Origin of the sequence: Streptacidiphilus anmyonensis, from assembly GCF_000787855.1 — a bacterium.
Taxonomy (GTDB): Bacteria; Actinomycetota; Actinomycetes; order Streptomycetales; family Streptomycetaceae; genus Streptacidiphilus; species Streptacidiphilus anmyonensis.
Map to the genome: position 1 here is coordinate 1 of NZ_BBPQ01000050.1, position 41,233 is coordinate 41,233.

General features: G+C 71.7%; 31 protein-coding genes, 1 tRNA gene, 1 pseudogene and 1 riboswitch. Of the genes and pseudogenes, 11 read left to right on the plus strand and 22 right to left on the minus strand.

Going from position 1 to position 41,233, the window contains the following annotated elements:
• Positions 1 to 624: 624 nt before the first annotated feature.
• Positions 625 to 697 (minus strand) — tRNA-Arg (locus TR50_RS30515).
• A gap of 88 nt (positions 698 to 785) precedes the next feature.
• Positions 786 to 3,686 (minus strand): AfsR/SARP family transcriptional regulator, encoded by a 2,901-nt coding sequence (locus TR50_RS30520; RefSeq protein WP_160311213.1) that lies wholly within the window; start codon positions 3,684 to 3,686, stop codon positions 786 to 788.
• 362 nt (positions 3,687 to 4,048) lie between these two features.
• Between TR50_RS30520 and TR50_RS30525 the strand changes: the two genes are divergently transcribed.
• Complete coding sequence (locus TR50_RS30525) at positions 4,049 to 5,296, plus strand: globin domain-containing protein (RefSeq protein ID WP_042429543.1); 1,248 nt, start codon at positions 4,049 to 4,051, stop codon at positions 5,294 to 5,296.
• Positions 5,297 to 5,326: 30 nt separating this feature from the next.
• Here TR50_RS30525 and TR50_RS30530 read toward each other — a convergent pair whose 3' ends face one another.
• Positions 5,327 to 5,800, minus strand: a complete 474-nt coding sequence (locus TR50_RS30530; RefSeq protein WP_042429546.1) for an RrF2 family transcriptional regulator — start codon at positions 5,798 to 5,800, stop codon at positions 5,327 to 5,329.
• A gap of 161 nt (positions 5,801 to 5,961) precedes the next feature.
• Between TR50_RS30530 and TR50_RS30535 the strand changes: the two genes are divergently transcribed.
• Positions 5,962 to 6,270, plus strand: a complete 309-nt coding sequence (locus TR50_RS30535; RefSeq protein WP_042429549.1) for a GNAT family N-acetyltransferase — start codon at positions 5,962 to 5,964, stop codon at positions 6,268 to 6,270.
• Positions 6,271 to 6,322: 52 nt separating this feature from the next.
• Here the strand turns inward: TR50_RS30535 and TR50_RS50020 are convergent, their stop codons facing one another.
• Complete coding sequence (locus tag TR50_RS50020; protein ID WP_063775173.1) at positions 6,323 to 7,525, minus strand: transglycosylase family protein; 1,203 nt, start codon at positions 7,523 to 7,525, stop codon at positions 6,323 to 6,325.
• Between the two features lie 4 nt (positions 7,526 to 7,529).
• Positions 7,530 to 7,681, minus strand: a riboswitch (cyclic di-AMP (ydaO/yuaA leader).
• Between the two features lie 324 nt (positions 7,682 to 8,005).
• Positions 8,006 to 10,243: a D-alanyl-D-alanine carboxypeptidase family protein gene (locus TR50_RS30545; RefSeq protein WP_052441540.1), complete on the minus strand. Its 2,238-nt coding sequence runs from the start codon at positions 10,241 to 10,243 to the stop codon at positions 8,006 to 8,008.
• A gap of 223 nt (positions 10,244 to 10,466) precedes the next feature.
• On the opposite strand from TR50_RS30545, the gene TR50_RS30550 reads away from it, so the two are divergent.
• The 3 genes from TR50_RS30550 to TR50_RS30560 all read left to right on the plus strand — a co-directional run bounded on the left by TR50_RS30550 (position 10,467) and on the right by TR50_RS30560 (position 12,737).
• Positions 10,467 to 11,186 (plus strand): GOLPH3/VPS74 family protein, encoded by a 720-nt coding sequence (locus TR50_RS30550; RefSeq protein WP_042429552.1) that lies wholly within the window; start codon positions 10,467 to 10,469, stop codon positions 11,184 to 11,186.
• A 298-nt stretch (positions 11,187 to 11,484) separates the two neighbouring features.
• Complete coding sequence (locus tag TR50_RS30555) at positions 11,485 to 12,345, plus strand: helix-turn-helix domain-containing protein (RefSeq protein ID WP_042429555.1); 861 nt, start codon at positions 11,485 to 11,487, stop codon at positions 12,343 to 12,345.
• A 182-nt stretch (positions 12,346 to 12,527) separates the two neighbouring features.
• Positions 12,528 to 12,737 (plus strand): DUF397 domain-containing protein, encoded by a 210-nt coding sequence (locus tag TR50_RS30560; protein WP_152648729.1) that lies wholly within the window; start codon positions 12,528 to 12,530, stop codon positions 12,735 to 12,737.
• Positions 12,738 to 12,825: 88 nt separating this feature from the next.
• Here TR50_RS30560 and TR50_RS30565 read toward each other — a convergent pair whose 3' ends face one another.
• Entirely contained in the window at positions 12,826 to 13,704 is an 879-nt protein-coding gene (locus TR50_RS30565) for a hypothetical protein (RefSeq protein WP_042429562.1), read from the minus strand.
• Between the two features lie 128 nt (positions 13,705 to 13,832).
• Here TR50_RS30565 and TR50_RS30570 point away from each other — a divergent pair, with 128 nt between their 5' ends.
• The 3 genes from TR50_RS30570 to TR50_RS30580 all read left to right on the plus strand — a co-directional run bounded on the left by TR50_RS30570 (position 13,833) and on the right by TR50_RS30580 (position 16,129).
• Positions 13,833 to 14,522, plus strand: coding sequence for a helix-turn-helix domain-containing protein (locus tag TR50_RS30570; RefSeq protein ID WP_063775174.1), 690 nt, complete (start codon positions 13,833 to 13,835; stop codon positions 14,520 to 14,522).
• A gap of 105 nt (positions 14,523 to 14,627) precedes the next feature.
• Positions 14,628 to 15,413: an SDR family oxidoreductase gene (locus TR50_RS30575; RefSeq protein WP_042429565.1), complete on the plus strand. Its 786-nt coding sequence runs from the start codon at positions 14,628 to 14,630 to the stop codon at positions 15,411 to 15,413.
• Between the two features lie 38 nt (positions 15,414 to 15,451).
• Positions 15,452 to 16,129 (plus strand): MSMEG_1061 family FMN-dependent PPOX-type flavoprotein, encoded by a 678-nt coding sequence (locus tag TR50_RS30580; RefSeq protein ID WP_042429568.1) that lies wholly within the window; start codon positions 15,452 to 15,454, stop codon positions 16,127 to 16,129.
• 7 nt (positions 16,130 to 16,136) lie between these two features.
• Here the strand turns inward: TR50_RS30580 and TR50_RS30585 are convergent, their stop codons facing one another.
• Complete coding sequence (locus TR50_RS30585) at positions 16,137 to 18,770, minus strand: bifunctional FO biosynthesis protein CofGH (protein WP_084701247.1); 2,634 nt, start codon at positions 18,768 to 18,770, stop codon at positions 16,137 to 16,139.
• Between the two features lie 181 nt (positions 18,771 to 18,951).
• Between TR50_RS30585 and TR50_RS30590 the strand changes: the two genes are divergently transcribed.
• The 3 genes from TR50_RS30590 to TR50_RS30600 all read left to right on the plus strand — a co-directional run bounded on the left by TR50_RS30590 (position 18,952) and on the right by TR50_RS30600 (position 22,864).
• Complete coding sequence (locus TR50_RS30590; protein WP_042429571.1) at positions 18,952 to 20,139, plus strand: LolA family protein; 1,188 nt, start codon at positions 18,952 to 18,954, stop codon at positions 20,137 to 20,139.
• Positions 20,140 to 20,326: 187 nt separating this feature from the next.
• The gene (locus TR50_RS30595) at positions 20,327 to 21,355 is read left to right on the plus strand and encodes a sphingomyelin phosphodiesterase (protein WP_236654651.1); all 1,029 of its coding nucleotides are present in this window, start codon (positions 20,327 to 20,329) and stop codon (positions 21,353 to 21,355) included.
• A 198-nt stretch (positions 21,356 to 21,553) separates the two neighbouring features.
• Positions 21,554 to 22,864 (plus strand): ABC transporter substrate-binding protein, encoded by a 1,311-nt coding sequence (locus TR50_RS30600; protein ID WP_042429576.1) that lies wholly within the window; start codon positions 21,554 to 21,556, stop codon positions 22,862 to 22,864.
• A gap of 1 nt (position 22,865) precedes the next feature.
• Here the strand turns inward: TR50_RS30600 and TR50_RS30605 are convergent, their stop codons facing one another.
• From TR50_RS30605 to TR50_RS49265, 15 genes and pseudogenes are all read right to left on the minus strand, one after another.
• Positions 22,866 to 23,648, minus strand: coding sequence for a DeoR/GlpR family DNA-binding transcription regulator (locus TR50_RS30605; protein WP_042429578.1), 783 nt, complete (start codon positions 23,646 to 23,648; stop codon positions 22,866 to 22,868).
• A 69-nt stretch (positions 23,649 to 23,717) separates the two neighbouring features.
• Positions 23,718 to 24,695 (minus strand): EamA family transporter RarD, encoded by a 978-nt coding sequence (rarD, locus tag TR50_RS30610; RefSeq protein WP_052441544.1) that lies wholly within the window; start codon positions 24,693 to 24,695, stop codon positions 23,718 to 23,720.
• 93 nt (positions 24,696 to 24,788) lie between these two features.
• On the minus strand, positions 24,789 to 26,846 hold the full coding sequence (locus tag TR50_RS30615) for an APC family permease (protein WP_042429581.1): 2,058 nt from the start codon (positions 26,844 to 26,846) through the stop codon (positions 24,789 to 24,791).
• A gap of 142 nt (positions 26,847 to 26,988) precedes the next feature.
• Positions 26,989 to 27,954: a 2-oxoacid:ferredoxin oxidoreductase subunit beta gene (locus TR50_RS30620; RefSeq protein WP_042429584.1), complete on the minus strand. Its 966-nt coding sequence runs from the start codon at positions 27,952 to 27,954 to the stop codon at positions 26,989 to 26,991.
• Positions 27,947 to 29,872: a 2-oxoacid:acceptor oxidoreductase subunit alpha gene (locus TR50_RS30625; RefSeq protein ID WP_042429588.1), complete on the minus strand. Its 1,926-nt coding sequence runs from the start codon at positions 29,870 to 29,872 to the stop codon at positions 27,947 to 27,949. Before TR50_RS30625 ends, TR50_RS30620 begins: the two co-directional genes overlap by 8 nt.
• Before the next feature lie 104 nt (positions 29,873 to 29,976).
• On the minus strand, positions 29,977 to 30,675 hold the full coding sequence (locus TR50_RS30630; RefSeq protein WP_042429591.1) for a LuxR C-terminal-related transcriptional regulator: 699 nt from the start codon (positions 30,673 to 30,675) through the stop codon (positions 29,977 to 29,979).
• Positions 30,676 to 30,692: 17 nt separating this feature from the next.
• Positions 30,693 to 31,703: a polyprenyl synthetase family protein gene (locus TR50_RS30635; RefSeq protein ID WP_042429593.1), complete on the minus strand. Its 1,011-nt coding sequence runs from the start codon at positions 31,701 to 31,703 to the stop codon at positions 30,693 to 30,695.
• 152 nt (positions 31,704 to 31,855) lie between these two features.
• On the minus strand, positions 31,856 to 33,475 hold the full coding sequence (nuoN, locus tag TR50_RS30640) for an NADH-quinone oxidoreductase subunit NuoN (protein WP_042429661.1): 1,620 nt from the start codon (positions 33,473 to 33,475) through the stop codon (positions 31,856 to 31,858).
• Between the two features lie 5 nt (positions 33,476 to 33,480).
• Positions 33,481 to 35,097 (minus strand): NADH-quinone oxidoreductase subunit M, encoded by a 1,617-nt coding sequence (locus TR50_RS30645; RefSeq protein WP_042429597.1) that lies wholly within the window; start codon positions 35,095 to 35,097, stop codon positions 33,481 to 33,483.
• The gene (gene nuoL, locus TR50_RS30650) at positions 35,097 to 36,992 is read right to left on the minus strand and encodes an NADH-quinone oxidoreductase subunit L (RefSeq protein ID WP_042429600.1); all 1,896 of its coding nucleotides are present in this window, start codon (positions 36,990 to 36,992) and stop codon (positions 35,097 to 35,099) included. Before nuoL ends, TR50_RS30645 begins: the two co-directional genes overlap by 1 nt.
• A 19-nt stretch (positions 36,993 to 37,011) precedes the next feature.
• On the minus strand, positions 37,012 to 37,311 hold the full coding sequence (gene nuoK / locus TR50_RS30655) for an NADH-quinone oxidoreductase subunit NuoK (protein ID WP_042386330.1): 300 nt from the start codon (positions 37,309 to 37,311) through the stop codon (positions 37,012 to 37,014).
• The gene (locus TR50_RS30660) at positions 37,308 to 38,177 is read right to left on the minus strand and encodes an NADH-quinone oxidoreductase subunit J (protein WP_042429602.1); all 870 of its coding nucleotides are present in this window, start codon (positions 38,175 to 38,177) and stop codon (positions 37,308 to 37,310) included. The genes nuoK and TR50_RS30660 overlap by 4 nt, the downstream gene beginning before the upstream one ends.
• Positions 38,174 to 38,767 (minus strand): NADH-quinone oxidoreductase subunit NuoI, encoded by a 594-nt coding sequence (gene nuoI, locus TR50_RS30665; protein ID WP_042429605.1) that lies wholly within the window; start codon positions 38,765 to 38,767, stop codon positions 38,174 to 38,176. Before nuoI ends, TR50_RS30660 begins: the two co-directional genes overlap by 4 nt.
• Positions 38,757 to 40,100 (minus strand): NADH-quinone oxidoreductase subunit NuoH, encoded by a 1,344-nt coding sequence (gene nuoH, locus TR50_RS30670; protein WP_042429608.1) that lies wholly within the window; start codon positions 40,098 to 40,100, stop codon positions 38,757 to 38,759. Before nuoH ends, nuoI begins: the two co-directional genes overlap by 11 nt.
• Positions 40,100 to 41,233: pseudogene (locus tag TR50_RS49265) on the minus strand (molybdopterin-dependent oxidoreductase); the annotation flags it as partial. The gene nuoH and the pseudogene TR50_RS49265, both read right to left, overlap by 1 nt.

Here is a 41,233-nt window from a genome sequence, read left to right on the forward strand (position 1 = left end):
AATCGGGAACAGCCCAAGAACGCCGAAGCCTGCGGCGGCCCGCGCGAAGGCGTTGCTGCCGAGCGGTGGCCCGGACGCGCGTCGCGTCGCAGCATTTGCAGGGAGCGTTTCGGGGTTCGTTTCGAGCATGCGCGCACAGTAGCAGCGCAGAAGCGCTGGTCAGAGCCCTCCCCATGTTGCTTGCGAGCCCCCCCGCAAGTGCTTGTCAGTGCCACGGTCTACTGTCTGCGGCGTTGGATCGGGCAGGGGCCTCAGCAGAGGGACACCGCGATCAAGGGGGGTGGCTCACAAGAGAGCCCCGAGTTCGGCCCCGGGTTCTCGTGCAGCCCGAGCCCCACCCCCTCCATCAACCCAGGGAACAGCATGTCTGGCTGGCACGGGCTGAAGGCGGGAGACACAGTCAGGGTGACCGGCGGCCCCAGGCCACACCGTCACGATTCAGTCCGTCGACCACGAGCGCAGCCGGGTCGGTGTGCTAGTGCTGATCTTCGGCGATCCGGCCACGGTCGACATGTCGCTGTCCGACGTCGAAGGCATCCGCTGAGCAGAGCGAACGGACCCGTTGCCGTCACCTACTACCGTCAAACGCCCCGGACCATGATCGGTCCGGGGCGTTTGCGCGTGTGCCCCATGCAGGATTCGAACCTGCGACACCGGCTTTAGGAGAGCCGTGCTCTATCCCCTGAGCTAATGAGGCATGAGGTGGTAACCCCTGACAGCGTAGCGGATCACCGGGCGGTGCGGACGCGGAGTGGACGGGTGGTGGGCGCAGCGTGTGCGCAGGCTCAGTAGCGGGCGCCGAGGTCGGCGAGCTTGGTTTCGAGGGAGGCGGTGAGGGGGTTGTCGCGGCCGTGGAGGGCGGTGAGGGCTTCGGTCCAGGCCGCGTGGGCGGCGTCGGGGCGGCCGGCGGTGGCGTGGAGGTCGCCGAGGCGGTCGAGGGTGGCGGCCTGGCCGTCGGCGTCGCGGAGTTCCGCGCGGAGGGTGGCGGACTGGCGGAAGGCGAGGGCGGCCTCCTCGGTGCGGCCCAGGCGCAGGCGGGTCTGGCCGAGGCTGTCCAGCAGGCCGGCCTCGACGTAGGGGACCGGCTCCGGTGCGGACTGGAGGACGGCGAGGGCGGCGTCGTAGCACTCGGCCGCCTCCGCGTAGCGCTTCAGGGCGTGGAAGGCGTAGCCGCGGTTGTTGAGGGTCGCCGCGTGGAAGCCCGGCTTGTCGGCCATGCGGCCGTCGGCCACGGCGAGGCCGTGCCAGTGGGCCGCCTCCTCGTAGCGTCCCAGGTGGTGCATGACGAGGCCGACGTGGGACATCGTCGTGGTGTGGGCGTTGCGGTCGCCCGAGAGGTCCGCCTGCTCCAGGGCCTCGAGGGCGCGGCGCTCGGCCAGCACCAGATCGCCCATGCCGATGTAGGAGATGCTGAGGCCGAGCAGCATCCAGGCCTGCCCGAGGCGGTCACCGAGGCGGCGGGCGCTCGCCAGGCCGATCAGGTTGACCGAGCGGATGGACCGCCAGTTGCCGCTCTGCACGGCGAAGATGTGCATCGCGGAGGCCAGCCGCCAGGTGACCGGGGTCGGCTCGCCCTGGGCGCTCAGCAGCACCGCCTCGGTCAGGTTGGCGCGTTCGTCCTGGTACCAGGCGAGTGCCGAACCGCGGTCGGTGAAGTCGGGCAGGCCTCCGGGGCAGGGACGGGGCTCCGTTGCGCACAGCAGGGTGTGCTCGCGGTGGAGCAGGTTGGACGCGTGGTCGGTGGCGTGCGCGTACCAGGCCGCGAGGCGCTCCGCCGCCGGAGCGCACTCGGCCTCGAAGGACTCGCGCGCGCACTCCTGCGCGTAGACGCGGACCAGGTCGTGGAAGGTGTACCGCTCGGCGCTGCCGGACTCGCCGCGGCGGGCCTCCAGCAGGTGGGTGCAGGCCAGCGCCTCCAGCAGCCGGCGGGCCTCCGAGAGCGACGTGCGCAGCATGGCCGCCGCCGACTCGGGCGTGAAGTCCGGGCCGCTCCAGGCGCTCATGACGGCGAACGCGCGGGCCGCGGCCGGCTCCAGCGCCTCGTAGCCGACCGCGAAGCAGCCGCGGACGGCGCGGTCCTCGACGTGGAGCTCGTCCAGGCGGTGGTCCTGGCCGCGCAGCCGCGCCGCGAGGGTGGCGACCTTCCAGCCGGGCTGGCAGGCGAGGCGGCTGGCGGCGATCCGGATCGCCAGCGGCAGCCCGGCGCACAGCCGAAGCACCTCGGCGACGGCCTCCGGCTCGGCCTCGACGGACGGGGAGTCGACGATCCTGCCGAAGAGTCGGGCGGCCTCGTCCTCGGGCAGCACGCCGACGGAGAAGCGGCGCGCGCCGTCCAGTCCGGGGAGGGTGCTGCGGCTGGTGACCAGCACCGCGCAGCCGCCGGAGGCGGGCAGCAGCGGCCGGACCTGGGCCGCGTCGCGGGCGTTGTCGAGCAGCAGCAGGATCCGGCGTCCGGCCAGCGTGGTCTGGAAGAGCGACTCGCGCTCCTCGACGTCCTGCGGGATGCGCCGCTGCGGGATGCCGAGGCCGCGCAGGAAGCGGGCCAGCACCTCGCCCGGCTCGGCCGGGGTGCCGCCGAAGCCGTGCAGGTCCGCCTGGAGCTGCCCGTCGGGGAAGCGGTCCACGGCCTGGTGCGCGACATGCAGCGCGAGGGAGGTCTTGCCGGCGCCGCCCGGCCCGGCCAGCACGGCGACCGTGGCCGCGCCGCCGTTCTCGTCCCGGTCGGCCAGCGCCTCGCGCAGCCGCGCGACGAGCACCTGGCGTCCGGTGAAGTCCCGCAGGCCGGGTCGGAGCTGACGAGGGATCACCACGTCGGCAGCGGCGGCCCCCCCGGCCCCGGCTCCCGAAGCGGGAGCGGCGCGCGCGGGCGTGGGCGCCGCCGCCAGCGCCGGGTCGGCGGCGAGGATCCCCTGATGGGTGCGCCGCAGCGCCGGAGCCGGGTCGACGCCGAGCTCGTCCGCGAGCCTCCGCCGGACCTGGCGGTAGACCTCCAGTGCCTCGCCCCGGCGGCCGCTGCGGTACAGCGCCAGCAGGCGCAGTTCCGCGACGCGCTCGTCCAGCGGCTGCCCGGCGTGCAGGGCGGCCAGTTCCGCGACGACCTCCTGATGGCGGCCGAGGACCAACTCCGCCTCCAGGCACTGCTTCTGCACGGCGACGCGCAGCGCGTCGAGTCGTTCGGCCTCGGTGCGGAGCGTCGCGCCGGTGAGACCGGCGAGGGCGGGGCCGCGCCAGCAGGCGAGGGCGCGGCGCAGCCCGCTGACGACGAGCTCGGGATCGGCAGCGCCCGAGGCGGCACCGGCGGGGGCGTCCGAGGCGGCGCCCGCTTCGGCGCCGAGGGCCTCGCGGCGGGCCTGCTCGAAGGCGAGCAGGTCGAGCTGATGGGCGGCCAGCCGGAGCTGGTAGCCGCCGTGCCGGGTGACGACCAGGCCGGGTGCGCCCGCGTCGGCGAGGGCGCGGCGCAGGCCGGAGACCGCGTCCTGCACCTGGCGTACCGCGGTGGCCGGTCCGCCGTCGTCCCACATGACGTCGACCAGGCGGTCCATCGGAACGGTCCGGCCCGGATCGAGCAGCAGCGCGGCGAGCACCTTGGCGACGCGGGGCCCGCCGAGCGCGACCTCGCGGCCGTCGATCTCCGCACGCAGGGGCCCGAGGACCCCCATCCGGACGTCCGCCTGTCGTGTGCCCACCGCTCCCCGCTGCTCCCCGTCGTTCCCGCTGCCTGGCTGCTTCCGCCGCCCCGTCACCCCGTCACCCCGCACCGGGCGGTCCCCGCCCGTTCTCGGCGGGGACATGACGTGTTGACCAGGACGAACCTAGGACGGATCTAGGACCGGTGTCCATATCGTCAGGACTGCCGGTCCGAGCCGGGTGGCACGGGGGGATCACCCAGCTCGGGCCGTCAGCCTTTCTCCGGCACCCCGACGAGGGCCAAGCGCCCTGACTCCACCCCCGGCTTAAATATGCATCTGCGGTGCATGTTAGCTTGAGGCGGTCGGCTCGGGACGTCATCGGGACGCCCGCCGACCGAGCACCACTCCAGGAGTCACCCATGCTCTCCGCGAAGTCGGCCCCCGTCGTCCGCGCCACCCTGCCCGCCGTCGGCGCGGCCATCGGCGAGATCACCGAGCTCTTCTACGCGAAGCTGTTCGAAGCCCACCCGGAACTGCTGCGGGACCTGTTCAACCGCGGCAACCAGGCCGCCGGCACCCAGCGCCAGGCGCTGGCCGGGTCCATCGCCGCCTTCGCGACCCACCTGCTGGAGCACCCCGACACCCGCCCCGACGCCATGCTGCGCCGCATCGCCCACAAGCACGCCTCCCTCGGCGTCGCCCCCGCCCAGTACGAGGTCGTCCACCGGCACCTCTTCGCCGCCATCGTCGAGGTGCTGGGCGAGGCGGTCACCCCCGAGGTCGCCGCCGCCTGGGACGAGGTCTACTGGCTGATGGCGAACGCACTGATCGCCGTCGAGGAGCGCCTCTACGCCGAGCAGGGCTGCCTGCCCGGCGGCAGTTGGAGCGAGTGGGAGGTCGTCGGCCGCACCGAGGAGACCGCCGACGTGGTCTCCTTCCTGCTCCGCCCGGTCGGCGAGGACGCGCGGCCGCTGCCGTACCGCGCCGGACAGTACGTCTCGGTCCAGGTCGAGCTGGCCGACGGCGCCCGCCAGATCCGCCAGTACAGCCTGGTCGGCGCCACCGACGCGACGGTGCGCCAGATCAGCGTCAAGCGCGAGCGCGCCGGCGCGACCACCCCGGCAGGCGAGGTCTCGGGCCACCTGCACGACCACGTCAGGGTCGGCGACACACTGCGCGTCTCCGCGCCCTTCGGCGATCTCGTGCTGGGCGGTCCGGAGCTGGGCGGCCCGGAGCTGGGCGGTCCGGGGCAGGGGGACGACCTCGCGGGCCGCCCGATCGTTCTGGCCTCCGCCGGGATCGGCATCACCCCGATGCTGTCGCTGCTGCACGAGCTGCACAACCGCGGCCACCGGCCGCCGGTCCTGGTCGTCCACGGCGACCGCTCCCCCGCCGACCACGCGCTGCGCGCCGAGCAGACCGCGCTGACCGGCAAGCTCCCGCAGGGCCGCACCCTCTACTTCTACGAGCGCGACGCCGAGCCCGCCGACCGCTCCGGCCTGGTGGACCTGGAGGGCGCCCCGATCCCCGCGGGGGCCGTCGCCTACCTGTGCGGCCCGCTGCCCTTCATGCGCGCGGTGCGCGCCCAGTTGCTGGCCGGGGGCGTCGCCGCCGCCGACATCCACTACGAGGTCTTCGGCCCCGACCTGTGGCTCGGCCACCGGTAACAGCCGAGCCGGCGTGGAACCGTCGGACCCTCAGTCCCCGCCGCCGGGCCGCCTGCTGATCGCCAGCAGCAGCGGCCCGGTCGGCGCCGCGACCACGTCCTCCACCAGGACCCGGTCCAGCGAGGCGTAGAACGCCTCCTGCGCCTGCCGCAGCGCGCCGCGCAGCCGGCACGCCGCGTTGAGCGGGCAGGACTCGTCGTCGCCGACGCAGTCCGCCAGATCGCCGGAGCCCTCGAAGGTGCGCACCACCGCCCCGACCGAGGCCGCCCGCCCGGCGACCGTCAGCTCCAGCCCGCCGCCGCGGCCCCGCCGGGCCTCCACCAGGCCGAGGTGCTGCAACCGGGCGACCACCTTCGCCATGTGCGTGTAGGCCGCCCCGAGCGCCTCGGCGACCTCCCGCGTGGTCGGCGCCGCACCGGACCCCAACGGCCCGTCCGCGGCCGGCCGCACCGCGAGCCGCATCAGCAGCCGCAGGGCGAGGTCGGTGGACTTCATCAGGTGCATGCCTTGAGCCTACGGCGCGCCGCCGCCCGGCCCAAGAAAACTGGCATCCGAGATGCGTCTTCCAAGTCGGTCGGGCTCGACGGGCGTGTCCGTTCGCTCGCGCACCGCCCGGATGGTTGAGACTGCAAGGCGAGGGCAGACGCGAGGAGGAGGCGGCGAGGATGAGCACGAGCGAGGCGGAGGTCACGGTCGCGGACGCGCCGCAGGCGCACCGGTTCGAGGCGCGGATCGAGGGCGAGCTGGTCGGCTTCGCCTCCTATGTGCGCGACGACCACCGCGTGGTCTACCAGCACACCGTCGTCGGCCCCGCCTACGAGGGCCTCGGCATCGGCGGACTGCTGGCGCGGACGGCCGTCGAGGACGGTATCCGCCGGGGCGTCGTGGTCGAGGTGACCTGCCCGTTCATCAAGGACTGGCTGACACGACACCCGGAGTACCAGGACAGGCTGTCCGGCACTCCGGGTGCGTGAGGAGAGGACGACCGCGGATGTCCGCTGAGCGCGGACCGCAGATCGCGGTCGGTCAGCCGATGCGGCCGGCGAAGTCCGGGGTGTAGTTGGAGACGGTCTCCCACTTGACGCCGGAGCTCGGGTTGGCGGCCTCGACGAAGCGGCCGTTGCCGACGTAGATCGCGACGTGGTAGACGCCGCCGGCCGAGCCGTCGTTGGACCAGAACAGCAGGTCGCCCGGCTGGGCCTGGGAGACCGGGATGATCGTGGTGGTCGAGGCCTGGTCCGCGGCGGTGCGCGGCAGGTTGACGCCGGCCTGGGCGTAGGCGGCCTGGACCAGGCCGGAGCAGTCCCAGGCGTTCGGGCCGGTGCCGCCGTAGACGTAGGCGTCGCCCACGTGCGCCTCGGCGAACGCGATCGCCGACGCCGCCGCGGCGGACGCGCCCTGCGGGACCGAGGTGGTCGCGGCGGTCGTGGTCGCGGAGGTGCTGCCGGCGGCGGCCGACGACGACGTCGTGGTCGACGCGTCCGAGCTGGTGCGGGCCGGGGAGGCGCTGCCACCGAGGACCAGCTTCTGACCCGGGTAGATCCAGTCCGGACCCTTCGTCAGCTCCGCCTTGTTCATCTGGTAGAGGCGCTGCCAGCCACCGGAGACGTGCTGCTTCTGGGCGATGGTGGACAGCCAGTCGCCCGGGCGCACCGTGTAGGTGCCGTGGGCGGCGTGGGCCGAGTGCGCGGCGGGGGCGGACTCGCTGCCCTCGTCGCCGGCGGAGGAGCCGCCGGACGTGGAGCCGCCGGACGTGGAGCTGCCGCTCGACGGGGTCGAGGCGGCGGTCGAGCTGGACGAGCCGGAGGAGCCCGAGGTGCTCAGGGTCGGCGCGGGGCCGCCCTGGGACAGGCCGGCCTGCGGGCCGCAGACGGGCCACGCGGTCGGGCCCTGGCCGGCCAGGACCTTCTCGGCGACGGCTATCTGCTGGTCCTTGGTGGCCAGGTCGGCGCGGGAGGCGTACTGCTGGCCGCCGTAGGCGTCCCAGGTGGACTGGTCGAACTGCAGGCCGCCGTAGTAGCCGTTGCCGGTGTTGATGGACCAGTTGCCGGAGGACTCGCACTGGGCGACGGCGTCCCAGGTGGAGACCGTGGCGGCGTGGGCGCCGGTCGCGGTGACCAGCGGGAGGGCCATGCCGGCGCCGGTGAGGCCGACGGTGGCGACGAGGCGCTTGGAGATGAGACGGGCGGAGCTGGGCGCGCGGTGGCGGCCCGTGCTGCTGAACAGCATGAGGTGGTCCTCTCCCACGCCTGCGAGGTGAGCTGTCGGGTTCGGGCCGGAGTCGCCCGGCCGTGCTGTGGCACGGCTTCACCCCTAGCCGCGGTCTGCGTTCCGCGGCGACTTACCTGGGTCCCCCGCTCCTGCCGTGGTGTGCGTCCGGATGACGTCTGACCTTCCCCGGCGGCAGGACTCGGCGTTCCGGAGATGTCAGTTCCGCTTAAGTGCGGCTGGGCGTGACCGTAGGCAGATCGGACGGCAAACCTCAAGCCAGCACCCAGGCTTTGAGAGGTCCGTCACGCCCGGCCGACAGGATTCACAGAGTCGCTTCGCCTAATTGCCCGATTTGCCCCCGTGGTTTGTCAGCCTTCCCTGTTCTATGTCCGGTTGATGCACCTTCGGCCGGACGTAAAAGCGCGCCCGCCCCGGACGGGACGAGCGCGCTTCGCGTAGCTGATGTGCGGTCAGGTCATTTCGGTCGACACAGCCGGGTCAGCTCAGCCGGGTCAGCTTCGCGCCGAAGCCGGGAGCGGTCAGTCCGGACTGCAGCGCGACGGGGACCGTCTGCGCCGTCGGCCCGCTGCCGACCACCAGCTCGCCGACGACCGTTCCGGCCGCCGCGCTGTGCGGGATCGCCTTGCCGTCCAGCGGCCGCAGCGAGACGCCGACCGACAGCCCGCTCCAGCCGGCCACCTGCACGTCCGCGGTCGCCACCACCGGCGTGCGGCCGCCCATCCCGTCGTCGACGTAGCCGACCACGTCGCCCTTGTGCGCGATGGTGTGGCCCTGGAGCGCCTGCTCGGCGCTGAGGACCAGCTTCTTGCTGTTGGCCAGCACCTGGTCGAGGATGCCCTGCCCCGGCCCGCCGCCGACCGCCGGCTGGCTCAGCGTCACACCCACGATCAACTGGCTGACACCGCCGACGGGCTGCTCGGCCGCCCAGACCAGGTTGCCCAGCGCCGCCGTGCTGGTGCCGGTCTTGATCCCGATCACGCCGTTCTTGCCGACGAGCGTGTTGGTGTTCGGAGTCAGCCCGTTCTCCGGCGAGTTGAAAGACTGTGTACCGACGACCTCGCGGAAGACCGGGTCCGCCATCGCCGCCGTCGCCAGCTTCAGTTGGTCCTCGGCGGTGCTGCGGGTGGTCGCGTCCAGACCGCTGGGGTCCGTGTACGTCGACTGCGCCATGCCCAGCTGCGTCGCCGTGGCCTGCATCTTCTGCACGAAGGCGGCGTCGGTGCCGGCGTCCCAGCGTCCGAGCAGCCGGGCGATGTTGTTCGCCGAGGGGATCATCAGCATCTGCAGCGCCTGGTACTCGCTGAGCTTCTCCCCCGGCGAGACCTTCTGCACCGACTCGCCGGAGTTGCTGCCGGTGTTGTAGTCGTTGACCGCGCCCTGGTCGACGGTGATCGTCGGCCCCTGCTCGCCCGTCTTCAGCGGATGGTCGTGCAGCACGATGTACGCGGTCATCATCTTGGTCACGCTCGCCAGCGGCACCGGGTTGCCGCTGCCGCTCTTCCCCATCATCCCGAGCCCGGGGACGGAGACGGCGGCCTGCCCGTTGACCGGCCAGGCGAGCGAGAGCTGCCCGCCCTCGAACGCGTAGCTCCCCACCGCGGACTGCTGAAGCTTCGGCGACGGCAACGGCCGCAGCACCTGCACCGTGCCGAGGATCAGCACGAGCAGCACCAGCAGCGTCCCGTAGAGCCGCACGCGCCGCAGCGCGATCCGCGTCGGCGTCATCGGCCGGGCACTGAGACCGGCCAGCACCTCCATCGCCTCGACGGTCGTCTCCGGCGACTCCGCGACGGCGGTCGCCGCCCCGACCGGCCCACCCCGTGCGGGCTCGGCGGCCGGCCCGGACGTCCGCGGAGCCGGCGGCGGCGGAAGCGGCGGGAACGCGGACATGGGCCGCGTCTCGTCATCGGCGATGGACCGCCGCGCGGCCACGACCGGCGGCTTCTGCGGCTCGGGCTCGGGGTCTGCCTCGGCCTCCGGCTCGGGGTCTGCCTCGGCCTCCGGCTCCTGCTCCTGCTCCTGCTCCTGCTCGGACTCGGCGTCGGCCTCGTCCTCGTCCTCGGCCTCGATGGGCTCCTCTTCGGCCTCGTCCTCGGCCGGGGGCTGCTCCGCCTCGGCGGTCCCCAGCGCCTTCTGAACCGCAGCGGCACGCAGCAGGCGCGTCTCGGCGTCGACCGCCGGCTCGGGCTCCGTGGACTCGGGCTCTGCGGGCTCGGCCTCTTCAGCCTCGGACTCGGTGGGCTCCGCGGCCTCAGCCTCGGGCGCCTTCCCGACGACGGCGGCACGCAGTACGCGGGTCGCGCTGCCGTCCGCGGCCTCCGGCTCAGCGGGCTCGTCGGCCTCGGCCTCCGCCGCGTCAACCTCCGCCGTCCTGGGCTTCTTCGCGTCCGCCTCCGACGCCTTCTCGACCACGGCGGCACGCAGCAGGCGCGTCTCGGCGTCGAGCTCAGGCTCCGCCGCCTCGGGCTCGTCCTCGGCCTCGGCCTCGGGCTTGGCTTCGACGTTCTCCGCCGCCGCCTCGTGCTCAGCCACGGGCTCCTGCTCCCGCTCCTCCTCGCCCTCACCCTCGCGCTCCTCGCGCGGGCGGAGGGTGCGGGTGGGTGAGTCCGTGGGGGTGGACGCGGCCGGGACGGCCGCCTCGACCGTCGACCGTTCCGCCTCCTGCTGCTCCTCCGCTCCCGCGGTCCGGTTCGACCTGTCGGGGGACTCACCCACGTAACCCAGCCTCCTCAAGCTCATGTCGCATCTGCCTGGACCCAGTCTCCTGCACCCACGCGCACATCCGCGCTCGCCAGGCCGCTGACCGGCCGCAGGAACAGACGAGAGGCCACCTGCGGACGGTTCCGAAAGATCACGGCGAGGTGTCACATTCGAGGCCCTCTCGACAGCGGGGTGTGAGAGGCGTCACTCTGTTGTGCATCCACGCGGGGAGGCTTGGATGGGCAGGAGCCGCAGAACAATTCCCGAGGAGCTGCTGTTGCTCGCTCTGGACCCGGCCACGGGTACCACGGCGCAGCCCCAGACGCTCGACCTCGGACTGGCCGGAGCACAGCTCGTCGAGCTGGCCATGGCCGGACGCATCGTCCCGGACGGAGACCGGATCACCGTGGTGAATCCGCGACCGACCGGCGACCCGACCCTCGATCACGCGCTCGAACTGCTGCGCAGACGTGGCAGTGCGGTGCGCGCCGTACAGTGGATCGGCGGCCCGCGACTGGGGCTGCGCCAGACCTATCTCGCGCACCTGGAACGGTGCGAGATGGTGAAGGCCGTGCCGGGCCAGGTGTGCGGAGTGTTGCCGACGACCCGCTACCAGGCGTCGGACGACTGCACGAACAGTGCCATCAAGGAACGCCTGGACGCGGCGATCCGGACCGGGGTGCCCCCGGACCCGCGCACCGCCGCGCTCGCCGCCCTGGCCCACTCGGTCGGGCTGGGCAAGCACCTGTACCCGGGCAACGAGGGACGGTCATGCAGGTCCCGCCTGCGCGACCTGATCCGGTACGACCCCCTCGGCGGCATGGTCGCGCACGCGGTCATGGACGTGCAGAACGGCATGCCGACCACGCAGGTGCGCACGGGCGGCGCCCGTCCGGCCGCGCGTCCGGCGGCCCGGCCCGCCGTCGTCACCGGGATGGTCCGCGCGGGCATCAGGTAGGCCGGGCGTCAGGCAGGCCGGCCGTCAGACAGGCCGGTCCGCTCGGCGACACGCCGGAAGGGAAACACCGGGAACGGCACGCGAAACGCGACACGAGCGGAAGCGGCGGCGAACCACCCTTCGCCGCCGCTTCCTCGTACTCATCAGGTCTCCGGAGCGGCAGGTGTGGGCGCAGAATCGTTCCGCCTCTGAGCCAATCCGTCAAGAAGCGGGCCGATTGCGCCACATGAGGGCGTGTCGGGATGGCATCCTGGCTGGCTATAGGGGCGTGCCAGTCCATCGATGCCCAGGAGAGACCGTGTCGACCGCCAGCGTCAATCCCACCGTCCGCCGCCGCCGTCTCGGGGCCGAGCTCCGCCGACTGCGCGAGCAGAAAGGCCTCACCGCGGAGGAGGTCGCGCAGCAGCTGCTGGTCTCCCAGTCGAAGATCAGCCGTCTGGAGAACGGCCGCCGCAGCATCAGCCAGCGCGACGTGCGGGATCTGTGCGACGTCTACGGCGTCAGCGATCCGGCGATGATCGAGGGTCTGATGACCATGGCCCGCGAGTCGCGGCAGCGCGGCTGGTGGCACGCCTTCGGCGACGTCCCCTACAGCGTCTACATCGGCCTGGAGGCCGAGGCGGTCTCCATCCGCACCTACGAGTCGCTGTTCATCCCCGGCCTGCTGCAGACGCGCGAGTACGCGCACGCCGTGGTCGCGGGCATCCAGCCCGAGGCCCAGCCAGCGCAGATCGAGAAGCGGACGGACGTCCGCATGGTGCGCCAGGACCTGCTGCGCAAGAACGACGAGCCGCTGCGCCTGTGGGCGGTCGTCGACGAGGCCGCGCTGCACCGCGTCGTGGGGAGCCCGCAGACGATGCGGGCGCAACTGGAGGCGCTGATCGAGACCAGCCTGCTGCCGCACGTGACGGTGCAGGTGCTGCCGTTCGGCGTCGGCGCGCACCCGGGCATGACCGCCAACTTCTCGGTGCTGGAGTACCGCGACGCCTCCGACGCGACGGTCGTCTATCTGGAGGGCGTCACCAGCGACCTGTATCTGGAGAAGGAGTCGGACGTCCGCGCCTACGCCACCCTCTACGAGCACCTCCAGGCGCAGGCGCTCGGCCCGGAGCAGACCCGCGAACTCGTGGACAAGGTCGCCAAACTGCACACCCGCTGATCGCGAAGGCGCGGAAGAATACACCACGGGTGGGCGGCGGCCACGCTGCGACCTCCAAATCCTTTCGGATGAGTGAACGCCGACAGTCGACGGTTCCCAGCGGCGGGACGGTGTGGGCAGACTGACACCCGTAAACGCGATCAGCGGATCGTCAGCTCGCTCTCCCCGAACTGGAGATGGAAATGATCACTGAGGACCACCGCGACGGCGCCCTCGACTGGCGCAAGTCCAGCTACTCCGGAGCCAACGCCTGCGTCGAGGTCGCCCGTCCCACCGACGCCGTCATGGTCCGCGACTCCAAGGACCTGGCCGGACCGTCCCTCGCGTTCTCCCGCGAGGCCTGGCAGTCCTTCCTCGCCGAGGTCGCCACCGGCTCCCTCGACCGGGCCTGAACCGCCGCCCGGCGGGGGCAGACTCGCGCCCCCGCCGCGCACCCCACCTCCCCGCACCCCTCCCGCACCCCACCTCCCGCAGCGCGTCTCAGCGCAGTTCGTCGACGTAGGCGTCGGTCCCCGGCAGGGTCGGCAGGAACGGCGCCACCAGCTCCACCCGCGCGCCCGGGACCGCCCCGGCCACCTCCCCGTCCAGGCCGGTGAAGGCGTCCCAGCACTCGCGCGGGTCCTGCTGCAGGAACCAGAGCAGCGTCAGTCGGGTGTCCGTCCCGTCGACCGGCTTCACGTACGACATCCGGTCGACCGGCAGCGGCAGCGGCTCGAAGATCGTGCACATCGCCGCGGGCGACTGCGTCGCCGGGCCGCCCGACCTGAGCCGGGACGGCAGGTGCCGGTCCATCAGCCAGTCGGTCAACTGCCGCCGCTGCTCCGGCGTCTCGGTGTCGATGACCTCCAGCACCAGTCCCTGGTAGGGGTGGTCCAGCGCGTGGATGTCGCGCGGGCCGGCCGCGCCGTCCCGGTAGTACGTGCTGACGTGCTGCTGGAAGGCGGTGAAGACGTGGGTGCGGTCGCGGTAGACGCGGCCGTCCCGGTTCAGCCGCTTGTTGATCTGGACCGTCCACCGCATGTGGGCGTCGTGGCGGCCCTGGGTGACCCAGTAGACCGACAGGTAGCACCCGGCGGTGACCGGCAGGTCCGCCGCCTGGGTGACGGCGGACTTCTCCGGATACCGCAGCAGTTGCAGCTCGCGGGTGGCCACGAACCGCCGCCCGGCGAACATCCACGGCATGGCCGTCGCGCCCGCGTAGAAGTGGTCGTCCTCGTACCAACGGTTGTAGGCGTACTCGTGGCCCGGCAGCGGCTCGACCATGGTGATCAGAGCACTGCCGATGGCGACGCCGTAGGGGCCGCGAGCGGCCAGTTCGGTGTAGCGCTGCAGTTCTTCCGCGTCATCCGCATCCGTCATGGAGCTGACGGTAAGTCAGATGACCGGAACTGCCCAGAGGAAGCTCCAGGGCAGAACCGGCCGTGCTCCGGACGCCTTGTGCGATCGTTGCCTGGGCCGCCCCGCCTTGTCCCGTTAGCCTCCGATTCATGCCGAGACGCACCCCAGCCTCCTCCGTCCCGGTTCCGTTCGAGCCGGCGGCCGCCCGTGCCGTGCGCTCCTCCCTCGGACTGAGCCCCGCCATGGTCGCCCGCTCGCTCGCCGAGCAGTACGCCATGCCCGTGCCGCCTGCCCACGTCATCGCGTGGGAGACCGGCGCCGCACACCCCACCGAACGTGAACTGATCGCGCTCGCACGCGTGCTGTGGTGCCTTCCGGGCCAACTGATGGGCGGCCGCGCCGAGTCCCTGCGCGACCACCGGCTCGCCCTGGACCTGCCGCAGGAGGAGGTGGCCCGCCGGATCCGGGTCACCCCGCGCGAGTACGCGAAGCTGGAGGTGCGCTGGACCGGCGACCGCACCCAGACCCGGGACCTCGCCGTCGCCCTGCAGCTCTCCCCGCCCGCGCTGATCCGCGCCTGCGCCCGCGAGGAGGAGCTGGAGGAGCTGCTGCGCCGTGCGGTCGACGGCCGCTGGCAGGCCCAGGTGCGGCCGGTGCGCGACCTCGTCCCGATGCTGTCGGAGGAGTGGATCACCCACGCGCTCCAGGCCCTGGCCGCGGAGAGGTCCACCTCCAGCGCCCTGTGGGGATCGAACAGCGCCCCGACGGCGGCGACCGACGAACCGGAGACGGAGCCGCTGGAGCGGTTCTGGGAACTCGCCGGCGTCACCGGACTCTGACACCGCTTCACCACCCCCTCCCGCGCCCTCCCGACTCTGGCCCCCTGCGGCCCGACACCCTATTCTGACGGATCGTCAGACAAGAGTCCCACCGGGAGGATCGCCATGCTGCTCGAAGGACGCACGGTCGTGGTCTCCGGCGTCGGGCCGGGCCTCGGGCACCGCGTCGCGCTGGCCGCGGCCCGCGACGGCGCCAACGTCGTGCTCGGCGCGCGCACACAGGAGAACCTGGTCAAGACCGCCGAGCAGATCGAGGCGACCCGCCCGGGGACCACCGCGTGGAAGCGCACCGACATCGCCGACCCCGGGCGCTGCGACGCCCTCGCCGCGCTCGCCGTCGAGCGCTTCGGACGCATCGACGCGGTGATCCACGTCGCCGCCATGGACCAGTCCTTCGGCGGGCTCGAGGACGCCGACTTCGACGAGTGGCGCCGGGTCATCGACGTCAACCTGATCGGCACGCTCCAGCTGACGCGCTCCTGCCTCCCCGCGCTGCGCGAACGCGGCGGCGCGGTCGTCATCGTCGGCACCCAGTCCGCCATCGCCGCCCCGTCCCAGGTCCGGCAGGCCGCGTACGCCGCCTCCAAGGGCGCGCTGACCAGTGCGATGTACAGCATGGCCCGGGAGCTCGGCCCGTCCAGGATCCGCGTCAACACCGTGCTGCCGGGCTGGATGTGGGGCCCGATGGTGGAGGCCTACGTCACCTGGACCGCCACCGGCGAGAACGTCCCGCGGGAGGAGGTCGTGGGGCGTCTGAGCGAGCGGGTCGTCCTGCCGGAGCTGGCCACCGACGGCGACGTCGCCGAGGCCGCGATCTTCCTCGCCTCCGAGCGCGCCCGCGCCATCACCGGCCAGTCGCTCCTCGTCAACGCGGGCGAGATCATGCGCTGACCCGCTCCCGTCGGCGGCCGTCTTCTATGGTCGTTCGTATGACGATCGACACGGGGACCACCGACACGACCACCGCCACGCTCTTCGACGCCCTGCGGGCCGACGCCGTCTCCACCGTCGACCGGCTGCGCGAGCTCTACCCGGAGCCGAACCCGAACTCGGTCCGCAAGGAGACCGACCACCTCACCGAGCAGACCCGGCGGCTCGTCGCCTGCTCCTCGCTGGTCCTGATCGGCAGCGCCGACGCCGAGGGCCGGGCGGACGTGACGCCGCGCGGAGGGCCGGCCGGGTTCGTCTCGGTGCTGGACGAGCGGACCCTGGTCATCCCCGACGCGACCGGCAACAAGCGACTCGACACGATGCAGAACGTCCTCGCGACCGGGCGCGTCGGCCTGCTCTTCCTCGTCCCCGGCCGGCCCACCACGCTGCGCGTCAACGGCCGCGCCTGCGTCTCGGCGCGCCCGGAGCTGCTCTCGCAGCTCACCCCCGTCGGCAAGCCGCCCGTCACGGCACTGGTGGTGCACGTCGAGGAGGTCTACCCGCACTGCCCCAAGTCGCTGATGCGCGCCGGCGCGTGGGAGCCCGGCCGGTGGCTGCCGGCCGACGCGCAGCCGTCCAGCGCCGAGGTGACGCTGGCCCAGCTGGACCTGCCCGGCCTGACCGTCGACCAGGTCGAGGAGGCCGAGCGGGAGTCGCTGCGTCTGCGCTTCGAGTGACGGGCCGCTACTCGACGACCGGCAGCAGCTCCGGCAGGTGCCCGTCCGAGGCCAGGGCGGCGGCCCGGCGCTCCGCCGGGACCTCGCCGTAGAGGGTGGTCCGCTGGGCGGCCGGACGGCCGGCCGCGGCGGCGACCGCCTCCAGGTCGCGGACGGACTTGTAGCTGCCGTAAGCGGAGCCGGCCATCCGGGAGATGGTCTCCTCCATCAGCGTGCCGCCCAGGTCGTTGGCGCCGCTGCGGAGCATCTCCGCGGCGCCCTCGGCGCCCAGTTTGACCCAGCTGGTCTGGATGTTGGGGATGCGCCCGTGCAGCAGCAGCCGGGCCATGGCGGTGACGGCCCGGTTGTCGCGCATCGTCGGGCCGGGCCGGGAGATGCCGGCGAGGTAGACGGGCGCGTTGGTGTGCACGAACGGCAGGGTCACGAACTCCGTGAAGCCGCCCCGTCCGGCCGCGAGGGAGCGCTCCTGGATCTCGGCCAGCAGCCGCAGGTGGCCGAGCCAGTGGCGGGGCTGGTCGACGTGCCCGTACATCATCGTCGAGGAGGACCGGATGCCGAGCTCGTGCGCGGTGGTGACCACCTCGACCCAGGTCGCGGCGGGCAGCTTGCCCTTGGTGAGCACCCAGCGGACCTCGTCGTCGAGGATCTCGGCGGCGGTGCCGGGGATGGTGTCGAGCCCGGCCTCCTTGGCCCGGGCGAGCCAGTCCCGGACGGACAGCCCCGTCCTGGTCGCGCCGTTGACGATCTCCATCGGGGAGAAGGCGTGCACGTGCATGCCGGGAACGCGGTCCTTCACCGCGCGGGCGATGTCGAAGTAGGCGGTGCCGGGCAGGTCCGGGTGGATGCCGCCCTGCATGCACACCTCGGTCGCGCCGACCTGCCACGCCTGCTCGGCGCGGTCGGCGACCTGGGACAGCGAGAGCGTGTAGGCGTCGGCGTCGGTGCGCCGCTGCGCGAAGGCGCAGAAGCGGCAGCCGGTGTAGCAGACGTTGGTGAAGTTGATGTTCCGCGTGACGCAGTAGGTGACGGTGTCGCCCACGACGTCCCGGCGCACCGCGTCCGCGACGGAGCAGAGCGCGTCCAGCGCGGGGCCGTCGGCGTGGAGGAGCGCGAGCGCCTGCGGGTCCGTCAGCCGGCGCGGGTCGTCGGCGGCGACGGCCAGCGCCTCGCGCACGTCGGCGTCGAGCCTCTCGGGCGCCCCGGTGGCGGCGGCGACCTCGCGCAGCGCGTCCCAGTCGCCGTAGACGTCGTCGAAGTCCGCGCGGCGGTCGCCGGTCCGGCCGTCCGTGTCGACCTCGACGTGCAGCTCGGTGCGTCCGGAGGCGGTGAAGACCTCCTCCGGCTCCTGCCAGGGCAGGCCGAGCGGCAGCGCGTCCGGGCGGGCCAGCCCGGTCTCGGGGTCCGCCAGGGCGCGGACGTGCGGCAGCACCCGCGGGTCGAGCCACGGCTCGCCCTGGCGCACGTACTCGGGGTAGACGCAGAGCCGTTCGCGCAGTTCGAAGCCGGCTGCCCGGGAGCGTGCGGACAGCTCCTCGATCTGCGGCCAGGGGCGCTCGGGGTTCACGTGATCGATGGTCAGCGGCGAGACCCCGCCCCAGTCGTCGACACCGGCGCCGATCAGCCGCTCGTACTCACCCTCGACGAGGTTCGGCGGGGCCTGGAGGCAGGCCGACGGGCCCAGGATGTGCCGGGCCACCGCCACCGTGGCGACCAGGTCGTCCAGCTCGGCGTCGGGCATGCCGCGCATCGCCGTGTCCGGCTTGGCCCGGAAGTTCTGGATGATCAGTTCCTGGATGCCGTGGTAGGCCCGGGAGATCCGGCGCAGCGCGAACAGGGACTCCGCCCGCTCCTGGTAGGTCTCGCCGATGCCGATCAGCAGACCGGAGGTGAAGGGCACCGACGACCGGCCCGCGTCCTCCAGCACCCGCAGCCGCACGGCCGGCTCCTTGTCCGGGGAGCCGTAGTGGGGGCCGCCCGGCTCCGACCACAGCCGGGTCGCGGTCGTCTCCAGCATCATGCCCATGGACGGGGCGACCGGCTTCAGGCGCTGGAAGTCCGTCCACGACATCGCGCCCGGGTTGAGGTGGGGCAGCAGGCCGGTCTCCTCCAGGATGCGGATGGAGACGGCGCGGACGTAGGCGATCGTGTCGTCGTATCCGTGCGCGTCGAGCCACTCGCGCGCCTCCGGCCAGCGGTCCTCCGGCTTGTCGCCGAGCGTGATCAGCGCTTCCTTGCAGCCGAGCGCCGCGCCCTTGCGGGCGACGTCCAGCACCTCGTCGGGGGACATGAACATCCCGTGGCCGGCGCGGCGCAGCTTGCCCGGGACGGTGACGAACGTGCAGTAGTGGCAGGTGTCCCGGCACAGCCGGGTCAGCGGGATGAAGACGCTCTTCGAGTACGTGATGACGCCGGGCCTGCCCGCCGCCTCCAGTCCCGCGTCGCGCACCCGGGCGGCGGACGCGGCGAGCTCGGTGAGCGCCTCCCCTCGGGCCTGCAGCAGCACCGCGGCCTCGGCGACGTCGAGGGCGACCCCCGACCGGGCCCGGTGGACGGCGCGGCGCATCGCGTTCGCCGTCGGCTGCACGCTCGGCACGCTCGGCACGCTCGGCACGCTCGGCTGCGCGTTCGACTGCTCCTTCATGCAGTGAACCTTACGCGGCCCGGCTGGCCCGCCCCTCGAGTAACCCTGAGATCGTCTCAGGGTCGCGTAGTCCGACGGGTGGAACCGGCTTTGCGCCCGTGGGCCGATGCCGCGTCCGGGGGTGGAGGCGTTCAATGGCAGCGTGGGAGAGACCGGGGAGAACATGACGGAGGGACGAGCAATGTCGACCAACACCGACCGAGGGAGCACCGCCCGGACGAGCCGTAAGCGGTTGGTGCTGGTGTCGGCGGCCGTGGCGGCCGTGGCGGGCTCCGTGGCCGCGGGCACGGCGCTGGCGGCGGGGCCCTCGCTGCCCTCGGTGTCGGCGCAGAACCTGCTGGCGCGGGCGCTCAGCAGCCACCAGCAGGTCTTCTCGGGCACGATCGAGTCGACCGTGGATCTCGGCCTGCCCTCGCAGCTGGTCTCCCAGCTGCCCTCGGCGCTCGGCGCGAAGTCCGGCGCGGGCGCGTCCGCGGATCCCCAGGCCCAGCAGGCGCAGCAGCAGTTGCTGAGCCTGCTGTCGGGGACGCACGACTTCGACGTGGCGATGGACGGCCCGAACCGCCAGGCGTTCAGCTCCACGGACACCGGCAGCACGGTCCGTTTCGTCCACAACGGCACCGAGGCCTGGTCCTACGACAGCCGGAGCAACCAGGCCGTCCAGTACACCGGGATCAACCCGGACGAGGCCACCACGCATCCGAGCGCCCCGGCGATGACCACCCCGGCGGACGCCGCACGGATGCTCCAGGAGATCGCGCCGTTCAGCTCGGTCACGGTCGACGGCAACTCGATGGTGGCGGGGCGTCAGGTCTACGTCCTCGTCATCTCTCCGAAGGGGCAAGGCTCGACGATCGGCGACGTCCGCCTGTCCGTGGACGCGCGGACGGACATGCCGCTCGGGGTCCAGGTGGACCCGTCGGACGGCAGCAGCCCGATCGCCGACGTGCGGTTCGCGTCGATCAGCTACGCCGAGCCGGCCGCGAGCACCTTCGACTTCACCCTGCCGCAGGGCGCGAAGCTGGTCACCAAGTCCGGTGCGCAGGTGGGCCACGAGCAGACGCACTCCCCCGCCCGGCCGGGCGCGCCGAAGCCCCAGGGCGCGCCGGGCGCGCAGGACCACGCCGACGACGTGCAGATGATCGGCACGGGCTGGACGACCGTCTACAAGATCAGCCCCTCTGCCACCGCCAAGGACGCGAAGAACGGCAAGGGCGGCAGCATGGCCTCCGCGCTCCAGTCCATCGGCCACTCCGTCCCCGGCGGCACGCTGTTCACCACCAAGGCGTTCAACGTCCTGATCACCGACAACGGCACCGTCTACGCGGGCGCGGTCACCCCGCAGTACCTGGAGAGCCTGGCCAAGTAGGTCAAGTAAGCAACTAGTCCAGACAAGTGAAGATCTTCGGCAGAAACTAGTCCGGACAAGTGAGCGGTCGACCGAGTCTTCGGTCGGCCGCTCACTACTGCTCATGCATCGTTCTTCCGGACTTACCTCTCGGTAAGTAGCGTGCAGGTCCGTCATGCACCGGCCCGCCTCTACCGAGGAGACCCTCGTGCGCAAGCGCGCTCTGCTCGCCACCACCCTCGCCGCAGCCACCGCCGTCGTCGGCGGACTGACCGTCGCGCCCGCCGCCCAGGCGACGACGAGCGGCAACTCGCTCTCCGTCTTCGCCTGGAACGTCGACCTGGCCACCTCCGTCGTCGACAGCACCGAGAACGAGAACGCCGCCGGCCGCACGCCGGTCGTCGAGTCGATCATCAAGCAGCACGACGCCGACGTGGTGGTCCTCGACGAGCTGTTCAACCACAGCTCGACCAGCAACATCGAGAGCGCGCTCGCCGCGCAGTACCCGTACCACACGCCCGTCGTCGGCCAGGTCTGCTCCGGCGGCGGCTGGAACGGCATCAGCGGGGACTGCTCCAACTCGCTGTTCGTCATCAACGGCGGCACCATGATCTTCTCGAAGTACCCGATCAAGGCCCAGTACGCCCACGTCTTCTCCAACTCGACGTCGGGCACCTGGGACTACGACGCCAACAAGGGCGCCGCGCTGGCCGAGATCGACAAGAACGGCGTCAACACCTGGGTCGTCGGCACGCACCTCCAGGCCGACCAGTCCGGCACCTCCACGAACACCACCCAGGCCACCCGCCTCGCCCAGCTCGGCGAGATCAAGAGCTGGGTGAACGGGATCGTCGGCTCCTCCGCCCCGGTCCTCATCGGTGGCGACTTCAACGTCGAGTACTTCGGCGGCGCTTCGCGCGGCGACTACGCCAACGCGCAGAACGCGGTGGGCGGCGTGCTCGGCACCCCCGCCACCGACCCGACCCAGCTGACCACCATGGACTGCCCCGTCTCGGCCTGGTGCCAGTTCATGTCCGGCGTCGAGTCCTTCCCGAGCAACTACCAGGACAGCCTCGACTACATCGGCTACCTGAACGCGCCGGGCCGCCCGACCCCGCTGGCGCTGCCGTCCGTGGCCACCGACTTCGACCCGCAGGCGGGCTGGACCCAGGGTCAGACCGACACCCAGTCCCCGAGCGACCACTACCCGGTGCAGGCCACCTTCCAGCTTCCCTGAGCCGGCCGCCCAGCACCCTGGTGAGGGAGGGCGTGCACAGAGTGGTCCACACCACTCGACGGGGTGTCAGAACACCTCGAGTACCTCGTCTCACCTGCTGAAAGGTGCCTTGACGCACCACAGTTGATGCGGATGCCATGGACCGTCACAAGCGCCCAGTGCGGGGGCGTCGTCGGTTCGAGCCAGAAGGCATCACGTATGAGCATCAGCCGCCGCGCCGTCCTCGCCACCGCCGGTCTCGCCGGCCTCAGCGCGGGGACGGCGCTGCTGAGCGGCTGCGCCAGCAGCAGCACCAGCGTCACCGGACCGTCCGGAACCCCCGCCTCCCTGGAGGTCTTCTCCTGGTGGACCGAGGGCGGGGAGGCGGCCGCGCTCGCCTCCCTGGTCAGCGAGTTCCACGTGCACAACCCGCACATCGACTTCGTCAACCGCGCGGTCGCCGGCGGCGCCGGCGCCAACGCGAAGGCCGAGCTCGCCCGCCGCCTGAAGGCCGGCAACCCGCCGGACACCTTCCAGGGCCAGGCCGGCGCGATGCTCGACGACTACGTCGACGCCGGGCAGTTGGAGGACCTCGGCTTCCTCTACCAGCAGCAGGGCTGGGACAAGCTGCTCAGCCCCACGCTGCTCCAGCTGACCCAGCGCGGCGGCAAGCAGTGGTCGGTGCCGCTCGACATCCACCACATCAACCTGATCTGGGCCAACAGACGCGTCTGCGAGCGCGCCGGCGTCCCGACCGCGCCCGCGTCCGTCGCCGACTTCGTCAGCGCCCTGCACAAGGTCGCCGCGACCGGCAAGAACCCGCTGGCCATCTCGGTGACGCCGAACGAGATCTGGCAGCTCAAGCATCTGATGGAGTGCCTGCTGCTGGCCGAGCTCGGCTCGGCGGGCTGGCCGGCGCTGTGGCGGCGCGGCGGCGACTGGGGCTCCCCGCAGGTCACCGCGGCCCTCGAGGCGCTGCGCGAGATCCTCTCGCTGGCCGTGAACCCGACCGCGGAGGTCACCTGGAACCAGGCGAGCGCGATGGTCGGCAACGGCAGCGCGGCCTACCAGATCATGGGCGACTGGACCGAGGCCACCTTCACCCTCGCCGGACTCTCGCCCCACCGCGACTACGCCTGGGCCACCGCCCCCGGCACCTCGGAGGCCTTCCTGTTCGCCTCCGACTGCTTCACCCTGCCCAAGGGCGCGAAGGACCGCGAGGCAGCCATCGCCTGGCTCGTCGAGTGCGGCAGCCAGGCCGGGCAGGACTCCTTCACCACCGTCAAGGGCGCGATCCCGCCGCGTGCGGTCATCGGCTCGACCGAGCGGGGCCTGTTCGACCTGTACTCGAACTGGTCCATGGTCGAGTGGACCACCAAGCAGGTCGTCGGCTCGCTCACCCACGGCGTGGTGGCCCGCGCGGCGTGGAACAACGCGATCGACTCCGCGCTCAACTCGTTCGTGACGAACCGCGATCCGGCCAGGCTCCAGACCGCACTGGAGGCGGCGGCCAGGCAGTACGCCGCCTAGGTCAGCCGCCCGCGACCAGCACCCGTCCGACGGCGGCGCGCGCCTGTTCGCGGGCCGCGGTCGGCAGCCCGGCGTCCGTCACCAGGGTGTCCACCGCCGACAGCGGCGCGTAGGAGGACAGGCTCACCACTCCCCACTTGCTGTGGTCCGCGAGCACGACCACGCTCCCCGCGCAGTCGATCAGCGCGCGGTTGGTCTCCGCCTCGGCGAGGTTGGGGGTGGTCAGGCCCGCCGTGGGATCGACGCCGTGGCAGCCGAGGAAGAGCTGGTCGACGTGGAGGTCGTGCAGGGCCAGCGCGGCCATGGTGCCGACCAGCGCGTCGCTCGGGGTGCGCACCCCGCCGGTCAGCACGACCGTCGGGCCCGGCCTGGAGGGCCGCCGCGCCTCGGCGAAGACCTCGGCGACGCGCACGGAGTTGGTGACGACCGTGAGCCGCTCGACCCGCAGCAGATGGCGCGCGAAGACCCGGGTGGTCGTGCCGGCGGAGACGGCGATCGCCGTGCCGGGTCGGACCAGTCGCGCGGCGAGCCGGGCGATCTCGTCCTTGGCCTCGGGCTCCCACTCCGTCTTGGCGTCGAAACCGGGCTCGACGCCGCCCGCCCCGTCGGCGTGGAGCGCGCCGCCGTGGACCTTGAGGGCCAGGCCCAGGCGGGCCAGCTCGGCCAGGTCCCGGCGGATCGTCATGTCGGAGACGCCGAAGCGCGCGGACAGCTCCCCCACCCGCACGCTGCCGCACCGGCGGATCTCCGCGAGGATCACGGACTGGCGCCGCTTCGCCAGCATGTCGCTTCCTCGCTCCCCTCGCCGCGAAGGACCACCGCCTCACACAGAGTCGGACGTCCCTGAACGCAATCAAACAGGATCGCGCATATCAGAAACCCCGGGGCCCACCGCTGTCAAGGGGTCGCGCTCCGCGTCCGACGCGGCGTCAGCTCCCCTCCGCGCCTGACGTAGCCCGTCCGCGGTCAGGACCAGCAGCGCCACCCAGACCAGGGCGAAGCCGGCCCAGCGCTCCGGCGGCATGTGCTCGTGGAAGACGGCGACGCCGAGCAGGAACTGGAAGACCGGCGCCAGGTACTGCAGCAGCCCCATGGTGGTCAGCGGCACCCGGACCGCGGCCGCGCCGAAGGCGACCAGCGGGACGGCCGTCACGACCCCGCACAGGGCCAGCAGCGCGGCGTGGCCGGGCCCGTGCCCGGTGAAGGTGGACCGCCCGCTCGCGGACAGCCAGAGCAGGTAGCCGAGGGCCGGCAGAAAGAGGAACGCGGTCTCCACCGCGAAGCCCTCCAGGCCGCCGAGCGCGACCGTCTTCTTCAGCAGTCCGTAGGTGGCGAAGGAGAACGCCAGCGTCAGCGCGATCCACGGCAACTGGCCGTAGCCGAGGGTCAGCACCAGCACCGCCCCGGCGCCCGTCGCCACCGCGACCCACTGCGCGGGCCGCAGCCGCTCCTTCAGGACCAGCACGCCGAAGGTGATGGTCACCAGCGGGTTGATGAAGTAGCCGAGCGAGGTCTCCACGACATGGCCGCTGTTGACGCCCCAGATGTACATCCCCCAGTTGACGCTGATCACCGCCGCAGCCAGGCCGATCAGCGCGAGGCGCTTCGGCTGCCGCAGCAGCGGGCGGATCCAGGAGAGCGCGTCCGGGCGCCTGGCGCGCTGGAAGGCCAGCACCGCGACGGTCGTGGCCAGGGACCAGACCATCCGGTCGGCCAGGATCTCCCAGGCGCCCGCCGGCTTCAGCAGCGGCCAGTACAGGGGGAAGAACCCCCACATCGCGTAGGCGGCGAAGCCCAGCCACAAACCCGTGCGTTGCTCATGACGTCTCACCCGAGGACGGTAGACGAGAGCGCCCCCGCCCAGGAAGTCGGGCGGGGGCGCTCGGCGCGCTTCTCAGCCGCCGTCGGCTGCTGTCAGCTGCGCTCAGTGCTGCTCGTCGGCGTGGTCCGAGCCCTCGATGGTGTGGTCGAGGTGGTTCAGCTTCTCCACCTTGATGCCGGACGCCGCGGCGTCCTCCAGCTCGTCGTGGGCGCTCACCACGTCGAACGGGACGATGGTGGTGACCACGTTCGGCAGCTTGCCGACCGCGCGGGCGATCTGGTCCGGCGTGCGGCGGTGCAGCAGGCGGCCCAGGACCGGCGAGTAGTTGCGCTCCGGGATCAGCAGCGTGATCTGGCTCTTCTCCCGCTTGGCGGTGCGCGCGATCAGCTCGACCAGGGCGCGGGTGATCCGGCGGTCCGGACACTCCACGATCTCCAGCGACAGGTCGCCGACCTCGACGTTGCTCCACTGCAGCCGCAGGCGGTCGGCCTCGCGGTCGTCCGTCATGAAGTGCACCGCGCGGATCTCGGCCGGGCGCATCGAGCGGGCGTAGCGGATCGCCTTGAGCACGGCCAGGTCGACGCGGTCGACCAGGATGTACATCACCTGGCGGCGCGGGGTGGGGCTGGTGGCGTCGACCGGGGCCATGGCCAACGCCTCGGCCTCCTCGCGGTAGCGCTTGTTGACCTTGATCAGCGACCAGACGCCGATCGGGAAGATCACCACGACCAGCCAGGCGCCCTCGGTGAACTTGGTGACCGCGAAGATCCCGACGACCGCGAAGGAGGCGATCGCGGCCGCGCCGTTGACGGCGACCTTGATCTTCCACTTGCCCTCGCGGCGGTCCAGGTGGTGCTTGACCATGCCCGCGCCGGCCATGGTGAAGCCGGTGAAGACGCCGATCGCGTAGAGGCTGACCAGGCGGGTCAGGTCGCTGTCGGTGACGATCAGCAGCAGCAGCGACACGACGGTCAGCACGATGATGCCGCTGGAGAACGCCAGCCGGTGTCCGCGGCGGGTCAGCTGCCGCGGCAGGAACGAGTCCTCGGCGACGAAGCTGGCCAGGAACGGGAAGCCGTTGAACGAGGTGTTGGCGCCGGTGTAGAGGATCAGCGCGGTGGCGAGCTGCACGAAGACCAGCGCCGCGTTGCCGTACCAGCTGCTGCCGAAGGCCCAGCTGGCCTCCTGCGAGACGACGGTCGGGGTGCCGGCCGTGAACGGCGTCGCGTGGGTGATGTGCGCCAGCAGCGAGACGCCGAGGACGCCGGTGCCCAGCACCGCGGACATCACGACCATGGTCTTGCGGGCGTTCTTGCCCTGCGGGTTGCGGAAGACGCTGACGCCGTTGGAGATGGCCTCCAGGCCCGTCAGCGAGGACCCGCCGTTGGCGAAGGCCCGCAGCATGGTCAGCAGCGCCGCGCCGTAGAAGAAGCCGTGCTCGCCGGTGCCGAGGGTGTACATGCCCGGCTGGTGGGTGCTCAGCTGGGTGTGGTCGCCGGTGAGGAAGCGCAGGAAGCCGACGATCACCAGCAGGCCCATCGCGCCCATGAACAGGTAGGCGGGGAGGGCGAAGGCCCGGCCGGCCTCGCGGATGCCGCGCAGGTTGCCCCAGCACAGCAGCAGCACGACCACGACGGTCAGCCAGAGCTTGTGGTCGGCGACGCCGGATATGAACGCGTTGTTGCCCCACAGGAACTGCCCGAGGGAGACCAGCGCGTCGGTGCCGGCGGCCGCCTGGACGGCCACGGTGACGATGTAGTCGATCAGCAGCGCCACGGCCGCGATCTGGGCGATGCGCGGGCCGAAGTTCTCGCGTGCGACGACGTACGAACCGCCCGCCCGGGTGTAGACCGAGACGACCTCGCGGTACGAGAAGGTCAGCAGGACCAGCAGGCCCAGGATCACGAAGGTCAGCGGGATCAGCGCGGTGAACGCGGCGACGCCGATCGCGGGGATCAGGATCACCAGCATCTGCTCGGAGCCGTACGCCATGGACGAGATGCAGTCCGAGGCCAGCACGCCGAGTGCGACGGAGTTCGAGAGCTTCTCGTGGCTGAGCTGCTCGGTGACCAGGGGCTTACCGAGCAAACGTTTCTTCACTCGGTAGCCGAGGCTCTCCGGGAGCTCGACCTCGCCAGAGGGGCTGATGGTGCCGGCCATGGTGGTGGATTCCGATCCGGGCGGGAGTGGACCTCACATGCATACTCCCGCCCGATAAGACATATCGGACATCTGTTAACGGCGGCCGGGATCTTAGCGGCTCTCTAACGCCGATGCCTTCTATTCCAAGATCATCAGCGGCTCACCGGACCATCCACGTGTCGGAACCGCTGAGCAGCGCCGACAGATCCCCCTCACCACGCTCCGCGACGGCCTGCTCCAGCTGCGCGTTCAACTGCCGGTCGTAGGCGGGCCGCGGAACCGCCCGCAGCACCCCGATCGGGGTCGGTTCGGTCAGCCGCGACAGCGCGAAGGCGCGCGTCGGGTCCGGGTCGGTGACGTCGTGGACGATCTCCTCGCCGTCAGGAGCGAGGCGGTACGGCTTGCCGTGCTCCAAGCGCAGCAGGGCGGCGTCCCGCGTCGCCGGGTCCTTCAGGACCTCGAAGGCGCCGTCGTTGAAGATGTTGCAGTTCTGGTAGATCTCCACCAGCGCGGCGCCCTGGTGCTGGGCCGCGGCGCGCAGCACCGAGGTCAGGTGCTGGCGGTCGGAGTCGATGGTGCGGGCGACGAAGCCGGCCTCCGCGCCGAGCGCCAGCGACAGCGGGCGGAACGGCTCGTCGAGGGAGCCCATCGGCGTCGACTTGGTGATCTTGCCGGGTTCGCTGGTGGGCGAGTACTGGCCCTTGGTGAGGCCGTAGATCCGGTTGTTGAACAGCAGGATCTTCAGGTTCACGTTGCGGCGCAGCGCGTGGATGAGGTGGTTGCCGCCGATGGACAGCGCGTCGCCGTCACCGGTGATCACCCATACCGACAGGTCAGGCCGCGAGGACGCGAGGCCGGTGGCGATGGCGGGGGCGCGGCCGTGGATGGAGTGCATCCCGTAGGTGCTGAGGTAGTACGGGAAGCGCGAGGAGCAGCCGATCCCGGAGATGAAGACGATCTTCTCTCTGGGGATGCCCAGCTCCGGCAGGAAGCCCTGCACCGCGGCGAGGATCGCGTAGTCCCCGCAGCCGGGGCACCAGCGCACCTCCTGGTCGGACTTGAAGTCCTTCGCCGTCAGCTTGAGCGCGCCGTTCGCCTTGATGCCGTTCGGTGCCGTGTCAGTCATCGAGCGCCTCCGAGATGACGGCGGCCAGCTGGGCGGCCTTGAACGGCATGCCGCTGACCTGCGTGAACGAGCGGGCGTCGACCAGGTACCTGGCGCGCAGCAGCATCGCGAGCTGCCCGAGGTTCATCTCCGGCACCAGCACCTTGTCGTAACGCGCCAGCACCTCGCCGAGGTTGGCCGGGAAGGGGTTGAGGTAGCGCAGGTGGGCCTGGGCGACCTTGCCGCCCGCGGCGCGGGCGCGCCGCACGCCGGCCGCGATCGGCCCGAAGGTCGAGCCCCAGCCGAGCACCAGCAGCCGCGCGTCGCCGCCCGGGTCGTCCACGGCCAGGTCCGGCACGCTGACGCCGTCGACCTTGGCCTGGCGGGTGCGGACCATGTGGTCGTGGTTGGCCGGGTCGTAGGAGATGTTGCCGGTGCCGTCCTGCTTCTCGATCCCGCCGATCCGGTGCTCCAGGCCCGGCGTGCCCGGCACCGCCCACGGCCGCGCCAGCGTCTCCGGGTCGCGCAGGTAGGGCCAGAAGCCGCCCGAGCCGTCGGGGGCGTTCGGCTCGGTCGCGAACTCCACACTGAGGTCCGGCAGCTCGGAGAGCTCCGGGACCCGCCACGGCTCGCTGCCGTTGGCCAGGTACCCGTCCGAGAGCAGGAACACCGGGGTGCGGTAGGCCAGGGCGATCCGCGCCGCCTCCAGCGCCATGGTGAAGCACTCCCCCGGCGACGCGGGGGCCACGATCGGCACCGGCGCCTCGCCGTTGCGCCCGAACATCGCCTGGAGCAGGTCCGCCTGCTCGGTCTTGGTCGGGAGGCCCGTCGACGGGCCGCCGCGCTGGATGTCGACGACCAGCAGCGGCAGCTCCAGGGAGACCGCGAGCCCGATCGTCTCGCTCTTCAGCGCGATGCCCGGCCCCGACGTCGTGGTCACGCCCAGCGCGCCGCCGAAGGCCGCGCCCAGCGCCGCGCCGATCCCGGCAATCTCGTCCTCGGCCTGGAAGGTCCGCACGCCGAAGTTCTTGTGCTTGGACAGCTCGTGCAGGATGTCGGAGGCCGGGGTGATCGGGTACGAGCCCAGGAAGAGCGGCAGGCCGGACTGCTTGGAGGCGGCGATCAGCCCGTAGGCCAGCGCCAGGTTGCCGGAGATGTTGCGGTAGCGGCCCGGCGCGAAGGCCCGCGACGCAGGGGCCACCTCGTAGGAGACGGCGAACGACTCGGTGGTCTCGCCGTAGTTCCACCCCGCCCGGAACGCCAGCACGTTGGCCTCGGCGATCTCCGGCTTCTTCGCGAACTTCGTCCGCAGGAACGTCTCGGTGCCCTCGGTCGGCCGGTGGTACATCCACGACAGCAGCCCGAGCGCGAACATGTTCTTGGCCCGCTCGGCGTCCTTGCGGGCGAGCGAGGTCTCCTTCAGCGCCTCCACCGTCAGCGTGGTCAGCGCCACCGGGTGCACCCGGTACTCCTGGAGCGTCCCGTCGTCGAGCGGGTCCGCCTGCCAGCCGACCTTGGCCAGCGCGCGCTTGGTGAACTCGTCGGTGTTGACGATGATCTCCGCGCCGCGCGGCAGGTCCGAGAGGTTCGCCTTGAGGGCGGCGGGGTTCATCGCGACCAGCACGTCCGGGGCGTCGCCCGGGGTCAGGATGTCGTGGTCGGCGAAGTGCAGCTGGAAGCTGGAGACGCCCGGCAGGGTGCCTGCGGGGGCCCGGATCTCGGCCGGGAAGTTCGGCAGCGTCGACAGGTCGTTCCCGAATCCGGCCGTCTCGGAGGTGAAACGGTCGCCGGTCAGCTGCATACCGTCACCGGAGTCCCCGGCGAAGCGGATCACGACGCGGTCGAGCCGCCGCACCCGCTTGCCCCCATTGGCCGGCTCGGACTCCGGATCATGGGACTCGTCGAACGTGGAACCCGTCTCCTCGACCCTGCTGGTCACGACGTGGGCCTCCCTCGTCACCGATGGTGTGCTCCGCGTAAAAGATCCTATGCCCGTCAAGGTGCCTGGCGGTGGATCCCGAGGACACGATATCTGACGGTCAATCAGGAATTGAGATAGGTCAGCACAGCCAGCACCCGGCGGTGGTCCTGCGGGCTCTGGCCCAGGCCCAGCTTCGAGAAGATGTTGCTGACGTGCTTCTCCACGGCCCCGTCGGAGACCACCAGCTGACGGGCCACGGCCGCGTTGCTGCGGCCCTCCGCCATCAGGCTCAGGACCTCCCGCTCGCGCGGCGTCAGGTCGGCCAGCACGTCCCGCTTGCGGCTGCGGCCGAGCAGCTGCGCCACCACCTCCGGGTCGAGCGCGGTGCCGCCCGCGGCGACGCGGGCGACCGCGTCCACGAACTCGCGCACCTCCGCCACCCGGTCCTTGAGCAGGTAGCCGACGCCGCGCGTCGACCCCGCCAGCAGCTCCGAGGCGTAGCGCTCCTCCACGTACTGCGACAGCACCAGTGTGCCGACGCCCGGATGCCGCTCCCGCAGGGCTATGCAGGCCCGCACGCCCTCGTCGGTGTGGGTCGGCGGCATCCGCACGTCCGCCACCACCACGTCCGGCGCGCCCGAAGGGGACGCGGCCAGCTCGTCGACCAGCGCCAGCAGCGCCGCGCCGTCCTCCACCGCGCCGACGACCGCGAGGCCGCGGTCGGTCAGCAGCCTCGTCAGGCCCTCGCGCAGCAGCACGGAATCCTCGGCGATCACGACACGCAGCGGCACGGAGTCAAGCGGCGCGGAGTCAAACGGCATGGCTCACATGCTAGCGATCACATCGTGCGCAGAGCGACCGCGTCGCACAGGCCCTCCAGGGCCGTCTTGGCCGAGCAGTCCGGCAGCGGACGCAGCAGCGCGCGGGCCTCCTCCGACCAGCGCAGCGTCTCCTCGCGGGCCAGCACCAGCGCCGGGTGCGCGCGCAGCAGGCGCAGCGCCTCGGCGTGCAGCTCGTCGTCCTCGATCGGCCCGGCGGTCAGCTCGCGCAGCCGCAGATCGCCCAGGACGGACTCGTCCGGCTCGGAGGCGCGCAGCAGCAGCACCGGCAGCGTCGGCACGCCCTCGCGCAGGTCCGTTCCGGGCGTCTTGCCGGACTCCTGGCTGTCGCTGGCGATGTCCAGCACGTCGTCGGCCAGCTGGAAGGCGATGCCGATGCGCTCGCCGTACTGCGTCAGTATGTCGCAGACGTATTCGTCGGCCCCGGCCAGCAGCGCGCCCAGGCGGCAGGAGACGGCGATCAGCGAGCCGGTCTTGCCGGAGAGCACGTCCAGGTAGTGCCGGACCGGGTCGTCCTCAGGACCGGGACCGGCCGTCTCCAGGATCTGGCCGGTGACCAGGCGCTCGAACGCCTGGGACTGGAGCCGCACCGCCTCCGGGCCGAGATCGGCCAGGATCTGCGACGCGCGGGAGAACAGGAAGTCACCCGTGAGGATCGCGACGGAGTTGTCCCAGCGGGCGTTGGCGCTGACCGCGCCGCGGCGCATGGACGCCTCGTCCATCACGTCGTCGTGGTAGAGGGTGGCCAGGTGGGTCAGCTCGACCACCACCGAGGCCGGGACCACGCCCGGCGCGTTCGCGTCGCCGAACTGGGCGGCGAGGATCGCCAGCAGCGGGCGGAACCGCTTGCCGCCCGCGTGCAGCAGATGCTGTGCGCCGACTGTGATGAACGGCACGTCGCTCTTGGTCGCCTCGGCCAGTGCCTGTTCGACGGCGGAGAGCCCGAGGCGGACGTCGGTCTCCAGTGCCTGGTCCTGCACGCTCAGCCCGAAGGGCCCCACGACGGTCACCGGGAACACTCCTTGCGCTGGTCGGGTGGGGGTGGCTGGTAAGAGCCACCAAGGGCAGCGTATCCGGTCGACTGTCGATCACCGAGCGCGCCCGGCCCACTGTCACAGCGGGCCGGGCGCGCACGAGGGTTGTTCCGACGTTCCAGGACCGTTCACCGAACGAAGAGTGACGCCTGGTTCGCCAGATGCAGGAAGTACTCCGGCGCCACGCCGAGGACCACGGTGACCACCGCTCCGAGCCCGATCGCCGCGCCCGTCAGCGGGCTCGGCACGGCGACGGTCGGGCCGTCGGCGCGCGGGTCGGAGAAGAACATCACCACGATGACCCGGATGTAGAAGAACGCCGCCACCGCCGAGGACAGCACACCGACGATGACCAGCGCCGTCGCGCCGCTGCCCGAGGCCGCCTGGAACACCGCGAACTTCCCGGTGAAGCCGGACGTCAGCGGGATGCCCGCGAAGGCCAGCAGGAACAGCGCGAAGACCGCCGCCAGCAGCGGCGAGCGGCGGCCGAGCCCGGCCCAGCGCGACAGGTGCGTCGCCTCCCCGTCCGCGTCGCGCACCAGGGTGACCACGGCGAAGGCGCCGAGCGTCACGAAGGAGTACGCGGCCAGGTAGAACATCACCGCACCGAGGCCGCTGCGGTCCAGCGCGATGACACCGGTCAGGATGAACCCGGCGTGGGCCACGGACGAGTAGGCCAGCAGGCGCTTCACGTCCGTCTGGGTCACCGCGATGACCGCGCCCGCGACCATCGTCAGGATCGCCACGCCCCACAGCACCGGCCGCCAGTCCCAGGACAGGCCCGGGAACGCGACGTAGAGCAGCCGCAGCATCGCCCCGAACGCCGCCACCTTGGTGGCGGCGGCCATGAAGCCGGTGACAGGCGTCGGCGCGCCCTGGTAGACGTCCGGCGTCCACATGTGGAACGGGACCGCGCCGACCTTGAACAGCAGGCCCACGCCGAGCATGGCCAGGCCGATCAGCAGCAGCGCGTCGTTGCCGGTGGTCTGCGCCAGCGCCGGGGTGATCGTCGCCCTGCCCTCGACCACGTCGGCGATCCGGCTCAGCTGCACCGAGCCCGCGTAGCCGTAGACCAGCGCCAGGCCGAAGAGGAAGAACGCCGACGAGAACGCGCCGAGCAGGAAGTACTTGACCGCCGCCTCCTGCGACAGCAGCCTGCGGCGGCGCGCCAGCGCGCACAGCAGGTAGAGCGGGAGGGAGAAGACCTCCAGCGCCACGAACATCGTCAGCAGGTCCGAGGCGGCCGGGAAGAGCAGCATGCCGCCCACCGCGAACATCGTCAGCGGGTAGACCTCGGTGGTCGCGTGACCGGACGTCGCCGCCCGCCGCTCCGCGTCGCTGCCGGGCACCGCCGCGGCCTCCGGCGCGAACGCGTCGACCGCCGCGCCCGTCCCCGACCGGGGCTCCAGCCGCCGCTCGGCGAACTGAAGCACCGCCACGACCGCCACGAGCGTGATCACGCCCTGGAGGAAGAGCGAGGGCCCGTCCACGGCGACCGCGCCCATCGCGGCGAGGTCCGCCTTGTTGGTGGCGTAGCCGTCCACAGCCAGGTAGAGGATCAGGCCGAACGAGGCCGCGAGCCCCGCCAGCGCGATGCCGACCTGCGCCGCGTAGCGGTGCCGGCGCGGCACGAAGGCCTCGGCGAGGATGCCGACCAGCGCCGCGCCGAAGACCGCCAGCATCGGCGACAGCTGCAGGTACTCGATGTGCGGCGCGGAGATCGGGGGAATCGCCGCCGCCAGCGTCATGCAGGTCACTGGCCGCCTCCGGTGGTGGTCGTAGCAGCGTTGATGTGCGCACTGGTGAGATGCGGCGGCGGGTCGCTCTGCCCCATCTGGGAGAGCGTCTGGTTCACCGACGGGTTGACGATGTCGGCGACCGGCTTCGGGTAGACGCCCAGCACCAGCAGCAGCGCGATCAGCGGGGCCACGACGACCAGCTCACGGGCCTTCAGGTCGCCCACGCCCTCGTTGCCGGGCTTGACCGGGCCGGTCATGGTGCGCTGGTAGAGCACCAGCACGTACAGGGCGGCCAGCACGATGCCCGCCGTGGCGACGATGCCGAGCGCCGGGTAGCGCTCGAAGGTGCCGACCAGGACCAGGAACTCGCTGACGAACGGGCCGAGCCCCGGCAGCGACAGGATCGCCAGGCCACCCACCAGGAAGGTGCCCGCCATGATCGGCGCGACCTTCTGCACCCCGCCGTAGTCGGCGATCAGCCTGCTGCCGCGACGCGACATCAGGAAGCCTGCCACCAGCAGCCAGGCCGCCGTCGAGACGCCGTGGTTCACCATGTACAGCTCCGCGCCCGACTGGCCCTGGCTGGTCAGCGCGAAGATGCCGAGGATGATGAAGCCGAAGTGCGAGATCGACGCGTAGGCGACCAACCGCTTGATGTCCTTCTGACCCACCGCCAGCAGCGCCCCGTAGAGGATGCCGATGACGGACAGCACCAGGATCGCCGGGGCGAAGGTCTTGCTCGCCTGCGGGAACAGCTGGAGGCAGAAGCGGAGCATCGCGAAGGTGCCGACCTTGTCGACCACCGCCGTGATCAGCACCGCCACGCCCGGCGTGGCCTCGCCCATGGCGTTCGGCAGCCAGGTGTGCAGCGGCCACAGCGGCGCCTTCACCGCGAAGGCGAACATGAAGCCCAGGAAGAGGGCGTTCTCCGCCGTCGAGGAGAAGTGCAGCGAGCCGTTCTGCAGCGCGGTGGTGATGGAGACCAGGGAGAAGGTGTGGGTGATGGTGTAGAGGCCGATCACCGCCGCCAGCATGACCAGGCCGCCGAGCAGGTTGTAGAGCAGGAACTTGACGGCCGCGTAGCTGCGCTGCTTCGCGTCCTCGCCCTTGGTCCGGTCCCCGAAGCCGCCGATGAGGAAGTACATCGGGATCAGCATGGCTTCGAAGAAGACGTAGAAGAGGAAGACGTCGGTGGCCTCGAAGGCGATCACCACCATCGCCTCGACCGCCAGGATCAGGGCGAAGAAGCCCTGGGTGCGGCGGTTGCGCTCGAAGGTCCCCGAGTCGTCCACGACCGGGTCGGCGTCGTGCCAGGAGGCCAGCATGACGAACGGCACCAGCACGCCCGTCAGCAGGATCAGCACGACCCCGAGGCCGTCGACGCCCAGGCTGTAGCTGATGCCGAACTGCGGGATCCAGCTGTGGTTCTCGGTCATCTGGTAGCGCGCCCCGTGCGGCTGGTACCGCGCGGCGACGACGCAGGCCAGGACGAGCGTCCCGAGCGAGAAGAGCAGCGGGACGACCTTGTTGCGGTCGCGGCTGCGGGCGTTGGTGGCCGGCGGCAGCGCGGCCGTGAGGACCGCGCCGACGGCCGGCAGCGCGGCGGCGACTGTCAGAATCGGAAAACTCATCAGACGGCCCTCATCAGGAGCGTGGTGGCGGCCAGCACCAGCGCGCCGCCGAACATCGACAGGGCGTAGGAGCGGACATAACCGTTCTGGACCTTGCGCACCCGGCCGGAGGTCCCGCCGATCAGCGCGGCGATGCCGTTGACCAGTCCGTCCAGGCCCTTGCCCTCGAGGTAGACCAGGAAGCGGGTCAGGTGCGAGCCGCCGCTGACCAGGACGACGTGGTTGAAGTCGTCCTGCAGCAGGTCCCGGCGGGCGGCCCGGGTGAGCAGCGAGCCGAGCGGCGGCACGGCCGGGACAGGCTTGCGGCCGTACATCATCCAGGCGACGCCGACACCGAGCAGCAGCACGACCGTCGTGCACGCGGTCACAGTCGTGGTGCTCAGCGGCGAGTGGCCCTCCTGGTACCCCGTCACCGGGCTCAGCCAGTGGACGAACGAGGAGTTGATGCTGAACAGACCGCCGAGGAAGACCGAGCCGAAGGCGAGGATCACCATCGGGGCGCCCATGACGGCCGGGGACTCGTGCGGGTGCGGCTCGTGGCCGTCCGCGTCAGGAACCCAGCGCTTCTCGCCGAAGAAGGTCATCAGCATGACGCGGGTCATGTAGAAGGCGGTCACGGCCGCACCGACCAGCGTGCAGGTGCCGAGGATCCAGCCCTCCGTCCCGCCGTGGCCGAAGGCCGCCTCGATGATCTTGTCCTTGGAGAAGAAGCCGGACAGTCCCGGGAAGCCGATGATGGCCAGGTAGCCGAGCCCGAAGGTCACGAAGGTCAGCGGCATGTACTTCCGCAATCCGCCGTACTTCCGCATGTCGACCTCGTCGTTCATGCCGTGCATGACCGAACCGGCGCCGAGGAAGAGCCCCGCCTTGAAGAAGCCGTGGGTGACCAGGTGCATGATCGCGAAGACGTAGCCGATCGGGCCCAGGCCCGCCGCCAGCACCATGTAGCCGATCTGCGACATCGTCGAACCGGCCAGCGCCTTCTTGATGTCGTCCTTGGCGCAACCGACGATCGCACCGAAGAGCAGCGTGACCGCGCCGACCACCACCGTCGCCAGCTGGGCCGCGGGCGCCAGGTTGAAGATGGCCGAGGAGCGGGTGATCAGGTAGACGCCGGCGGTGACCATCGTCGCGGCGTGGATCAGGGCCGAGACCGGGGTCGGGCCCTCCATCGCGTCACCGAGCCAGGACTGCAGCGGCACCTGCGCCGACTTGCCGCAGGCCGCCAGCAGCAGCATCAGCCCGATGCCGGTCAGCGTCGCCTGCGTCGCCTTCGGCGCGTCCGCGAAGACGGGCGTGAAGGCGAAGGTCCCGAAGGTGGTGAACATCAGCATGACCGCGATGGACAGGCCGACGTCGCCGACGCGGTTGACCAGGAACGCCTTCTTGGCCGCCGTGGCCGCGCTGGGCTTGTGCTGCCAGAAGCCGATCAGCAGGTAGGAGGCGAGACCGACGCCCTCCCAGCCGACGTACAGCAGCAGGTAGTTGTCGGCCAGCACCAGCAGCAGCATGGCCGCCAGGAAGAGGTTCAGAAAGCCGAAGAACCTACGGCGCTTCTCGTCGTGCGCCATGTACCCGATCGAGTACAGGTGGATCAGCGAGCCGACGCCCGTGATCAGCAGCACGAAGGTCATCGACAGCTGGTCCAGCTGGAACCCGACCTCGGCCTGGAAGCCGTTCACCGGGATCCACGTGTACAGGTTCAGATGGACCGGCCGGTCGGCGGTCGAGCGGCCCAGCATCGAGAAGAACAGGGCGAGCCCGACGCCGAAGGAGGCGAAGGCGAGGAGCGTGCCGAGCCAGTGCCCGACGCGGTCCAGGCGGCGGCCGCCGCAGAGCAGCAACGCCGCTCCCAGCAGCGGAACCGCAACCAGTACGGGGATGAGATTGTCCACTTCTCGTCAGCCTCCGCCGCTACAGCTTCATGAGGTTGGTGTCGTCGACCGAGGCCGAGTGACGGGTGCGGAAGACGCTCACGATGATCGCCAGACCGACGACCACCTCGGCCGCCGCGACCACCATGGTGAAGAAGGCGATGATCTGCCCGTCCAGGTTGCCGTGCAGCCGGGAGAAGGTGACCAGGGCCAGGTTGCAGGCGTTGAGCATCAGCTCCACGCACATGAACAGCACGATCGCGTTGCGCCGCACCAGCACGCCGACGGCGCCGATGGTGAACAGCAGGGAGGCCAGATACAGGTAGTTGACGGGGTTCACTTCGACTCCACCTCCCGCTGCTTCTCGGATCCGGTCCCACCCGACTGCTCGACGTGCGACAGCTCGCTGCCGCTGCGCGGCTTCGGGGTCTTCCGCCCGAGCCAGTGCGCGGCGCCGGACTCCAGCTCGCCCATGCGGCGCAGCACGTCGCTGCCGAGCTGCCGCATCTGGCCGCGCTGGCGCAGCGTCGGGTTGACGCTGATCTCGGCCGGGGTTCCGTCCGGCAGCAGACCGGGCGCGTCGACCGCGTTGTGGCGGGCGTAGACGCCGGGCGCCGGCAGCGGCGTGACCTGCGTGCCCAGACGGACCCGCTGCTCGGCCAGCTCGCGCTGGGTCTGCTTGACCTCGGTGGCGTCGCGGTGCGTCAGCACCATCGCGCCGACCGCGGCGGTGATCAGCAGCGCGCCGGTGACCTCGAAGGCCCACACGTACTGCGTGAAGATCAGCCGGGCCAGGCCCGGCACGTTGCCACCGCTGGCCTGGTTCGCCGCGCCGACGCCGGTGAAGTCGCGCAGGTGCGCGTTGGCGATCCCGGCGCAGAGCAGCACGCCCATGCCGAGCCCGCCGAGCACCGCGGCGACCCGCTGGCCCTTCAGCACCTCCTTGACCGAGTCGGCCGAGGAGACGCCCACCAGCATGACCACGAAGAGGAAGAGCATCATGATCGCGCCGGTGTAGACGACGATCTGCACGATGCCGAGGAAGACCGCGCCCTCGGCCATGTAGCAGACCGCCAACGCGATCATCGTGCCCGCCAGGCAGAGCGCCGAGTGGACCGCCTTGCGGCACAGCACCATGCCCAGCGCCCCGCCGACCGCGACCACCGCCAGCACCCAGAACTGGACGGCCTCACCGGTGGAGGTCACGAGGCCACCTCCCCCTTGCTGACCGCCACCTGACGCTCCGTGCCCGGCGCGGCCTCGGTGACCTGGCCGCGGTAGTAGTCGCCCTCGTCGGTGCCCGGGTAGATGGCGTGCGGGGTGTCGACCATGCCCTCGGTGAGCCCGGAGAGCAGCTGCTCCTTGGTGAAGATCAGCGACTCGCGGGAACTGTCGGCCAGTTCGTACTCGTTGGTCATCGTGAGCGCCCGCGTCGGGCAGGCCTCGATGCACAGACCGCAGAGGATGCAGCGGGCGTAGTTGATCTGGTAGACCCGCCCGTACCGCTCGCCCGGCGAGTAGCGCTCCTCGTCGGTGTTGTCCGCGCCCTCCACGTAGATGGCGTCCGCCGGGCACGCCCACGCGCACAGCTCGCAGCCGACGCACTTCTCCAGCCCGTCCGGGTGGCGGTTGAGCTGGTGCCGGCCGTGGAAGCGCGGCGCGGTGGGCTTCTTGTACTCGGGGTACTGCTCGGTCAGGCGCTTCTTGAACATGGCCTTGAAGGTCACGCCGAAGCCCGCGGCGGGTCCGAGACCCCATGACCCGTGGTTCTCAGCAGGCTGGTTCTCAGTAGGCACCGTCGTCTCCCTTCAGTGCAGGAACAGTGGTGGACTCGGCCGGGGCCCGCGACGGGCGCCGCGGCACGGCGGGGAGCTGTTGTCCCGGCATCGGCGGCACGGGGAAGCCGCCCGCCATCGGGTCGAACGGCTCCTGGCCGGAGCCCGCCTCGGCGGGCTCCTGCTTCTTCGGCCGCAGCATGTCGAACAGGACCGAGAGCAGTACCAGCGCGACCACGCCGCCCGCCACGTACAGCACCACGTCGCCGAAGTTGTGGCCCTGGTTGCGCAGCGCCCGGACGGTGGCCACCAGCAGCAGCCACACCAGCGAGACCGGGATCAGTACCTTCCAGCCCAGCTTCATGAACTGGTCGTAGCGCAGTCGGGGAAGCGTGCCGCGCAGCCAGATGAAGACGAAGAGCAGCAGCTGGATCTTGATGATCAGCCAGAGCATCGGCCACCAGCCGTGGTTGGCTCCCGCCCAGAACGCGCTGATCGGCCACGGGGCCCGCCAGCCGCCCAGGAACATCACGCTGGCCACGGCCGAGACGGTGACCATGTTGATGTACTCGGCCAGCATGAACATCGCGAACTTCAGTGAGGAGTACTCGGTGTTGAAGCCGCCGACCAGCTCGCCCTCGGCCTCCGGGAGGTCGAACGGCGCGCGGTTGGTCTCGCCGACCATCGACACCAGGTACACCAGGAAGCTCACCGGCAGCAGCACCGCGAACCAGGTGTGCGTCTGCGCGTCCACGATCGCGGACGTCGACATCGAGCCGGAGTAGAGGAAGACCGCCGCGAAGCTCAGGCCCATCGCGATCTCGTAGGAGACCATCTGCGCCGCCGACCGCAGCCCGCCGAGCAGCGGGTAGGTCGAGCCGGACGCCCAGCCGGCCAGCACGATGCCGTAGATCCCGATCGAGGCCGTGGCCAGGATGAACAGGATGCCGACCGGCAGGTCGGTCAGCTGCATCGTGGTCCGGGTGCCGAAGATGGAGATCTGGTGGTCCGCCGGGCCGAAGGGGATCACCGCGAAGGCCATGAAGGCGGGGATCGCGGAGATGACCGGAGCCAGGACGAAGACCACCTTGTCGGCCGCCGTGACGACCAGGTCCTCCTTCAGCGCCAGCTTCACGCCGTCCGCGAGGCTCTGCAGCAGGCCCCACGGGCCGTGCCGGTTGGGGCCGATGCGCAGCTGCATCCAGGCGACGACCTTGCGCTCCCAGACGATGGCGACCAGCACCGTCACCACCAGGAACGCGAAGACGAACACCGCCTTCAGCAGCACCAGCCACCAGGGGTCGCGTCCGAAGAAGGAGAGGTCCTCGGCCGCGAGCAGCACCGCAGGATGCATCACCGCTGCTCCTCCATGTCAGGCTTCTCGTCAGTGGTGGAGGCCAGCGCCACGATCCGGCCCGGCACCGCGCCGAGCGACCGCGCCGCCCCGCCCGGGGACGAGTTGAGCGGCAGCCAGACCACCCGGTCCGGCAGTTCCGGCGTGATCGCCAGCGGCAGCGTGACGACGCCCGCCGGACCGGTCACGGTGAGCGGCGCGCCGTCGGCGACGCCGACCTCGGCCGCGGTCGCGGGCGACAGCCGGGCCACGGCCGGGTGCCGGGTGCCGGCCAGCGCCTCGTCGCCCTGCTGGAGCACACCGTTGTCGAGCAGTTGCCGCCAGCCGGCCAGCACCGCCTCGCCCGCACTCGGGCGCGGCAGCGGGTGGGCCAGCTCGATCGGCGCGTCCGCGCGTTCGCCGCGCCAGGGCCCGAAGGCGTCCAGCTCACGGCGGGCCGCGATCACGTCCGGCAGGCCCAGGTGCCTGTCCATGGCGTCGGCCAGCATGTGCAGCACCCGCAGGTCGTCGTTCAGGTGGCGCTGCGTCATCTGGTCGGGCTTGAGCGCCGGCTCGAAGGAGCGGACCCGGCCCTCCCAGTCCAGGAAGGTGCCCGCCTTCTCGGCGACCGCCGCGACCGGCAGCACCACGTCCGCCCGTGCGGTGACCTTGCTCGGCCGCAGTTCCAGGCTGACCACGAAAGCGGCCCGCGCCAGCGCCTCGTCGGCCGCGGCCGGGTCCGGCAGGTCGTCGATCTCGACGCCGCCGACCAGCAGCGCGTCCAGCTCGCCGCTCGCGGCGGCCGTGATGATGCCGGCGGTGTCGCGGCCGAAGCGGGAGGGCAGCTCCGCCAGACCCCAGGCCGTCGCCGTCTGCCGGCGCGCCTCCGGGTCGGTGGCCGGACGGCCGCCGGGCAGCAGGTTCGGCAGCGCGCCGACCTCGACCGCCCCGCGCTCGCCGGCACGCCGCGGGATCCACGCCAACCGCGCGCCCGCCAGCCGGGCCAGCCGCAGCGCCGCGCTGTAGCCGCCGGGCGAACCCGCCAGCCGCTCGCCGACCAGCACCACCGCGCCGGGCTCGCGCAGCAGCCGCGCCGCCTCGCCCGCGGCGCCGTCCAGCGGCTCCCCCCCCCCCCACCCGCCCCCCCCCCCCCC

Excerpts from the sequence above, each read along its gene's own strand:
- nuoH (WP_042429608.1), bottom strand. The coding sequence starts at position 40,100 with ATGCATCCTGCGGTGCTGCTCGCGGCCGAGGACCTCTCCTTCTTCGGA.
- TR50_RS30590 (WP_042429571.1), top strand. The coding sequence starts at position 18,952 with ATGTCGACCAACACCGACCGAGGGAGCACCGCCCGGACGAGCCGTAAG.
- TR50_RS30550 (WP_042429552.1), top strand. The coding sequence starts at position 10,467 with ATGGGCAGGAGCCGCAGAACAATTCCCGAGGAGCTGCTGTTGCTCGCT.
- TR50_RS30645 (WP_042429597.1), bottom strand. The coding sequence starts at position 35,097 with ATGAGTTTTCCGATTCTGACAGTCGCCGCCGCGCTGCCGGCCGTCGGC.
- TR50_RS30615 (WP_042429581.1), bottom strand. The coding sequence starts at position 26,846 with ATGGCCGGCACCATCAGCCCCTCTGGCGAGGTCGAGCTCCCGGAGAGC.
- TR50_RS30525 (WP_042429543.1), top strand. The coding sequence starts at position 4,049 with ATGCTCTCCGCGAAGTCGGCCCCCGTCGTCCGCGCCACCCTGCCCGCC.
- TR50_RS30570 (WP_063775174.1), top strand. The coding sequence starts at position 13,833 with ATGCCGAGACGCACCCCAGCCTCCTCCGTCCCGGTTCCGTTCGAGCCG.
- TR50_RS30530 (WP_042429546.1), bottom strand. The coding sequence starts at position 5,800 with ATGCACCTGATGAAGTCCACCGACCTCGCCCTGCGGCTGCTGATGCGG.
- TR50_RS30560 (WP_152648729.1), top strand. The coding sequence starts at position 12,528 with ATGATCACTGAGGACCACCGCGACGGCGCCCTCGACTGGCGCAAGTCC.
- TR50_RS30585 (WP_084701247.1), bottom strand. The coding sequence starts at position 18,770 with ATGAAGGAGCAGTCGAACGCGCAGCCGAGCGTGCCGAGCGTGCCGAGC.
- TR50_RS30580 (WP_042429568.1), top strand. The coding sequence starts at position 15,452 with ATGACGATCGACACGGGGACCACCGACACGACCACCGCCACGCTCTTC.
- TR50_RS30620 (WP_042429584.1), bottom strand. The coding sequence starts at position 27,954 with ATGACTGACACGGCACCGAACGGCATCAAGGCGAACGGCGCGCTCAAG.
- nuoN (WP_042429661.1), bottom strand. The coding sequence starts at position 33,475 with ATGACGCTGGCGGCGGCGATTCCCCCGATCTCCGCGCCGCACATCGAG.
- TR50_RS50020 (WP_063775173.1), bottom strand. The coding sequence starts at position 7,525 with ATGCTGTTCAGCAGCACGGGCCGCCACCGCGCGCCCAGCTCCGCCCGT.
- TR50_RS30575 (WP_042429565.1), top strand. The coding sequence starts at position 14,628 with ATGCTGCTCGAAGGACGCACGGTCGTGGTCTCCGGCGTCGGGCCGGGC.
- TR50_RS30630 (WP_042429591.1), bottom strand. The coding sequence starts at position 30,675 with ATGCCGTTTGACTCCGCGCCGCTTGACTCCGTGCCGCTGCGTGTCGTG.
- TR50_RS30565 (WP_042429562.1), bottom strand. The coding sequence starts at position 13,704 with ATGACGGATGCGGATGACGCGGAAGAACTGCAGCGCTACACCGAACTG.
- TR50_RS30600 (WP_042429576.1), top strand. The coding sequence starts at position 21,554 with ATGAGCATCAGCCGCCGCGCCGTCCTCGCCACCGCCGGTCTCGCCGGC.
- TR50_RS30605 (WP_042429578.1), bottom strand. The coding sequence starts at position 23,648 with ATGCTGGCGAAGCGGCGCCAGTCCGTGATCCTCGCGGAGATCCGCCGG.
- TR50_RS30535 (WP_042429549.1), top strand. The coding sequence starts at position 5,962 with ATGAGCACGAGCGAGGCGGAGGTCACGGTCGCGGACGCGCCGCAGGCG.